The following is a 41923-nucleotide window of genomic DNA, read 5'->3' as shown; positions in this document are numbered from 1 at the left end:
CCTCAGTGTGCTTTTCTCTCATCGGCGTATCCTTTCCTGCCTGCGCCAACAGGCAGCCTTTCGTTTTTAGATTCGCGAAAGGGTACGCCTACCTATTTCCTATTTCCACACGCTTTGATCATAGCTCACGGTTGTATGGAGTTTGGTTTCAACGACTTGACCATCCTCGCCACCAAGCGTTTATTACTCGAATAACCTTAGCTCCGGTACTAGCGGGTCGATCGCACAGTTATCGCAAACAGGCTCATCCGGGGAACGTCTTGACGACATTAGAATCGTTAACGGACGTTCTTTCTGGCGCTACACCGCGCTCGCAACGCCTCAAAATTATTTTTCTCAATGCATCAAGTCTCCTTTAACGAATCCAGAAAAGGTAACCGATGCACAATTCCTTAATCAGTTCGTCCAGAATTTTTCCGTGAACTCCGCGGCAACTAGGGCAACGTGGCAGTTGTCTACAGGTGGAGGAACGCATGGCGCAGTCCTGAGACCATGCCCCGCGCCATAGGGACATGCCACCTGTACCGCCATGGATTTCGTAGTTAAGGGAAGGTTGCAGAACATGAGACAATCAGCACGATGGGAATGTGTTCGGATAGCAGGTTTTCTATGTGTACTTGCAGTCGCCATATCTTTGCAAGCTATTGCTGGCGCAATGTACAATACATCGCTCGACGCTACGCTTATAGTGTCTTCGCCAGCAGGTGCATCATTGCAACTGTTGGCCTCAGTCGAAGATAGCGATAGTGATCCTTTCACCACTTTCGCTTTCGTTGATCCGTTCGGCAGTTCGGGGAGTACGGCCATGACCGCCTCGGCCTTAAGTTTTCCCGCGGCGAATAGAGTGCAGGGAATACTTTCGACGAACGGAAACTCTGTTGGTCTGGTGGGAACAGCGGCGGTTTCGGCTTTTTCGCAGGCTAACGACGCCGGAGGGTTTATACTCGTGAATAGTGGAACCAGCACAGTCGTCGTGCCAATCGCGATTAACTTTTCTTGGATGATGGATACATCGGCAAGCGATCCTACAAGCGATTCCGCGCTTGCCAGGGTTGGGATCAATTACGTCGTCGATGGAAATTTGGTTGCCACGCCACTTGACGTGTCTCTGGATAGTCCGCCCAATCGAACCGGCAGCAACGCCGGTTCATTTTCGGCAACACTTAGCCTTACCCCATCTGCCGTGCGGGTGGTTTCGATTTTTCTCGACAGCGCAGGACTTGCGCAATCGTTGGAGCCGGCTCCCACAACAGTGCCGGAACCTCGGGCGGCCATATTTTTTGTACTAGGTCTGTTGTTTGTCGTAGAACAGCATTATCAGAAGAGAAAATAGAGTAGGGCAATCCCCGCAGGCTTGTCTATCGCTGTACTTCTCGGCAACGTAGGACGTCTCAAATTTCTGCGTGAGCGAGCCAATTTCGTCGCGCGGTGACCAATGGCTGCCTTTCATGATCAACTACCGGCCTTCTTGCAAGTGCCCCAATTGCCGGCGAGGGGGGTGATGCGCACCGCCGTCTGCTGCTATCTCTGCGGCAACGGATCGGGCCCGGTGAGCTTTTTGAACAGGTCCACCGCTTCGCGATCGCGCGGCATTTCTTTGACCGTTTTCTCCAGCTCCTCCGGCATCTGCGGTTCGGCTTTGAGGCCCGTGAGTTTCGTGTATTCTTTGTGGAACTCGGCGTCGCGATAAATCTTGCGCATTGCGTCTTGCAAAATCTGCACCCGGTCTTTCGGCGTTCCAGGAGGCAAGATAAACGGATTACCGCTGCCGATGAAGGCGCGGTACATCGTGACGATTTTCCTGTCCATCGCCACCTTGGCGAAGCTCTCAATGTCAGGCAGCTCAGTGAACCGCGCGTGACTGTGCTTTCGTCCCTTCGGCACTTCGATAATGCTGTGAAAATTCATGAGATTCTTGTCGACCCATTCAGGTTTTTCGTGCAGCAGCGCGTCGGCCACCGTCGAGCGCGTATCGAGCTCGCCCTGCTCGATGGCGACGTCCAGCTCCGGTGAAGTGTAGCCGGTGACGAAGCGCGGCTGCTTCAAACCGATCAGATACGCAAACATTCGGCCTGAAATATAGATCAGATGTCCCACCGATTGAGAACCGATTCTCAAACCCGACGCCGCACGCAGTTTCTCCAGGCTGTCGAGGCCCGACTCCTTGCGGGTAAAAAACACGTGATAGCCGCCGCTATAGCTCGTGCCCAGATAGCTGACTTTATCGATGTCGTAGAGAATGCCGCTCTCACCGAGGATCGGCTGCATCACGAACGGCGTCGACATCCGGCCGATGGTGAGGCCATCCGGTTTCACCGACTTAAATAAATGGTTCGCCGCCCTTTTCCCGCCGGCGCCGTCCATATGCTGCATCACGACCGTAGGATTTCCCGGGATGTATTTTTGCAGAAAAGGCACCAGCGCCTTGGTGCGCATGCTGCCAACCCCGCCGGGCGCGCTGCTCTCGAGGATGATGATGGTTTTGCCTTGATAAAAGGAAGACTGCGCGGAAGCGACACTGCTCATGGCCGCCACCAGCAGCAACGCACAAAAGCCGATTCGCGGGAAACACGATATTTTATGCCAAGCCATACGCCCCTCGGTCACAGAAGAACTCCGGTTTCGCCACGCTCCGGGACAGTCAGATGACTCGCCAGCCCCGAGTAACATCTCTGCCATCTGCTGTCAATAAAAACCATCATAACCGGTTCCCAGACTCCCAACGCAGTGATTCATGAGCCTACGCGCGCCACACAAGATGAAAAGTAGAACACGCTGTCCTCCGTCGTCATTCCAGTGCTGGAATCCAGGTCGACATGGATTGTCTCCGGATGCCGTCCATGGGAACCTGGATTCCGGCAATCCATGCCGGAATGACGCTCTGGGAGGTCCTGTTTAGGTGATCATTTTCGCTCCGACGAGGTCTTTGCACAGAGACTCTTTGACTTCTCAGCGATCAATTGCTTTTAATGAGCTAACTAACCGTAACGGTTCGCTGGAAGCTTGGAGGTTGTCATGAAACGCTGCGTCTTTACTTTGTTGCTTCTGCTCGTGTCGGCAACGACCCTGCAAGCTCAGGCGCCCTTTTATCAAGGGAAGACGATCCGGATCATCGTCGGCAATCTGGCCGGCGATGCTTACGATCTTTGGGCGCGCATCTTCGCCCAGCACATGGGCAAGTACATCCCGGGCAATCCCAACTTCATCGTACAGAACATGACCGGCGCGGGAGGAGTCATCGCAGCCAACTACGTCTATTCCGTGGCGAAGCCGGATGGTTTGACCCTTGGCACCTTCGGCCCGTCGATGTACTTCGACCAGCTGGCCCGGCGCCCCGAAGTGAAGTTTGACTGGTCCAAGTTCACCTGGCTCGGCACGCCGGAGCAGACCGAGTTTATCCTCATCATGCGCACCGACACGCCCTATCAAACCATCGAGGACGTGCGCAAAGCAGCGCAGCCGCCCAAGTGCGGCGCCACCGGAACCAGCACTTCCGGCTATTACATGCCGAAGTTTCTCGACGATGGTCTGGGGATCAAGTTTAACATCGTTGCCGGCTATCCCGGCGGCGGCGAGATCGACCTCGGCATCGAGCGCGGCGAGCTGCATTGCCGCAACCTGACCATCAGCACCTACTTCGCCCGCGAGCCGTTTCTAACCTGGCACAAAAAAAGCGTTGTCCGGCCGATTCTGCAAACCGGCAAGAAGCGCGACCCTCTGGTCCCCGATGTGCCGTCGATCTACGAGCTGATGGACCAACTCAAGACCCCCGAGGCAACGCGGCGGGTCGCCAACGTGCTGCTCGCGCCGGCGGTCTTCGGCCGGCCGCTGGTTGGCACACCGGGCATACCGCCCGACCGCGTGGAAATGCTACGCGATGCTTATAACCGCTCCCTTAAAGATCCCGCATTGTTGCAAGATCTGAAAAAACGCCGCTGGACGGTCGACGCGATCAGCGGCGAGGAGCTGGCAAAGCTCGCCAAAGAAGTTATCTCCCAGCCGCCGGACGTGGTCGAGCGCATGATGAAACTGTTGGGCGGTTAGGGCAAGTTCTAACTCCACGAAAATGGACAGCCCGGCCTGTGCCGGTGTTGAACCGCGGTTGGCCTACGGACGCGACGGTAAAATAGTGAACCGCCCGATTCGCGATGGGCGATAGATCAGGAAATCGCGGCGGTCGATGGTAAAAACGCGACGCAGTCTCTCGCGCTCGGCAACACGCACCAGCGCCGCGTCGGCCAAGTCCATCGGCAGGTCGCGATACTTATGCATCAATTCTTTCATCCGGGCGATGTCCTCGGTGCCAAGGGATAAAAGCTCAACCGCTCCAGATTCGATCATGTCCCAGAGAGCGATTTGCCCCGTGCGTGAGAAGCTGAGGAGGTGCATCGCTTCTGTGATCACCGGCCAGACGGTGCCAAGCGAATCGTTTAATAAGGTGAACGTTTTCTTACAGATTTCGTGATGATCATCATCTTGGTGAATTAACGCAACCAGCGGTCCGGTATCCACGAGGATCATCGCCGGCTCCGGCGCCGATCGAGAAGCAGTTCGCGAAACTTGTCGCCGCTGCGCACCGATAGGTCCCGCGGTCCGCCTTTGACACAGCCTATCAGGTGGGCTACGCGATCGTAGGGACGTGTCCGTTCCGAGCCTCTTTCTTCTTGCTTGGCGAGAACCCCGACGGCGTCGCGAATGACCTCCGATTTGGTTTGCCGCCTCTTTCTCGCAAGACGCCCGATCAACGATTCCGTTTTGTCATCCAACCGCACACTTAAAGCCATAAACGCTCCCTGATACGTAATACGAAAGTGTACTACACAGAAGCTAAACTCTCAAATGAGCAAAAAAGTCTCGCGCAGGGACGTTGGCTTGCAGCCGTGCAACCGCGGGAGTGGCGAAGCCTCCCATCGGCAAAGACCTCACATCGGCGGGGCGCGTGCGTTCGCCTACTTCACTCCATAGGCCGCGTAGAGCTGATCGATGAAGCCGCTTTCATCGAGCTCGCGCATAATTCTGGCGTCGATCAGGTTTTCGATTTTCAAATTGCCGACCGCCGGGTTACGCTGCGCCATCAGGCGCTGCACGTTGCGTAGACCTTCGAGGGAGGGGAAGGGCTTGCGGTCGGTGGCCTGCTGTAAGTCTTGATAACCGCGCTCGGCGAGTTCGGGGTCGTTGATTTTCAAATAGCGCATGATGGTGGCGATCACGGCGGGCTTGGTTTTGGGACTCAGCGCGAAGGCGACACCTTCCATCCAGCCTTTCACGATGTTTCTCACAGCGTCGGGCTGTTGCTGTAGATAACTGCCCCGGGTGATGATGCCGTTGCTGACGAATGGAATGTTGGTTTTGGAAAGCTCGACGAGCACCGAATAGCCGCGCCCTTTGAGCATGTTGCTAAAGGCACTGTCAACGACGATGGCGTCAACTGTGTTTTTTTCGAGGGCTTGGGTGAGCAAAGTTTGTTCGCCGGCGGCAACGACTTGGACCTGATCGAGGCCTGGGTCGAGCCCCAAGTATTCCAAGCCCAGCAGGCCGGCCATCCAGATGGTTCCGCCAATGCCTTGAATGCCCAATCGCTTGCCGCGCAGGTCTTTCGCTTCTTTGATCGTCGGGCGGGCCACAATGTCAAACGGAATGCGGCTGGTGAACGTGCCGATGACTTTCAAATCGAGACCGCCGGCGACGGCGCCCAAGGCCGTGCTGCCACCGCTGTTGGCGACTTGAACCTGTCCAGCGGCCAGAGTGGCGAACAGTGCAGAGGCGTGCGGCAAGAAGACCGCTTGTAGCGGTACGCCGTGCTTGGTGAAGAAGCCTTTCTCCCGGGCGATCCAGAGCGGGCTCACGCGTGCACTGATGTTGGCGTAGCCGAGGGTCACCTCCTGGGCGGCGCGAACCGGGCTCGGAACAACCAAGATGCAAACAACCCAAGCAATCAACCAGTGGTATTTGCTGCTCATGCGATCCTCCGCGGGTGAAGCTTAAACTATTACATGTTGTATCTGTTCCTTGGCCGTTGGATGCTCGTCGATCCAAAGCGGGCGACCGGCCGGTCGCCCCTAGCGCTTTCTCATGAACAGTTTCTGCATCAACCCATCCCACTCCGCATACTTCTTTTCCGCTTCTTCGACGCCGTACTTTTCATCGATGTAGGATTTCTTAAACTTCTGCGTGACCGACCCGATGTCCTCGCGCGGTGACCAAAGCCCACCCTTCATCATTATCTGCTGACCTTCCTTCGAGTGAATCCAATCGATGAAGAGCAGTGCCGCGTGCGGGTGCGGTGCCTTGATCATCAAACCTGAGTACGCGACGGTGGTGACCACCGGTTCTAACCCACGCCAGTCGACCGGCGCGCCTTTTTGTTTGGCTTGGGTGACGTTGGCGTCAAAGATCGTTGGTGACATTGGCACTTCGCCAGAAACCACCAGGCCTGCCAGGGCCGCACCCGCCATGTTCTGCACTTTGATATCTTGCTCAGCGAGTTTTTCGAGAAACTCTCGCCCGAAATTCTCCACCGTGTTGCCGATCCAACGGGTGCCCGTTGTCGTGTTGACGATGGACATTTTGCCTTTCCATTTGGGATTCAACAAATCTTGCATGGTCTTGGGCGCTTCGGCAGGCGAAATCACCGTTGTGTTGAATCCCAAACTGGCGTAGGTCTCGTAATGTCCCACGTAGTGAAAGCCGTTTTTGCTTTTAGTTTTGACGTCGTCGGGATAGAAGCGCGCGTCGGGCGTCCAATGTTCAAGAAAAAGCCCGTCGCGTCTCATCACATCCATCTGTTCACCGGTGGTGGCGATGACGTCAGCGAGGTACTGTCCGGCTTTGGCTTCCTCGACGGCACGCTTGATTAAATTGCGTCCGTCCGTTCGGTACTCGGTGATCTTCAAGAACGGATACTTTTTCTCGAACTCCTTCGCCATCGTGCGATACCAGCTATGCGAGCCGTAGAGAGTGAAAGCCCCTTCCTTCCTGGCGCCCTCGATCAGGATCTTCTCGCGATCAGCACCCTGGTAGAGGGCGAGCTGAGCGGTTGTCATGGGCGCACTGGCAGCCTGCAAAGGCACAGCGCTAAGGAAACCGAACAGCATCGAGCACGCGGTCACAACCAGCACTCTGAGATTCACCGTGATTGTCCTCCCAATCGGTTTTATGGTAGCCGATGCTATTGGCGAGCAGGAGCACTTGTCAACCACAATCGCAAATCGAAACCAGCTGGACGCGGGAGTGGGTGGGAAAGAAAAGTGAAGACGGATTTTGATGCGGTTACGTGCTCACCTGACTCGCTGGAGGGGGGTATGGCTTGGGAAAAATCATCTCCAGACTTAGTCGAGAGATTTACGTTGGCCTTGCCGCAACATACCGACGCGCAACCGCGAAAAATTTTCGGCTACCCATGTTGCTTCGTCAAGGGCAATTTCTTTGTTGGGCTGCACGAGGACAACGTCGTGATTCGTTTGCCGGGCGATCTAAAGAACCAGTTCAGCGATCTCCGGTCAGCGAATACCTTCGATCCGATGGGGACCGGCAAAGGGATGAAAGATTGGTGGATCATTCCACCGGCGATCCCTGGCGACACCGAGAAACTTTCGGGGTTTTTTGCCGCAACGTTCGCCGAAGTCCAGAAGCTTCCCGCCAAACCCGCAAAGACCAAAGCGAAGAAGAAAGCGGCCAAGAAAAAATAGTGAATCTTCTCACAAACGCAGTTGCGGTTTGTGATCGACCAGCCACTTGGCCAGTTTCGCGATACCTTCTTCCAGATAGATTTTCGGCTGCCAGCCGAGCTCTTTTCGTGCCAGCGAGATATCCAATGGATTGCGCAGCCGGTGCGGCGCCACTTCGGCCGCGTTGGGATGCGCGCCGATTTCGAATTCGAGGTTAGGCAACGCCTTTTGAATCGCCTTTTTCAAATCTTCGCTGACGTAGGCTTTGTCGAGGCCGATATTGTAGGCCTTGCTCAGCGGGCCGGCAGTAAACAGCGCGCGGCTTACACCATCGGCAACGTCGTCGACATAAATCAGATCGTCGACCGGCCGGGTCAGAAACGGCCGACAGGTTTGACCGAAGATACCTCGCTTCAATTCCAAAGGAATGCTGCGGTACAGGCCGGGGCCGTAGACCGATGAGTAGCGCAGCGCGACGAAGTCGACGCCGTATTTTTCTTTGTAGAAGTTGCCCATCCATTCGGAGACGGTCTTAGCGGCGCGATAGAAGTAAGTCGGATAAATCGTCACCGCGTCATCTTCTTTGACCAGGCTACCGTCGGGCTTTTGCAGTTGGCCATAGATCGATGCCGAGCTGGAATAGACGACGCGCTGAAACTTTAGATCCTTCGCTGCCTCCAAAATATTGGTCATCGCCTTATAGCAATAATCCAACACCGTCGGCGTCTCGTCGCGCGGCGGATGAGCGGCATGAAAAACATGGGTCGGCCGCTCTTTCTCGCACAGTGCGCGAAATGCCCCTGTATCGGTCACGTTCATGATATGACTGGCCGATTTGATGCCAAGCAGCGAAAGATCCGGCGAGCGCGGCATGACATCGATGGGAACAATTTTGTGGCCGAGGAATTCCAGTAACAACGTGACGTGTGACCCAATGAAACCGTTGGCACCGGTGATGAGAACTGTTGAAGCCATTTCTTCCTCCGCGATGATTTACCGTAGCAGCACAAATACTATTTCACCACGACACGAAGAGCACGAAGGTAGGATAAGAAGATAAATTATCTTTTTCCGAACTTCGTGTCTTCGTGGTGAATCATCTTACTCCCAACTTTGCGCCCCTTGCGCCCCTTCGACGTTGCTCAGGACATGCTTTGCGCGAGACACTCCGAATTCCTAAGCCACACCGTAAAACTTCGCCGCGTTGCCCCAGACGAGTTTGTCTTCGACATCCGGCGCGAGGCCCTGAAACTGCGCTTTATTGATCTCCTTCGAGTGCGGCCAGGTGGCGCCGCCGTGCGGGTAGTCGCTCGCCCACATGTAGTTGTCGAGCATGCGGAGCGTGTCCGCCGCCAGGACGCCGGCGCGGTCGTCTTGGAACGTCACATAGACTTGCCGCCGCACAGATTCGCTCGGCAGCGATTCAATCGTCGGCGAATCGGGCGACTCCGAGCGCGCGCGGATCAACGAGCCGTCCATTTTATTAATGAAAGGTTGAATCCAGGCAAGATCGTATTCCGCCAACACGAAGGGCAGCTTGGGAAAACGATTGAGCACACCGCCGAAGACGAGGTCGGTGAGTAGATTCAACGGTTCGAGGATCGTCCGCCGCAAGGCGTTGCGCCCCTGTTGCAGCTTGGAGATCACTTTCAAGCGCGCCGCCATGCGATCGCGGCCTTGGAGAATATTGATGTGAAAGTGGATCGGATAATTCATGTCCTGAGCGAGCTGCCAGAGTGGATCATAGGCTTCATCGCCATAGCACAGGCCTTCGGGCAGACCGGACGGTAGCACAATACCCTTGAGGCCGAGCTTGGCACAGCGTTTCATTTCCGCCATGGACCACTCGACGTCGAGCGCAGAAAGCAAACCGAGGCCGATCAAGCGCTTGGGCGCCGTCTTGCAGTAGTCGGTCATCCAGTCGTTGTAAGCTTGCAGTCCAGCTTTTTGCAGCGGCGTTTCTTCGCCCTTTAAGCTATAAAAATTGCGCGCCATGCTCGGGTAGAGCACTTCGATTTTAACGCCGTCGATATCCATGTCTCGCAAACGCGCCACCGGATCCCAAGGCCCGCGCCAACTTTCCCAGGTAAAGTTCTCGATCACTCGGCGCACGCCGCCAGCTTCTTTGTTGAGGCCGGCGGTGAAAGTCATACCGACGGGATCGGGCTCATGGCCGTCAAAGACCATGTACAAGCCCTTTTTTCCCTGCGGGTCCTTGACGAAGTGCGGCCCATGGCTGCGCAGGCCCTTGGGAATCCGCTCCCAGCATTCAGGCGGTTCGTTGACGTGGGAATCGGCAGAGAAGAATCTCGGCTCTTCCATAGTCATCTCCTTGCCGGGCGGTTGTCGACCGAGAACCCGAACGAGCTACTTCGCATAAATAAATCGTTCGACGTCGACGCCGTGCTTGGCGAAGATGCCCTGCTCGTGGGCAATCCAAAGCACGGCCGAGCGGCTGCTGATCGCCGATTGGCTGACACGGGCTTTTGCTAGCGGCCTGCTCGATTTGGCGGTTGGCTGCGCAGCGAATAGCAGATTGGGAATCACCAGCGCAAAAACCAGTTGTAGCTCTAACTTGCGCCGCAGACTCATATCGTCGACCCAATCTGTTCGCTTAGCGCTTGCGGATAAACAACTTGCGACATCGGCTTGGCTTGAGCGGCAAAAGACGACCGAAGTGGCAACGCTAACACGAATGCCGCCAACGCCACTGTTAATTTGAATGCATGGTGAATTCTCCTGCTTGAAGGCTATCTCGCCATTGTCATTCTTAGCTGAAGGCGAAGAATCTGCTCTACGCGACAAAAGCAGATGCTTCGCTTTGCTCAGCATGAGATCCTGTTTCAATCAAAGTAATTGTTTTTAAACGCCCACAACCAAAGATAAGCGATCTTCTCGTTATGAAGTTCCGCGTAGCCGACATGCCCGTAGCGCGGCAGGAGCACGACATGGGCGCCGCGCGTGGTTGCGGCATACTTGCGCCCCATGAAAATCTCACGCTTGTTTTCCAACGGCGCGCCGCCGCAAACCCAATGGCCTTTGTCATCTTCACCGACGACAAGTAAGACGCGAATTGATTTTAGCCAATTGGCATCAGGTTCTTGTAAGTGATCGAAGTATTCGTCACGCGGAAGCCCCGTGCGCTTGGAATACTCTTCGAGAATGCCGACTGCGGCGTTGTGCTGGTTATCGCAGAGACTCGTTTTCATCTGCGAGCGCAGTGGGCTGACCAGCCGAATGTAGTCGTCGGCGCCGCCCCACGGCGTCAAATCTTCGGGATCGACGTAGCCGGAATTTTTAAACGAGTCCGGCGAGCGCCGCGATATGTGGTCGATGGGGATTTCGCGATATTTTTCCGCGCCAGTTGTGTCGCGCCACTCTTTGCGCCAGCCGTCTGGCCCGCCGCTGCCGAAGCCGACGATGCCGATGACTTTGGTCTTCTTGCTGAAGCGCGTGAGATGCGCGGCCATCGGGCCGCCGGTGGAATGGCCGAAAGCGATGATATCACGACCCGCTAAATGCTCATCGGTCAACGCGCCTGCCCCTTGGAGAATCACGTTAAAAGTGCATTTGAGATTGCGGTCGGCGATCTCTTCGCTGCTCAGTTGACGGTCCATCAAGTAGATCGGCATGCGCTCGGGAATCGGCACTTGCCACACGCCGCCGGGCGGATAGTGGCCGGGATAGGTGAGGGTCAATACCTTGAATCCCTGCGCTGCCAGCGCTCGCGCCAGTCCCGGTCGTCCGTCGGGTGTCAGGTCCATGATTTTTTCACTGCCCGCGCCGCCGTGGAAGAAAACGAAAGCACGCTTCGCGTCGGTTTCTTTCTCCGGCGTAAACAGCGTGCCGTGCATGTCCCACTCGTAACCGTTGCGTTGATAGCGCGCGACAACATCTTTGCTGGTACATTTGCCGTCGCTGTAGGGCGGCGCGATCGCCAGCCACTCTTCCCAGGTGAACTTGAGAAGCAGATCGTTAGACTTGAGCCCGTCGAGATAGCTCTGTGTGATTCCTGCTGGTGACATTGTTATTTCTCCCACCAACTTGGTGTCGTGCGAAGGCAATTTCGGAGTCCTTCGACAAGCTAAGGACAAACGGAACTAAGTCTAAAATCGCTCAAAAACAATCCGTTCATGCTGAGCTTGTCGAAGCATTCTTTGACTTATGCGATCGCCGGTACTTCTACTATTTCGCAGTGCCGAAGATATTGCGGAACTGCTCATAGCTCTTGTTGAAATCGTCACCGGCGCTGAACTCGTCAATGACGAAATTCAATTTCTCTAGACCTTGCACGGTGGTCGGCACGCCGCGCCGCGTCGGCACGCGGCCGAAGGAAGCAATGATCTTTTGCCCTTCGTCGCTCAGCATGAAATCGACAAACAACTTGGCTGCGTTCGGATGGGGCGCTTTTGAGCCGACGCCGATGGGTTGGAATTTGGTAAATACGGGATCCTGTGCCACCCATTCGACCGGCGCGCCTTTGCGCTTGGCGTCTTCGGCATTGTGCACGTACGTGTTCAGCACCAGCGGAAATTCGCCGGCAGCAAGCAATCCGGTGATGATGGTCAAACCGGAGTATAGGCGAAACTCCTGCGCGCCGAGTTTCTTCATATACGCCAGCCCTTTTTCTTGTCCCATGCGCCGCAGCTTCCAAGAAAACCATTCGGGCTTGGTGCCGTCCATGCCGATCTTGCCGCGCCATTTGGGATTCAACAGATCGTCGTCGGACACCGGGACTTCGTTGCGCTTCACCATGCGCGTGTTGTAGGCGATCACGTTGGGCATCATGTAGATCGCCGCCCAGTAGCCCTCTGGATCGGCAAAACCCTTTTGCAGATTTTTTACTTCGGGGGATTGGTAGCGCCCCAAAAGGCCGCGCTTTTTCAGAAAGTAACCCTGGGTCTCCGCCGATTGCACGACGTCGAATCCGAATCGTCCCGCTTGCGCCTCGGTCATAATTTTCGTCAGCAGGCGCTCGCCCACGGCGCGAAACATGTTGATTTGCAGGAAGGGATACTTGGCGGTAAAGGCGTTGTTGAGGCGCTGCGCCTGGTCGACGGTCATCGAAGTATAGAGCGTCAGCTCACGCTCCTTCTTGGCGCCTTCCATGAACGCATCGTGATTGTTCGCAGTGGCTAGCGACGTGCCAAGAAATAGGCAAACTACGATCGCAACAAATCGCTTCATGATGGCTCCCTCATGCGCAAGACGAGCGGATACTATCAAGCGCTGCACGAAAGGGTCAAACGGTAGCATGGAACCACGCCCTAGAAACAAAAAGGGATGCCGTTTTGCGACATCCCCTTCTTTACGCCCTCAGGAAGAATGGGTTAGGAAGCCATGCGCGCCTGGAAATCTTCCGGGAAGAGTTTCAACGCGCTCTCGATCGGCGGACCCGGCATGCCGATCAAATTACAAAAGCCTTTGCCTTTGTTGAAGGCGATCAGCTTGCCGAACTGTTCGAGCATGGCGGCGTTGCCTTGGCCCTGTTGCACTTTTTTCATCAGCATGGCGAGGCTTTTGGTTTCCATCTGGCACGCGGGGCACTGACCGCAGGACTCGACAGCAAAGAAATCTGTGACGCGCACTAGCTCGTCAACGATCGAAGTTCCCTCGCGCACGATATGCACGACGCCGCAGCCGAGCGCCGAGCCGGCGTCGCGCATAGCGTTGGGTTCGAGCGGCGTATCGAGTTTGTCGGGCTTGAGATAGGCCGACGACGGCGACGCCGGCATGATCGCTTTGATCTTGTGCCCGGCTTTCATGCCGCCGCCGCATTCTTCGATCAAATATCGTAGCGGCGTGCCAAACGGCAGCTCATAGATGCCTGGCTTATTAACTTCTTCAGTTTCGTTCAACGAGAACAACATGGTGCCGGGGCAGTCGGCGGTGCCAAAGCCGCGGTACCACGCAGCGCCTTTCAAGAGAATGCGCGGCACGTTGGCGAGGGTCTCGACGTTGTTCACCGAAGTCGGCTTGCCGAACAAACCAACGGTGACCGGGAACGGCGGTTTTTGCCGCGGCTTGGGTTGTTTGCCCTCGATGACTTCGATGACTGCGGTGTCTTCACCGGCAACGTAGTTGTGCGGCGCGGCGACCAACTCGATGTCACAGCTAAAGTTGCTGCCGCAAATTTTCTCGCCCCAATAACCGGCCGCTTTCGCTTCGGCTAACGCTTCTTTGACGATTTGCGTCGCCGCTTCGTACTTGGCGTTGATGTAGAGATAAGCCTTGGATGCGCCAATCGCGAAGGCGCCGAGCACCGCGCCTTCGATAACGAGATGGGGAACGTTTTCTAAAAGGATACGATCTTTGCGGCTGCCGGGCTCGTCCTCGCCGCCATTCATCACCAGATAACGCGGCTGCTCCGGTGCGTCGCGAGTGAATTGCCACTTTTTCCCCGCCGGAAAACCGGCGCCGCCGTGGCCGCGTAGACCGGAATCGGCAACGATCTTGACGACATCCTCGGGGGCTCCTTTGACAGCTTTCACCAGCGCTTCGTAGCCGCCGCGGCTGCGGTACTGCTGTAACGATTCGCGCCCTTCGGGCACGCCTTTGGGAAAGAGGATCCCTTCCATCGCTTAGAACACTCCCGTGTCGAGAAGCTGATAAATCAAATCCTTGAGAGACGAGTCTATGGTGTCGAGCCGCTGCACATGCGGTCCGCCAGCCAGGTGCGCGACGATGTCGTCCAAGTCTTCGGTCTTGACGTGGGCATACCAACTTTTTTCCGGATAAACGACCACGTTCGGCCCTTCCTGGCAGGCGCCAAAACACATGTACTGTTTCACCTCGACATCATTGAGGCCTTTGGCTTTGATGCGACTTTCGAGCTCTTTCATCAACCCTTCAGCACCGCGCGACTTACAATCGATATTCAGACAGACAAGACAAGTCTGCTTCACCGCTCACTCCTTAGAAACAGTTTCCAACTGTTCAAGCCGTTGGGCCGTTGCGAGCTGATTACGATTGGAACGTCCGATACGGCTTGAACGGCTGGAACTGCTTGAACCCTATCTCTAGCCCAGAAACTCCTGGGCGACAAGCACAAACTCGATGTTAGTTCAGTTGAATCTGCGCCACCCAATCCTTGTTCTTCATGATATCCGCGAGAACCTTTTCATCCTCAGCGGTGGGCAGCGTTTCTTCGCGGTGCTTTTTGTAGTCCTCGGGCGACAATAGCTCACCCGTGACGCTGTAGGTCTTGCCGACATGCTCGCCGATGGAGCGATTGAACTTCAGGTCGGGCGTTTTAATCTTCGCCTGCCCCGCGGGCACGAGCTGATTCAACTGATCGATCAGCTGCTGCGACTCTTTCATGTAAAGCTCGCGCGACAGATCGTTGAGCTTGGCTTTGTCTGCATCGACGCCGGCTTCGTGCTCGTTATAGCGGCCTTTCAATCCCCAAGTGTAGGCCCAGTGCGCCGAGGAGGAATGGTCAGTGCCGAAAAGATCGTAAGCCGTCGACAGCCATTTGTTGAAATATTTCTGCACGATCGGCACCGGGATTTTCTGCGCGCGCAGAATGCGCGTGAGCCCCGTGTGGCCGGTGAACATATGAAAATGTTCTTCTTTGAGCATCGCGATCACGCTCTGCGCCAGGGGCGCGAATGAGGAATGGCTCAGCATGGTGAGCTGATACTTGCCGTCGCGGTCGACGAACTCGGTGTAGGTGAAAAAGTCGAGCCAGTTGTTCACGGGCGCATTGAACGAGCCGAGCAGCCGGTCGCCACGAAAGGCGCGCCGCTCCAGCAGTTTTCGCGCTTCGAGCTTGCCAGAGTCGCCGAAATAATTGACCAGCAGGTAGCACATCTGCCAGCCATGGCGCATTTCCTCGCTGTTGACGCGAGTCAGCGCTTTCTTGTCGTACTCCGTCGGTGCGGTGTCGAGGAGATTTTTCTGCTGTTCGACGGAGGCAAATTCCGTATCGCCCTGGTAGATGATCAAGTTCATCAGCGCATCGCGGATCGACTGATTGGGAATCTGCGTGATGCGCTGCCATTTCTGCTGCCCCTTGAAATCGCCAAACTCGATTTCGTTGGAGTGCAGGTCGCTCAGTTTAGTCTCAAACTTATAGTCGCCCAAAAGCGCCTGATCGTAGCCGATGTCCTTCTGCCAGCTGTGGAAATAGTCAACCCAATCTTCAAATGTCGAGATTTTTTTCATGTGCAAAGTCCTTTCAAAAGATTCTCGGTGCAGTTTTTCGAACGATCGTTCGTACTAGACTTATAACCGCTCGAGCTTCTGATGTCAATCTCGACCCAAATACTAATGGTACATTTCCAGCAACTCGACCATGCCCAGCTCACGCATCTGCTCGAAAAGATAGCGCTTTATCTCACCGACGGTGTCCATTTGCAGGACGATGGAAGCTGCGGATTTAGCGGCCTGGTAGGATATCGAGCGGATCGCCCGCTTGATAACCGGAATATAAAGGGAGCCCATGCTGAACTCTTCCAAGCCCATGCCGAGGAGCAAAATCGCACACATCGGATCGCCGGCCATTTCGCCGCACATGCCGACGCGCTTGCCTTCGCGCCGCCCGGCATCAATCGTCGATTTCAACGCTGCCAGCACCGCCGGATGCAGCGGCTCGTAAAGATCGGCGACTTTGCGATTGCTCCGGTCGACAGCCAGGATGTATTGGATCAGATCGTTGGTGCCGATGCTCAAAAAATCGACTTCGCGGAGGAACCGGTCCGCTAGCTGCACAGCGGAGGGAACTTCCACCATGACGCCGATCTCCATTTGCCGGTCGAACGGTGTCCCTTCGCGGCTCAACTCGTCTTTGGCTTCGTTCAGGAGTTCTTTGACTTTGGTGATCTCTTCGAGGCTCGAGATCATTGGAATTAGCAAGCGCACCCGCCCCAAGTCGCCGACGCGTAGAATCGCCCGCAGTTGGGTTTTGAAAATCTCTTCGACCTCGAGCGAAATGCGAATCGACCGCCAACCCAAAAACGGATTGGGCTCGGTTCCGATGCTGCGCATGTAGGTCGGATATTTGTCAGCTCCGATATCCAATGTGCGAATGGTCACCGGCCGGTCGCCCATGCCCTCGACCACCCGCTTGTAGAGCAAGTATTGCTCTTCTTCGCTGGGGAAATCGCGATGCGCGAGAAACGGTATCTCCGTGCGATAGAGGCCGACGCCCTGGGCGCCGTGTAATGCGGCAAAGGCAACATCGCTCAGCAGCCCGACGTTGGCGTAAAGTGAAACGCGGCGGCCGTCCGACGTTTCCGCCGGCAAGTCCTTCAGCTCCCCCAGTTCGCGGTTGAGCTTTTCGTAATCGCGTTCCAGACGATCGTATTCGCGGATCACTTCCTGACCGGGATTGACATAAACGCCGCCCGAGTTGCCATCGACGATCAGCAAATCGCCCTGATGCACCGACTCCATCAAGCCATCGATGGCGACCACGCTGGGGATCTCGAACGACTTGGCCAAGATCGACGCATGTGAAGTGACGCCACCCGTGGCCAAAACAATGCCTTTGAACTTGTCGCCTTCCAGCATGCTCAGATCCGCCGGCGAGAGATCCTGAGCCACCAGCACCGCGTAATCTGGAACATCAATCGAGCCGGGCGCCGTACCCGAAAGATTTTCCAATAGGCGTTGCGCCGCGTCTTTCACGTCGATGGTGCGTTCGCGCAGATAATCGTCGTCGATCTTGGCAATCGTTTGCAGATAACCTTCGAAAACGACGCGCACGGCATACTCAGCTGTGTGCCCTTCTTTGCGAATCTGCGCTTCGATGCCTTGAATGATCGCCGGGTCTTCCAAGATCAGACGATAAACGTCGAAGATCGCGCCCTCTTCTTTAGAGATCAAATTGGCCATGCGGTTCTTGACGACGTTGATATGCTCGATGCCCCGTTCCACCGCCGCGCGAAAGCGCTCCATCTCGCGCTCGCTATCCTTCGCTTTTCTTTTCGGAATCGCGCTCAGCTCCATGCGCGGCTCAAGCACGTACGCTGGCCCACGGCCAAAGCCCGGCGACGCCGCCAGCCCCATCAAACGGCCGCGCCAGCCCTGCTGCGTCTTCGACGGCTTCTTCTCTCTGCGCCGGCCCTCGTAGGAGCGCAGCCGACGCATGGCGTCGACCATGCGCTTTTGGTACTCCTTGCGCTCCTGTTCCTTGGTCTTGAGCGAGTCCGCGAGCCGCGCCTGCACGATGATGCTCGACACCTGCGCCGAGATCGTTGTCAACAAGCGAATTTCATCCTGCGCAAACTTGCGCCGTCGCGAAGTCTGCACGACCAAAACCCCGATTGGTTTTTTTTGCTCGAAAAGCGGCACGCCCAAAAACGAATGGAAGTGCTCTTCGTGGGTTTCCGGAAAATATTTGTAGCGCGGGTGCTTCAGGGCATCGATCACCGCCACCGGTTTCATGTGCTCGATGACAAGACCGGTCAGACCCTCGCCCGTGCCCATGGTTACTTTGCCGATCGATTCCTCATCGAGGCCTCGCGTGGCCCACAGCGTCAGCCGTTTTTTCTGCGCGTCGTAGATATACAGCGAACAGACCTCGGTCTGCATCCGATCGGCGACCGTGGCGACAATACTATCGAGGGTCTCCTGCAGGTCCTGCGAATGCGTAATCAGCGTGCTGATATCCTCAAGGATAGTCAGATGCGGATGGGCGCTATTACCGCTGGTCTTTTTCGCTTTGGCCATGAATCCGGAACTTCTACGAAATGATGTGGAATTTCTTATTAAACACAAAAACAGCGATTTCGCTAGAGAATGGGGAGCGAAACGAACGGGCAGATCAGTGAACGTTTACGGTCAGACTCGGCGCGGCCTGCGCACCGAACGAGCGAGAGCCGCAGTATCCACAGAAAACCGACCGGCAATCGCCGCGCCACAAGGGCAGCGATTGCCGGCGAGGTGATACTCAAGCAGATCGTGCCACAAGCGGCGAATCAAAGCGCGCCGGCAAGAGGGACAATAGGTTGTCTGTCCTTCGTCGTCATGGACATTACCGACGTAGCTATAACGAACGCCCGCCGCTTGGGCAATTCGCCGCGCGCATGTCAGTGTTGCCGCCGGGGTGCGCGGCCGGTCGGTGAGTTTGAAGTCGGGATGAAACGCCGTGAAGTGAAGCGGCACCGAATCGCCTAGATTCTCCACCACCCAATCGCATAACCGTTTGGTTTCATCGACATCGTCGTTTTCGCCGGGAATCAGCAAATTGGTAATCTCAAACCAAATATCCGTTTCGTTTTTCAACCACTTGAGCGTATCGAGCACCGGATCGAGGTGGGAAAACGTTACCTTACGGTAGAAACGCTCGGTGAAAGCTTTCAGATCGACGTTCGCCGCATCGACATAGCGAAACACGTCTGGGCGGGCTTCCGGCGTAATGTAGCCTGCCGTCACCATGACGCTCTTCAGGCCGGTTTCTCGCGCTAACCGTGAAATGTCGATGACAAACTCACCCCAGATGACTGGATCGTTATAAGTAAAGGCAATGCTCGGCACGCGATTTCTCTGCGCCAACTGAACGACAATCTCAGGCGTTACCGCTCGACTCTCGGCTTCATCGAGCTTGGCCTTGCTGATGTTCCAGTTCTGACAAAAGCGGCAACCGAGGTTGCAGCCGGCCGTGCCGAAACTGAGAATCTCACTGCCAGGCAGGAAATGATTGAGCGGCTTTTTCTCGATGGGATCGACCGCAAAGCCGGTGGCAGTGCCGTAACCGAGAGAATAGAGCTTGCCGCCAACGTTCTTGCGAATATAACAAAAGCCCGCTTGGCCCTCGCCCAGGCGGCAAAAGCGCGGGCAAAGCGTGCACAGAATCTTGCCGTCCGTGTCGGCGTGCCACCAAAGGGCTTCTTTCATGAAAAAAACTATCCCGCTTATGTTTTCTCGACGCAAGAGCGGCAGTATAATCGCCCTATGACCAAGATCGCCGGTATTCAGGGAATGCGTCACGTCGCTCTCAAAGTAAAGGACGTGGCGCGCTCGAAGCGTTTTTATCGGGAACTATTCGGCATGGAGATCGTTTGGGAGCCCGACCCGCAGAACGTTTACTTGTCCTCTGGCTGCGACAACATCGCGATTCATGAGGTCACTGCTGACTATGCGGAGAACGCCGCCGAAAGGCAGCTCGATCACATCGGCTTTGTCGTCGAGAGCATCGAGCGGGTCAAAGAGCTAGAAAAAGACTTCATCGCCCACGGTGTCAAGATCGTCCACCCCTTCAAGATTCACCGCGACGGCAGCGCGTCTTTCTACTGCGCCGACCCGGATGGCGTCGTCATCCAGTTACTTTACGAGCCGACCTTGAGTCAGCAGAAATTTCGTTAAAAAGGCACTAACTATTTTCTCGGTCAGCTGTTCGGCGCAAGAGTAAGAACGCCAGAACAAACAGCACCAAGTCCTCAAGCGGCGTGTGCCAGCGCAGCGGCCGCGCCCAGTACACGCCGAAACATCCGCAGTTCGGCAAATCCAATCCCCGCAGCAACGTTACCGACAACCAAACGAAATAGAATGCATGGATGGCGCAGGTCGCCAGCGCCGCTCGGCGCAGCGATTTTTCGCTGAGTAACCAGAGCGCCAAAGCGAGCTCGACGAGGGTCAACGCCCACGCCGCGAAAGGAGTCCATTCTTCTGGCAATGCTTGATAGCTGCCCACGATGGCGTAGAAGCCCGGCATATCGAGCAACTTGCCAAGCGCGGACGCAGCCAAAAGTGCAACAAAAAAGAGCCGCAGCACCGAGCGCATCGTGGTCTTGACCGACTTCGGCTGGGTCGACTTTAAAACTTCAAGCCGCGATCGATGATTTAATTTCCCGGCTGCCGGTTGATCGTCCAATCGTAGGGGACAAAGCCAACCGCGTAATTTTCCGGTACGGGAGTGTCGCGGTAGCGATTGACGTAGGCGGTCAACGACGGCGCCTTGAGGAGAAAGTCGACCGTGTAAAAATCGAGGATCTCAGAATATTTCGCGGTTCGCTGGCTGTCGTCCACCTGCACGTTGCGCGCCTCGTTGAAGAAAAGTTTGGCTTCGCGCTCGAGCTGCTCCTCGAGGCGCTCGGGCAAAAACGGCTCGCGCGGCAACCGCGGGCAGCCCACCGACATGCAGTTCAAAGCGACATGGATACGCGGATCGCCCAACGGCCGGATGATATCTCTTTCATAGGCGTACAGGCTCATCGGCTCACCGCCCACCTGCACCTTTCCGAAAAAGAAAAAGGCGATTTTGCGCAGCCCCGCCAAAGTTTCTGGTATGCCCTTCTCAATGACCTTATGCATCGCCAGCGCGTTGTACGCATTCAAGTGGTACGCCAACACGTGATTCTTCGTTGGAAATTTTTCCAGCCGATTGTTCGGCCCGTTGTCGTACACCCAGGCCACGAAGCGGTCGAGCTCCGCGCGCTCACGCGCCACCGCGGCGAAGTTAACCCGCCCCTGGTTGTCAACGTGCCGCTCCAAGACGCGCTGCCAAGCCGAATAAGGCGGATCGCCAGCCGCGGGTTCGACCAAACTGGGCCGCGGCACGGCGGCACAACCGACAAGAAACAAAAAGCCCCAGCTCAAAAAAATCTTCGTCATAGAGTATCTTCTGCGGCGTCTGCGCTTTTTGCGCGAGATTGGCCGGCTTCGCCGGCAATCCTGACTGGTTCGACAAATTTTTTCGCCCGCCCGCGGGCGTTCTTCCGGCTCAACGACACATCGAGGTGCCCTGGCCTGTGCTCTTGGGTCTGGCCGGTGACAGGATTCCAGTACACGGTCTTGTCGCCCCGCTTCACTTGCGCGGCGACCAATAGATAGCGATCGCGCTTGGCGTTGTGCACGCACATCGACATGGGACCGTCGGGCGTCATCACCATAAACGAACAGGCCTCGCAGCGCTCCCGCTCGAGCCGGTCTGCGTCCATGAAATTGTGAATAAAAAATGTCAGCTTACCGATGCGGCCGCGGGCGGCGATCAAATCGGCGCCCGCCTTCCAGGCAAACGAGACGGCACGATGAAGGAAGCCCGCCGCCAAGTCTGGGCGCGCTGCGATGGCCCGCGTCATGCGCCAAACCGTTTTGGCTTTGTCTTGCCGATCGAACACCACGTGAGCGGTATTGGCGATCACTTTGCCGGCGGATTCGCCGTCGGCGAGAAAGTCGAAGACTTTACCGTTGATCACCAAACCGTAGGCGACACGATTGCAGCGCGCGTGGCCGGCGCTGACTGCGCCAAAATTTAGCGCACATCCAGCACCCATTTGAATCGCTTGCATGACTGTGTAGGGGTTGACGGTCACCCGCTCGCGCTCTAAGCCACGCCCGGTATCTGCTCCGACCTGGAAGGAGCACAACCGAACCACGTCGCTGTGCGCGACAAAAAACTGCACCAACTCCGGCACTTCGTGAAAATTGCCAGGATAGACCGTGGTGTTGAAAAACACCGACAAGGGCAAGCCGCGGGCGCGATCGACATATTCCTTACGCACCGCGTTGAGACTCCTTTCGGTTGTATAGCCTTTGCGTTCCTGGGTGAGGTCGACGTGAAAGGCGACGTCGATCAGCCCGGCGTCACACAATTGCGACAGCAACTCGCGCGAGGCACGAATGCCGTTAGTAAATAGCGACGGCCGCAACCCGCTTGCGCGCGCGTAGCGCACGATCGCCGCCAGTTCTTCGCGCTTGCGCACTGTGGGATCGCCTCCGGAGATTTGCACGTCGGTGTTTTCGCCATAGTGGGTGCGAATCAGATCGATGCGGCGAAACACTTCCTCAAGCGGAATATCTTTGAGCGCTTCCGAAGTCTCCGAGAGATAGCAGTAAGTGCAATCGAGATTGCAGCGCTGGGTGATTTCTAAAGACACACAGCCCACAGCGCCGCGTCGGCCAAGGATTTGGCCGTCGTGCCATTGCCCCTGGTCGATCATGCGCTGGCGCGCCCGCGCCATCTGCGCGGCGCTATTGCCGGGCAGATTGTAGGGCTGCCAATCGAAAATTTCCTTTGCGCTCAGGAAATCCGCCATCGCCCCTCCAAGAAATAGTTTAGAGCCGTGATCCTCTTTCCCTCTACGAGCGCTGCCAAGATATCGGATTTTCACCTTGCCGAATAATCCTCGCGCCCCCACCGCCGTCCGCGTCCAATGCACAACGCAGCGGTAAATGACTCCATTATCCTTTGCCCACGAGCCCTCTACACAAAGCCCGCATTTGCCGCTAATATTTTCGAGTCATAGCCATGCCTCTATCTAAAACGCGCCTCTTACTATTGGGGTTCTTCGTGACGACGCTAGCGATCGGGCTGGGGACCCTCCTGTGGCTTAACTTCGCGCCCAAGCGCGTCGCCGGCTGGAATCAACTGCCCGGTCAACAACCGCTTGAGGGGTTGAATCGCCACAACGTCGTACCCGACTTCACCCTCACCGAGCGCAGCGGCAAGCCAATCGCGCTCGCTAACCTGCAGGGCAAAGTTTGGATCGCCGATTTTATCTACACCACTTGCACCGACACCTGTCCGCTGCAAAGCGCAGAGATGGCCAAGCTGCAATCGGAGCTTGCCGACGTGACCAACCTCCGACTGGTCTCTTTCTCCGTCGATCCGACCAAGGACACACCGGCGGTGCTGCAGGCCTACGCAGCGCGCTTCAAAGCCGACGCCGAACGCTGGCTATTTCTCACGGGGGACAAAGAGCAGATATCCAATCTGGTTCAAGGCGGCTTTCGCTTGAGCGCGGCGCCGTTGAAGCAAGACGGCACCGATACGGTTATTCTCCACAGCCCGCGCTTTGTTCTGGTTGATAGCACGGCGACGATCCGTGGCTACTACGATAGCCGCGAGCCGGATGCCCTGCTGCGATTGAAACAAGATCTACGCGCGCTGGTAAAGGAGTAACCCGACACCGCCAAAGTTCGCAGGCCAACCCGAGCTTGTCCGACGTCTCGCCTCTACACAAATCACAAATTAATCGCTAAACTCTGGATTTCGCAGCCTGATAGCGACCAACGATTGAGATTTTAAGGAGCGGATTCCATGGCTCAACCAGCCAAAAGCAAAAACGCCAACGCCCGATCGGCGCCCGCGGTCAACGCGGTGAAGGATGGGCCCAATTGGCTTGTCTTCGGTCTCGCTTGTGTCGGCATGGCGTTGAGCGCCTATCTCACCTACTCGGCGTGGCAAGAAAAGCTCGTGGCATTTTGCACCGCTGGCAGCGATTGCGACGTCGTGTTGAACAGCGAGTGGTCCAGATTGTTTGGAATACCGACGTCGCTGTGGGGCTTCTTGACCTACGCGCTGATCGCCGCCGTCGCCTGGAACAAGCGCACTCAATCGCAGTGGCAGATTTCCTGGGCGCTAGCGTTTTTCGGCTTGCTCTTTAGCCTCTATCTGACTTTCATCTCGTTCTTCCAACTAAGAGCAGCCTGCCCCTATTGTTTAGCTTCGCTCGGTCTGATGGCGGCGATCTTCGTCGTTGTCACCATGCAGAAGCCCGAGCGCATGCGCGATTCCAGCTGGGGCCCATGGCTCGGCAAAACCGCCGGCGTCGCGCTCGTTGCCATCGTTGCTTTGCATCTGCACTTTGCCGGCTATTGGGGCAAGGCACCGACCATCGAAGATCCCTGGATCCGCGGCCTCGCCGACCATTTGACCAAGATCGAAGCAAAATTTTACGGCGCCTCGTGGTGCCCGCACTGTAAAGACCAAAAAGAAATGTTCGGCGCATCGGCCAAGCGCCTGCCCTACGTGGAGTGCAGCCCGGCAGGACCGAAGGGACCCGTCGCCGAAGCGTGCAAGACCGCCGGTGTGCAGAGCTATCCGACCTGGGTGATCAAAGGCCAGCGCATGACCGGCACCATCGCGCTGGAGACGCTGGCACAGAATAGCGAGTACAAATTTACCGAAACTCGGTGATGATGGCAGGCCGCCTACATCTCTTTCTCCTGACGTTCGCCGCGCTCGCGGCGTGTGCGTTGTCGCCGTCGTTCAGCGCCGCCGATCCGTCAAAGTATCCGGAGTACGTCCAGCAAAAATTGCCCGACGAAATCAAGGCGGAGTTTATCTCCGTCGACGAGCTAGTGGCCGATATCAAAGCCGGCAAGAAACCGGTGATCATCGATGTGCGCAGCGCAGAAGAGTTTCGCGAAGTGCATATCCTGGGCGCGGTCTCAGCGCCCATCGGCGAGTTCAACTATTATCTGGCCAGCATGCCCAAAGATCGGCCGCTGGTCTTGTATTGAGCTTGCCCCCATCACCTGGCCAGTTTGGCCTATGGCATGCTTCACGAAAAAGGCTACCGCAACATGAAAGTGCTCGACGAAGGAATCGTCGGCTGGTACCAAAAACGCTACCCCATGGAAGGCACCAAAGTTCCCAAATCTTAATTCATGATGGGCAAAGACGCCGTTATCTTACTGAGCGGCGGCCTTGACTCAGCCACGGTGGCAGCCATGGCCAAACAGCAGGGCTTCGCGCTCCACGCCCTGAGCTTTCGCTACGGCCAGCGTCATGTGCGCGAGCTCGAAGCGGCGAATAAAGTAACCGCTTTCTTCGGCATCCAAAATCACGTGGTCATCGACTTCGATCTGCGCGCGATCGGCGGCTCGGCGCTCACCGATGAGATCGCCGTGCCCAAAGACAGATCGCACCAGGAAATCTCCCAAGGCATTCCATCAACCTACGTGCCGGCGCGTAACACGATTTTTCTCTCGTTCGCGCTGGCGCTGGCAGAGCGCGTTGAAGCGCAGGATATTTTTTTCGGCGCCAATCAGCTCGACTACAGCGGCTACCCCGATTGTCGCGAGGAATATATCCGCGCCTTCGAAAAGATGGCCAACCTCGCCACCAAAGCCGGCGTCGAGGGAAAAACTAAGCTGCGCATTCACGCGCCGCTTTTGCATATGAGCAAAGCCGAGATCATTCGCGCCGGCGCAGCGCTCGGCGTCGACTACGCTCTCACCTGGAGCTGCTACGACCCGCAAGCTGACGCGCGCGCCTGCGGCCGCTGTGATAGCTGTCAGCTGCGCATAAAAGGCTTCCAAGCCGCCGGTTTGCGCGATCCGATCCAATACGCCGTCTCGGACGTCTAATCATTCATGCTTCCCGAGCCCTTCACCACGAAATTCTTGGCCCAGCTCGAAGCCCTGCGCCTGCGCACGCGCAAGGAGTTTCTCGGCAGCCATCCGGGCAGCTACTCTTCGCCGCGGCGCGGCACCAGTTTGGAATTTGCCGACTATCGCCGCTACGCCCCAGGCGACGATTTGCGTTATCTCGATTGGGGTATCTATGCGCGCAGCGATCGGCTTTACGTCAAGGTGTTCCGCGAAGAAGTCGACCTGTTCGCCTATGTTTTCATCGACGCCAGCGCGTCGATGAGCTTTCCTTCCGTCGCACAAAAATTTCGCCCCGCCAGCCACATCGCGGCAGCGCTCTCCTACGTCGTCCTGGCCAATCACGATCACGTTAAGCTGCATCTGCTGCAAGGAAACTCCGCCGCCCATGCGTCGCCCTTCTATCGCGGCCGGCGGCGCATGGCCGATTGCGTCCAGTTTGCCAGCCAAGCGGCGCCGAGCGGGACGTTGGATTTAGCGGGATCGTTGGGGGCGCACCTGCAGCGCATCCACCGTCCCGGCAAAGCGATCTTAGTGTCGGATTTCTTAATGCCACCGTCGGCCTATCAAAGCGGTCTGAATCTGTTGCGCGCATTCAATCTCGACATCGCCGCGATTCAAGTGTTGTCGCGCCAGGAGCTGGCACCGAACTTCGGGAGCGGCACGTTGGAATTGGTCGACAGCGAAAGCGGCGCAACCCTGCGCCAGCAATGGGACAGTAAGCGCAGCAAAAATTATCAAGAGCGCCTGGCGCACCATAACTCGGAGATCCGCAGCTTCTGCCATCAGAGCGGCATTCATTACTCACTGTACGTTACTGACAGAGACCTGGGTGACTTTGTGTTAGCGACCCTGCCCAAGATCGGCCTTTTCAAATAGCGCCATGGAGTTTCTCAACCCAGTTGCTCTCTACGGTCTCTTGGCGCTGCCGCTCTTGCTGGTGCCCTATTTGATCCGGCGCAAGCCCCGGCGCGTGCTGTTTTCCAGTTTATTGTTGATCAGCGAGTCGGCGGCCTCTCCCAACATCAAACCCTGGGGCCGCTTGCGTTTGCCGCCGGTGTTTTTTCTCCAACTGCTGCTGCTCACGCTGCTGATTCTGGCTTTGGCGGAGCCAGTGTTCACCAGTTTGCCCAGCAATGTCGCGATCGTCATCGATAACTCGGCGAGCATGCAGACGCGCGAAGGCGAAACCACCCGCTTCACCCTGGCCCAGGCCAAAGCGCGGGCGTTGCTCGGCGAGGTTGCCAACGACGGCCAGGTTGACGTTTATCTCACCACGCCAAGGCTCCAGCGCGTGCGCGCCAATCCGCTCGCGCCCAGCGAAGCCGCCGCGCTGATCACCGCCCTGGAACCGTACGATCTTGGCGACCCGCCAATCGACTATAAGACTGTCCTCGGCCGGCTCGCTCAAGAAAACAAATACCAGCGGGTCTACCTGGTCAGCGACCATCCGTCGCGCGGCCAAAACAGCATCGTGCGGGTGGCCAGCGTCGGGTCCTCTAATAATAAGAACAATTTCGCCTTGACGTCCTTCGGCGTGCGCCGCACCGCGTTGGCCAACGCCAGCACCTCTGCGAATATTGAAGTCAGCAATTTTTCGCCCAAAGAAGAGCGCCTCAAAGTGGTCGTGCGCGCCGCCGGCAAAGTGGTCGGCCAGCGCGACCTGGTGGTCGGCGCCGGCGCCACCGCCTCGGCGAGCATCGCTGGTTTGCCGGCCCATGCCTACTACGAAGCCGAAATTGAAAATCGCGACGCGCTGGCGCTCGATAACCGCCGTTTCGCCGCCGGCAACGCCGCGACGGCTTTGCGTATGCTCGCGGTAACGCCGCGGCCCGAGGAGTTCGCCAGCTTGCGCAATATTCCCGGGGTGAGTCTCGATATCATCGCGCCGGCGGATTACGAAAAAACCGCACGCATCGGCTACGGGCTGGAAATTTTTCACTTCGCCGCGCCGGCGACCCTGCCGCGCACGCCGGCGCTGCTTATCTTGCCCCCCGACGCCAACAGCCTGGTGGAGCAACAATCCTCCGTGACGCGCCCCACCATCTCCGGTTGGCGCGAGCCCCATGTATTGACCCGCTATGTCAATTTTGCTCTGTTCCGGCCGGCCTATGCGCGCCCGTTAAAGCCCAAGACCCCGGCCAATCCGGTGGTGGAAATCTCCCAGGGCCCCATCGCCCTGGCGATCGATCGCACCAGCACGCGCCAGTTGATTCTCGGTTTCGATCCCTTCCCTTATTTGGGGCGCGACAACCTGCCAATGTCGATTTTCACTTTGAATCTGATCGACTGGTTTTTTAAAGAAGGCGGCGCCGACGGCCGCGCCACCGGCGAATCTCTCACGCTCGGCACCAGCGGCGATGCCAAAACCATCGTCACGCCCAAAGGCAAACAAACTTTGACCGGAAGAGAGCAGGCCGTCTTTACCCAGACCTACTACCAGGGCATTTACCGGGTCGCGCGCGGCAGCGAGCAGGAAATGATCGCGGTTAACTTGCAGGATAGCGGCGAATCCGACCTGCGCTCGCCGGCGGTTATCGACATTGCCGGCGCTGAGCAAGACAACGCTCGCTTGCCGGCGCTTTCTTCCTATTGGCCCTATCTGCTGCTCGCGGCGCTCGCGCTTTTATTGCTAGAATGGTTTATCAACCCGCGGCTCAAGCTGCGCTAGCGTCATGTTTGCACAATTTTACGATAACCTGATTTTCGCCAAGCCCTTTTACTTTTGGCTCTTGCTCGCCTTGCCGCTCGTCTGGCTGCGCTTTCGCCAGCAGCGCTTCTGGGTCGTGCTGTGGCGCAGCATTATTTTGATTTTAGTCGTGCTGACCCTGGCCGACCCGCAGTCGGTCAGCCGCAGCTCGACCCGGGAGGAGCGCGTCTTCGCCTTTGACGTCTCGCGCAGCATTCCGGCCAGCACCCGGCGCTGGATGGTCGAGACTGCCGAGAAAGACTTTGCACCCAAAAGCAACGAACGGGTTTTTCTGCTCGGCGGCGATGTCAAAGAAGCGGGTAATTGGCGCGAAGCCATTAACGACAGCGCCACTGCAAACGCCGCACAGCCGGACAAGACTAATCTCGAAAATTTGCTGAGCCGCCTGATCGCCCTGCCGGCGGCGCCGCGCAGCTTATACTTATTTACCGATGGCTGGGAGACCCAGGGCGATGTGCAGCGGCTCCTACCGGCAGCGGCCGCCGCAGGCATCAAGATTTTGCCGGTGGTCCGCGCCCAACGCGCCGCCATCGAAAACGTCTCGGTGAGCAAGCTCATCGCCCCGAGCTTCGGCAACGCCGCCGAAGCGCTCAACCTCAAGGTAGTTTTGGAAAATCACAATGACCGCCCGGTTGAAGGGACGTTGACCTTGACACGCGACGGACAGACATTTCGGACCGAGCAGTTGAGACTAGCACCAGGCAGCCAGATGTTTACCTACCAGGCGACCCTGCCGGAGGGGACGTTAGCCTCCTACCGGGCCAGCTTCACGGCCCGTCCGAGCGAAGCGGATCGCTTTCCGCAAGATAATCAGGCCGTCGCCTCGGTGACGATCCGCAATAAAGCTAAGGTCCTGCTCATCAACGGTCATGCTGGCGGCGGACGCTATCTAGAAGAAATTCTCAAGCGCCGCGGCTTCGATGTCACCTCGCGCGCGCCCGACGGCGCGCCGGCGCCGGCCGGCTACAAGGCGGTTATCTTTAATAACGTCGAGCGCGACCGCTTCTCGGCCAACTACCTGGCCGCCGTCGAGCGCCACACCGCCGACGGCAACGGTTTTCTCATGGTCGGCTCCGAAGCGAGCTTTTCGCCCAACAGCTACCGGCGCACGCCTATCGAGGCGATGCTGCCGGTGGAACCGAAGGAGCCTAAACGAGAAGAGAAGAACCGCGCGGTCATTTTAGTCATCGACAAATCGGGCAGCATGCGCGAGGAGAACCGCATTCTTTATGCCCGCGAAGCCGCCAAAGCGGTGGTCCGCCAACTCAAGGACAATGACCTGGTCGGTGTCGTCGGCTTCGATGTCAGTGCCTTCGTAGTCACCCCGGTCGACACGGTCGGCCGGGTGCGCCGGGTTTTCGAAGGTCAGATCGACCGGCTGAATCCCGGCGGGCAGACCTATTTCTATCCCGCCCTCCTAGAGGCCAAACGGCAGATTGAGCGGGCCAACGTCGGTCGGCGTCACATTATCCTCATCAGCGACGGTGAGACCCGGGGCAGCCAGGGCGAGCTCGTCGACCTGGTCAACGTCATGAAAGGCGAGATGAAAGTGACCGTTTCCGCCGTCGCCATCGGCGCTGAAGCCGACATTCGGATCATGAAACGGATCGCCCAATACGGCGGCGGTGCCTTTCACCACACCCTTGACCCGACGAGCCTGCCGCAGATCGTCTTGCAGCAGCTCCAGGAAAACACCCGCGACGATCCTGTCGGTCCGGGCAGTTTCAACCCGGTGGCAAACCGCAATTCAGAATTGCTCGGCCCGCTCGGTGCCAGAGCCTATCCAGCGGTCTTGGGTTACATGGAGACCGAACTGAAATCCGGCGCTCAGCTCGATCTGCTGATTCCGCGGGACGACCGCCGCGCTCCGCTGCTCGCCTCCTGGCGCTATGGTCGGGGCCGCTCTGTCGCCCTGACCACCGATATGGAAGGCCGTTGGACCCGGGGTTGGATAGCTTGGGGTGGCTTGACCAGTTTCTGGGAGCGGGTGTTCGAGTGGCTGAGGCCGTTGCCCAATGAAGAGCCTGTGCCGCAGCATGAGGCGCGGGTGAGTTTGCTCGCGAGCCAAGCGGTCTTAGACCTTCTGGTTTTCGAAGAAGCCAGCGCCGACAGTCAATTTCGTTTCACCCTGTCGGGCAAAGGCGGTAGGCAGGAAGGTGTATTGGTACGACTGGCGACCGGCCACTACCAAGCAGCGTTACCGATCACTACGCCGGGAGAATACCGCATCGATGTCACGGAAAATCGTAACGCGCGCCAAATCGCATACCCTGCCCTAAGCTATAGCCAGCCTTACGATCTAGCCAGCGAGCGCCCGCGGGCCGACGCCAATGTCGATCTCTTGACTCGCCTTGCCGAGGCAACCGGCGGCAAGATGAACCCGCAAGCTGCCGATGTGGCCGCTCGCAGCCAAGAAAGCAAGAGCTTCACACCGGTGCGCCAACCCCTGATCATGTTAGCCTTCCTACTCTTCTTCCTGGAAATTGCCGTCAGAAAGCTTCTCGTATACGACGACAACTGACAAATCCTGGCTTCAGTTGCCAACTGGGCGCATTGATTCGTGTTTTTTCAATTTTTCGGTTGACAGATGGGGTGAAGCGGTCTATTGGTTGTAAGATTTCTTTACTATGCAGTCACAAATCGACCAAAAGATTCGGCGAAACGCCGTGGCCGCCATCAGGCGCCAATCGGCGTTGTCGAAGCTTTTCCTGAGCTTGGTTTGGCTGTGGCTGATCAGCGCCATGTTTGCTGCCAAACCGGCCGATAGCAACGCCGCCAAGCAGAAGCCCTTGCGCAAGGAAGCCCCGACACCAACGGCAAAGGCAAAGCCGGCGGCGCCGACCGCGGTCGCCTCTCCCGTAAAGCGGCTCACCAGGGTCCAGGCCCGCTCCGCTCTACTCCGCCAGCCGAACTTGCCGCCCATCGACTTGAGCGAGCGCCGCGAGCGAGTGTTGTATACAACCCAAGGAAGCGAAACCCTCATAGAGGTGCTCGGCCGCTACAACCTGCACCCGAGCGAACGGCTGTTCTGGAATCGCTCCATTCAGCAGAACTTCGGGGTCCACCGCATCCCCGCGGGCCGCGAGGTCCATCTTTTCTTCTCGCCGCAATTCACCCGCGCCAACCACCGGCAGCTTAAAGCCATGGAAGTCGATTTGAACGAATCGGCCACGATGACCTGGGAACGGGGCATCCGCGGCGTCCTCTTCCAACGGCGCGAGAAGCCTTTTGATGTGGAGCTAAAGACCGCCAGTGCAACGGTGAGTACCTCCATCATGGAAGACGGCAGAAGGGCCGGAATTCACCCGACCCTCTTGTCCCAACTAACCGATATCTTCACCTGGGATGTTGACCTGGAAAAAGAAGTGCGCAGCGGCGACAGTTTTAGGATACTATACGAAAAGCGTAGCCGCAAAGGCCAAGATGCAAAAGCGTCGCTCCGTATCATGGCGGCAGAGCTGATCAATGCCGGTCAAAAGTTCACCGCTATCTATTTTGAGCGCGCCAAAGGCCAGGGGAACTACTTCAATTTGGAGGGACGGAGCCTGGCCCGTTCATTTCTCCGCTTCCCGTTGGAGTTCGCCAGCATCACCTCGCATTTTTCCGACAACCGCTTCAATCCCTTGCTGCGCGTGAATACGGCGCATACCGGGGTTGACTTCGCCGCCGCCCGTGGCACGCCCGTGCGTGCAATCGGCGATGGAGTCATTGCCGAGGCAGGATGGAACGGTGGCTACGGCAAAACCATCGACCTCAAGCACGACCCCGTTTACATGAGCCGTTATGCTCACCTCGATAGTTTCGCCGACGGAGTCACGGTTGGCACGACCGTTACAAAAGGCCAGGTCATTGGCTTTGTCGGTTCGACCGGCCGGAGCACCGGTCCGCATCTGCACTTCGAACTTTATAAGGACAACCAATACGTCGATCCGCTCGGCGTCCACTTCCCAGCCGACGAACAGATCGAACCCGGCCTGCGCAAGCTATTCGAAAGCCAGACCCGCACCTTTCTTGTGGAACTATCCTCGGGGCCGCGATCCTAGTTCCCTTTTTCGACCCTAGCACTATAGAACCTCGGCCATCTTCGTAAGAAAGATCGCCGCCTTTGCGACTCGTTGAGCTTGAACGGAAACTAACTATTTTCGTGGTCACCGGCGCGGGCGTTGGCTATGCGCGCTGGATGCCCGGTACGGTGGGGACGCTCCTTGCCTTACTCCCTTCCCTGGGACTCAATCACCTGGCTGGCTCTGCGCCATTCTTTGCTGGACTCCTGCTCTTGCTCGCCATAGCCGCTGCTATTCCACTGGCGACAAGGGGGGCACATTTTCTCAAAGCCAAAGACCCCGGCGCGATTGTCATCGACGAGATCCTGGGATTTCTAGTCGCTAACTTCGCGGCACCGCTGACCCTTCCGGTCTTGATCGTAGCGTTGTTGTTGTTTCGCTTCTTTGACATCGTTAAGATAGTGCCCATAAGCCATTTGGAGAAACTGCCGGGCGGCACGGGCATTATCCTGGACGATGTCATGGCCGGTATCTACACGTATGTCGCTCTGCGTTTGTTGCTGTATTGGGAAATCCTATGATCGAACGGGTGGTGGTGCTCAGCACGGGCGACGAATTGATGACGGGCCGCGTCGTTGACACAAATTCGACCGCCATTGCGAGCCGGCTGGCCGCCCTTGGCATTAGCGTGCCTGCTGTGCTCAAAGTCGGCGACGACCGCGAGAGATTGCTCTGGGCGCTGCGCACGGCGCGCGACCTGGGCGACCTAGTCATTGGCACCGGGGGCCTCGGCCCCACGGCCGACGACCTCACGACGGAGATTGTCGCCCAGTTCATCGGCCGCAAACTGAAAGAGGACACCGCCGCCGCCGACGGGCTTAGACAACGTTTCGCCTCGCGCAAAATTGACTGGACCGAAAACAATCTTAAGCAGGCACTCTTCCCGGAAGGGTCGACGATTATTCCCAATCCGGCCGGCACCGCGCCGGGCTTTCGCGTCGATATCGGCGGCGGCAAACAGCTTGTCTGGCTATCGGGTGTGCCTCGCGAAATGAGCGCCATGATGACCGAGACTATCCTGCCATGGATTCGCCAGCAGCAAACCGCCCAGCACCAGGCACTCGCCTGTACCTTCAAGCTTTACGGTTTGACCGAATCTAAGCTCGACGATCTGCTCCACTCGGTCAATCTCGGCAACGAAGCCAAACTGTCGTTTCGCGCCCACTATCCCGACCTCTCCCTGCGCTTGGCCGTAACCAGCGGCGAACATCGCGGTCTGAATTTTGTCCGACTACACGACCAGATTCTCAATCTGCTGGGCGGTTACATCTACGCCGAGGGTGACACCCCGCTCGAAGAAGTGGTCGGCCAGCTGCTGATGGAAACCCGCCAGACGCTTGCCCTGGCGGAATCCTGCACAGGGGGCTACATCAGCCATCGCATCACCAGCGTGCCGGGTAGCTCAAACTACTATTTCGGCGGCGCCGTGACCTATGCCAACGACGCTAAAAAGCGCTTCCTAGGCGTGCAACCGGAGACCCTGGATAAGCACGGCGCCGTCAGCCGCGAAACCGCGCTGGAAATGTCCCAGGGCATCCGCGAGCAAACCGGCGCCAGCATTGCGCTCAGCGTCACCGGCATCGCCGGCCCCAGCGGTGGCACACCGGACAAACCGGTCGGCACGGTGTGGATGAGCATCTCGATGGGCAACTTCCACGATGCCCGCACCTTTCAATTCACCGGCGACCGCGAGCGCATCATTCAGGGCACATCCCAAGCGGCATTGAACTGGCTGCGCACGACCTTGCTCGGATGAACGATGCCGTTGTGATTCGCGCCTTCATCGCCGTCGAGCTCGCCCCCTCTATCATTCAAAACATTGATGCTGCCATCGACCGGCTCCGCCCGCGTCTCACCAACGTCCGCTGGGTCGCGCCGGGCAATATTCATTTGACAGTGAAATTTTTGGGCGATATCCCGGAGAGCCAAGTGGACGACCTGGTGGCCGCTCTGACGCCCGTCGTTCGCCCCTTTCCGCGTTGCACCATTAATGCTAAAGGTTTAGGGGTATTTCTGGATGTAAAACGGCCGCGTATCATTTGGGTGGGACTGGCAAGCGACGCGCTGGTAGCATTGGCCGCTAAGGTTCAAGCATGCTTGTTGCCGCTCGGCTTTGAGCCTGAGAAACGAAGCTTCACACCCCACCTGACCATCGGTCGTTGGCGCCAATCGGATCGCGCGCCAAAAGATTTACCGGTCGCATTGGCCAACTGGCGCAGCGTAGATTTCGGCCAGTCCGAAGTGAATGAAATAGTTCTGTTTCAAAGTATCTTAAAGCCGCAGGGCGCCGAGTATCGTAAGTTAAAAGTCATACAGCTCGGCTCGCAACCTTAAGGAGTGCATTGATGGACGCAAATCGAGAAAAGGCGATCGACCTCGCTGTCAGCCAAATCGAAAGACAGTTCGGCAAGGGCGCGATCATGAAGCTGGGCGAAGGCGGCATAGCCAAAGACCAGGCCGTGATTTCCACCGGCTCTCTTGGCCTCGATATCGCCTTGGGCATCGGCGGCGTCCCGTGCGGCCGGGTGGTCGAAATCTACGGCCCAGAGTCCTCCGGTAAGACGACCTTGGCTTTGCACATCGTCGCCGAAGCGCAAAAGAAAGGCGGCATGGGGGCGTACATCGACGCCGAGCATGCCCTCGACCTGGTCTACGCCAAGAAGCTTGGCGTCAAGACCGACGATCTTTTGATCTCCCAGCCCGACCATGGCGAGCAGGCGCTGGAAATCGCCGAGACCCTGGTGCGCAGCGGCGCCATCGACGTGTTGGTCATCGACTCGGTCGCGGCCCTGGTACCGAAGGCGGAAATCGAGGGCGAGATGGGCGACGCCCACATGGGCCTGCAAGCGCGCCTCATGTCGCAGGCGCTGCGCAAATTGACCGGCACGATTTCGCGCTCGAATACCGTGGTTATTTTCATCAACCAGATTCGCATGAAGATCGGCGTCATGTTCGGCAACCCGGAGACCACCACCGGCGGCAATGCGTTAAAATTTTACGCCTCGGTGAGAATGGACATTCGCCGCACCGGCGCTTTGAAAGATGGCGACAACGTGATCGGCGGCCGCACCCGCGTCAAAGTCGTCAAGAACAAAATGGCACCGCCGTTCAAAGAAGCGGAGTTCGACATTCTCTACGGCACCGGCATTTCCCGCGACGGCGAGATCGTCGACCTGGGCAGCGAAATGGGCATCGTCGAAAAGAGCGGCGCGTGGTACTCTTATGGCAGTGAGCGCATCGGCCAGGGACGCGAAGCCGCCAAGCAGTTTCTCCGAGACCATCCCGACACCGCAGTGGATATCATGAACAAAGCCCTCGACAAGCTCGGCATCAAGCGGCCGGAAACCTCGTCGACGTCCGAAGCTGCGGCGCCAGCGGACAAAAAGGAAAAGGTAAAGGCCAAGTAAGGAAAGCGTTTTGATCGCCGCTCGATCGCCGAGTTCACCTTCCCAACCACCAGCGCAGGACGCTTTTCAACGGGCGCTGCGCTATCTCGGCCACCGGCCGCGCAGCGAAGCGGAGCTGCGTAGCCATCTGCGCCAGAGGGGCTACGACGACCACGCCATCGACCGGAGCGTCGCGCGGCTGCGTGAGTTGAACTATTTGAATGACGGCAACTTCGCGCGCAGTTGGACGGCGGCGAAAGTCACCTCGCGCGGCTATGGCCCCAAACGCATCGAGAACGAGCTGCGCACTAAAGGCATCAAGCCGGCAGTGATCCGCGACGCGGTCGTCGAAGCCTTCAGCGCCGGCGAAGAAAAGCGCAACGCCAAGCGGCTGATCGCGCGCCATTACCGCAATCTCGATTTGAAGGATGCCAAACAGCTGCAGCGCGCCGCCGCGTTTTTGCTGCGGCGCGGCTACAGCAGCCAAGTGATTTACGAAGTGCTGAAATTTTCGCTGGAAGCGGATTAATAAATGATCACTGCCGCAGCAATACGCAAATCGTTTCTCGACTATTTCGTCAAGCAGGGCCACACCGTGGTGCGCAGCTCATCTCTCGTGCCGGAGAAAGATCCGACGCTGCTCTTCACCAACGCCGGCATGGTGCAGTTCAAGAACGTTTTTCTCGGCCAAGAGCGGCTGCCCTACGTGCGCGCCGCCAGCTCGCAAAAATGTCTGCGCATCAGCGGCAAGCACAACGATTTGGAAGCGGTCGGCCGCGACACTTATCACCACACGTTTTTTGAAATGCTCGGCAACTGGTCCTTCGGCGATTACTACAAGGCCGAAGCGATCGAGTGGGCCTGGAAACTCTTGACCGACGAATGGGGTCTGCCCAAGGACAAGCTTTACGCGACGGTTTACTTAAACGACGACGCTGCCGAGCAGCTTTGGTTCAAGATCAGCGGTCTGCCCAAGGAACGCGTCAGCCGCTTCGGCGAAAAAGAAAACTTCTGGGAGATGGGCGAGACCGGCCCCTGCGGCCCATGCAGCGAGATTCACCTAGACCGCGGCCCGGCCGCCTGCGACTGGCAAGGCCCGGCGGGGCACGAGTGCCGCGTCAACGGTGACTGCGCTCGTTATATCGAATTGTGGAATCTGGTTTTCATTCAATACAACCGCAAAGAAAATCGCGAGCTGGAAGAACTGCCGTCGAAACATGTCGACACCGGCATGGGCATGGAGCGTATCACCGCCGTGCTGCAGAAGGTTCTGTCCAATTACGACATCGACTCCATGCGCCAGTTGACCGCCACCACCGAGCGCCTCACCGGCAAAAAATATGGGGTCGATCCGGTTGCCGATATTTCCTATCGCGTCATCGACGACCATGCCCGCGCCGTGAGCTTCTTGATCGCCGACGGCGTCACGCCGAGCAACGAAGGCCGCGGCTACGTCTTGCGCCGGCTCTTGCGTCGTGCCGCGCGCCACGGCCGCTTGATCGGTTTGAAAGACCCCTTCCTCTATCAAGTGGCCGGCACGGTGATTCAAGTGATGGGCGATGCCTATCCGGAATTACGTAGCGAGCAGCAGCGCATCGGCGAAGTGATTCGCATCGAAGAGGAACGTTTCGGCGAGACTCTAGAAAAAGGCTTGGTGCTGCTCGACGACGCGACCGCCAAGCTCAAGGGCGACAGGAAAAACGTTCTGTCCGGCGACGTCGCCTTCCGCCTCTACGACACCTATGGCTTTCCGCTCGATTTGACGGAAGACATTCTGCGCGGCGAAGGCATGAGCGTCGATCAAGCCGGCTTTGAAAAACTGATGGAAGAGCAGCGCGCCCGCGGCCGCGAGGCGCGCGAAACCGTCAGCATGGAAGCCAAGATCCAGCTCGACCGCCCGGTCTGCTTCATCGGCTACGATCGCTTGGAAGGCGAGTCGCAGGTGTTGGCGATTTATTCAAACAACGGTGGTATTCAGGAGGCCGGCGAGGGCGACGAGATCGAATTGTTAACCGCCGAGACCCCTTTCTACGGTGAGTCCGGCGGCCAGGTCGGCGACCGCGGCGCAATTGCCACTGCGCGCGGCGATCTCGTCGAGGTCATCGATACCCACCATCCGACGCCCCAGCTCACAGCGCATCGCGGGCGTGTGAAAAAAGGCCGCGTGCAAGTCGGTGATAAAGTTCAACTCACGGTCGACCGCAAACAGCGCCAGCGCACCAAGCTGAATCATTCGGCCACCCATATTTTGCACGCCGTGCTGCGCCGCGAGTTGGGCCAACATGTGCGCCAGGCCGGTTCGCTGGTGACGCCGGACCGGCTGCGTTTCGATTTCAATCACACCGGCGCCATCGCGGATGAAAAGCTGGCGGCGATCGAAAACCAGGTCAATAGCCATATTCGTGAGGACGCCGGTGTTAATATAGACGAGTTGGCCTACGCCGAAGCGATCAAGCGCGGCGCACTGGCTTTTTTCGGCGACAAATACGGCGACCGCGTGCGCGTCGTGAAGATCGGCGACTTCTCCACCGAGCTGTGCGGCGGCACCCATGTCGGCCGCTCCGGCGAGATCGGTCTGTTCAAGTTGCACTCCGAGGGCGGCGTCGCTGCCGGCGTGCGCCGCGTCGAGGCCTTCACCGGCGAGGGCGCGCTGGAATTGATCCGCGCCTACGAAGCGCGCCTGACGGAAATCGGCAACCTCGTCCGCGGTAGCGCCGACGACGCCATCGACAAAGTGAAGCGGCTCCTCGACCGCCAAAAAGAGTTGGAGCGCGAAATCGAGAAGCTGCGCGGTCAATTGGAAAAAGATCAGATCCCCGAACTGCTGGCGAAAAAGCAATCGATCAACGGCGCCAACGTTCTGATCGCCGCGCTGGAAGGCACCGACGCCAAACAGCTGCGCGACATTTCCGATCAGTTGAAAGATAAGCTCGGGGCGGGAGTGGTCGTGCTAGCGGCCGCCAGCGGCGACACCGTGAGCCTGGTTTCCTCTGTCTCCAAAGAACTGACGAAAAAATTTCACGCCGGCAACATCATCAAAGAGCTGGCGCGCATCGTCGGCGGCGGCGGTGGCGGGCGGCCCGATTTCGCTCAGGCCGGCGGCAAAGACCCGACAAAGCTCAACGAAGCGTTAAAGCGAGCCGAGGAGCTAATTCGCCAGGCGCAATGATTCACACCGAGAAGATCACCGAAAATACTTCCGGCTTCTGTGACATCGTCGATCTCACCGCGAAGGTTCGCGACTCGCTGAAAAAATCCCGTCTGCAAAACGGCCTGATCACGCTGTTTGTCACCGGCTCCACCGCGGCGCTGACGACCATTGAATACGAGCCCGGCCTCGTGCAGGACCTCAAAGAGTTCGTCGAAAAGCTGATTCCGTCCAATCGAAAATATCATCATGACGACCGCTGGGGCGACGACAACGGCTTCTCGCATCTGCGCGCGTCGCTCTTTGGCCCGTCGGTCTCGATCCCGGTGCGAAATGGCCGGCCCATGCTCGGCACATGGCAGCAGGTCATTCTGATCGATTTCGATAACCGCGCGCGCAACCGTGAAATCGTCCTCCAGCTCATAGGAGAAACCGAGTGAAAGACGAGAAAAGACTTTTTGGCGAAGGCGTCACCGAGATCGGCGTCAATCAGCTCGATTTTAACGATCCCCGTCTGTTTCGCGATTTACTGGGGCAGCACGATCAACACATCAAAATCTTGCAGCACACCCTAGGCGTAAAAATCCGCGCCCGCGGCTCGTCCATCGAGGTCGAAGGCGACCCGCCGCAGGTCGAGCTTGTCAGCCAAATCTTGCGCCAACTCTACAACTTGCTGGAAAAAGGCTATCCGGTTTACGCCAGCGACGTCGACTACGCGATCCGAATCTTGAGCGGCGACAGCCGCGCCCGCCTGCAAGATATTTTTCTCGATACGATCTACATCTCTGCGCACAAGCGCACGATCACACCGAAAAGTATCGCACAGAAAGCCTACATCGAAGCGATTCGCCGCTACGACATCGTCTTCGGCATCGGCCCTGCTGGCACCGGTAAAACTTATTTGGCGATGGCCATGGCGGTGGCGGAGTTGATGAAGAATAACTATGTAAGAATTATTCTCACGCGCCCCGCTGTAGAGGCCGGCGAGAAACTAGGATTTCTCCCGGGCGACTTGGCGGAAAAAGTGAATCCGTATTTACGCCCACTCTACGACGCCTTGCACGACATGGTCGACTTCGACCGCGCCCGCAAAATGGTCGAGCGCGGCACCATCGAAGTGGCACCGCTGGCGTTCATGCGCGGCCGCACGTTGAATGACTCGTTCGTCATTCTCGACGAAGCGCAGAACACCACACCAGAGCAAATGAAGATGTTTCTAACGAGGTTAGGTTATGGCTCGAAGGCGGTCATCACCGGCGACGCCACGCAGGTCGATCTACCGGCAGGAAAACCCTCTGGCTTGAAAGAAGCCGCGAGAATTTTGAAAGGCGTGCACGGCATCAGCTTCGTGCACTTCACGGAAAAAGACGTCGCGCGCCACCATTTGGTCCAAGCTATCATCGCCGCCTATGAGCGCGACGACAACCAAATAGCAGCGCGCGAGCTATTACAAAGAACCTAAGTTCCATCTTTGCACTCTTTGCGCCGACGAGCTTTAGGTCCCTCTCCCCTAGAGACTTTGTCGCAGTTGTCATTTCAAGCAAGAGGCGAGAAATCTCTCCTTCGCATGTGGCTGAAAAGGCGAGACTCCTCGGAAGACCGCGGAATGACAATGTTTGTTTTTTCGCGATACGACACAGTCTCTTGAGGGTTAGCTAAGCAACTCCTCAGAGCCGAACCGCTGCCGTAACTGGTCGCTGCTGGTCTGAAACGCAAAGGTAAAGCGACCCTATTTGTTATATCAAGCGTGGCTGGGCCGAAGGCGAATAAGTCAAGCTAGGAAGCACCACCCCCCGAATTGCTCCAGTCAGTTTCCAGTCCGCGCCGTATGGCCTTCCAACGAACGAACGGTCGTGAAACCCATCGTGCGGGTGCAAGGGCGTTGATCTTGGACCGGAGAAGAGGCTACGGTCGGATGTACGGCCTCTGCTTGTGGACTGAGTTCAACTCCCTATGACGACGCTGATAACAGGAAGCGGACTGATCGGCACTTCCTTCGGGGAATTTGCGGCCCAGCGCGGTGAACGTCTGGTGTTCTTCGATTTCGAGCCCCGAGAACGGTTCTTGAAGGACAAACTCGGCGCCGTGGACTATTTGTCGGTTCGGGGCGATATCCTAGACTTACCCTGCTTGACGCAAACGATTCAGGAACACAAGATCGATAAGGTGCTACACACGGCGGCCATTATTGCTGGGCGGGTCGCTGCGAATCCGCACTGGGCGTTTACGGTTAACATTCAGGGAACAATTAATGTTGCCGAGGCCGCTCGACTTACCGGAGTGAGGCGAGTCGTACATGTCAGCACACTCAGTGTTTACGATCGTCGCTTCGAGCGGACTCTCACGGTGGCGGAGGACTCCCCAAGGGGGGAGACCACGCCCTATGGATATTCCAAAGCCGTTCAAGAGTTGGTGCTCGAAGCCTACCAGCGCCAATATGGTTTCGATCTGCTAGTGGTACGGCTGGCCCACGTCTTTGGTTTGGGGCATTTCCTGGGAGGCGCGGCGAGCGGCGCAATCACTCACACTCTGCTGACAAGTGGCAGGCGCGGCGACGTCGCGAACATCGATCTCAGTCAGACAAGTCCTTTGGAGCGCATCTATGCCAAGGACGTTGGGCGCGCGGTGGAGCAGGCCATGACCGTACCAATGCCGCCTGTAACGGTATTCAATGTTGGAACAGGTCATGTCACGACATTCGATGAACTGGTTCTTTCAGTTCGAAAGATCTTCCCGGCGCTGCGTGTCGAGATTGTCGAGGATGGCTCGAAGCGCGCAGCGGCCAAAAAGCCATAACTCCGCTCTAAGCCCACGCGGGTTTCAGAAACTGTAGGGTTTTCAGGAAGTTTTGGGGTATTGGGATTCGCCCATTGGGCGAGTTTTTTCTT

The 41923-nt window shown here is 57.4% G+C and carries 39 protein-coding genes; 21 read left to right on the top strand and 18 right to left on the bottom strand.

Going from position 1 to position 41923, the window contains the following annotated elements; genetic code table 11:
* Positions 1 to 712: 712 nt before the first annotated feature.
* Complete coding sequence (locus tag FJ145_22380) at positions 713 to 1333, top strand: hypothetical protein (protein ID MBM4264157.1); 621 nt, start codon at positions 713 to 715, stop codon at positions 1331 to 1333.
* A 188-nt stretch (positions 1334 to 1521) separates the two neighbouring features.
* Here FJ145_22380 and FJ145_22375 read toward each other — a convergent pair whose 3' ends face one another.
* Positions 1522 to 2526 (bottom strand): hypothetical protein, encoded by a 1005-nt coding sequence (locus FJ145_22375; GenBank protein ID MBM4264156.1) that lies wholly within the window; start codon positions 2524 to 2526, stop codon positions 1522 to 1524.
* Positions 2527 to 3015: 489 nt separating this feature from the next.
* Between FJ145_22375 and FJ145_22370 the strand changes: the two genes are divergently transcribed.
* Positions 3016 to 4044, top strand: a complete 1029-nt coding sequence (locus tag FJ145_22370; protein ID MBM4264155.1) for a hypothetical protein — start codon at positions 3016 to 3018, stop codon at positions 4042 to 4044.
* Positions 4045 to 4107: 63 nt separating this feature from the next.
* On the opposite strand, the gene FJ145_22365 is transcribed toward FJ145_22370, so the two are convergent.
* The 4 genes from FJ145_22365 to FJ145_22350 form a co-directional block, all read right to left on the bottom strand.
* Positions 4108 to 4521 carry a PIN domain-containing protein gene (locus FJ145_22365; protein MBM4264154.1) on the bottom strand — a complete coding sequence of 138 codons (414 nt, stop codon included), beginning with the start codon at positions 4519 to 4521 and terminating at the stop codon, positions 4108 to 4110.
* A complete protein-coding gene (locus FJ145_22360) occupies positions 4518 to 4784 on the bottom strand; it encodes a ribbon-helix-helix protein, CopG family (protein ID MBM4264153.1) in 267 nt (88 codons plus the stop codon). The genes FJ145_22365 and FJ145_22360 overlap by 4 nt, the downstream gene beginning before the upstream one ends.
* Before the next feature lie 165 nt (positions 4785 to 4949).
* Positions 4950 to 5960, bottom strand: a complete 1011-nt coding sequence (locus FJ145_22355) for a hypothetical protein (GenBank protein ID MBM4264152.1) — start codon at positions 5958 to 5960, stop codon at positions 4950 to 4952.
* 99 nt (positions 5961 to 6059) lie between these two features.
* Positions 6060 to 7094 (bottom strand): extracellular solute-binding protein, encoded by a 1035-nt coding sequence (locus FJ145_22350; protein MBM4264151.1) that lies wholly within the window; start codon positions 7092 to 7094, stop codon positions 6060 to 6062.
* Between FJ145_22350 and FJ145_22345 the strand changes: the two genes are divergently transcribed.
* Positions 6942 to 7688 (top strand): TfoX/Sxy family protein, encoded by a 747-nt coding sequence (locus FJ145_22345; protein MBM4264150.1) that lies wholly within the window; start codon positions 6942 to 6944, stop codon positions 7686 to 7688. The two genes, FJ145_22350 and FJ145_22345, sit on opposite strands and share 153 nt — an antisense overlap.
* Positions 7689 to 7697: 9 nt before the next feature.
* On the opposite strand, the gene FJ145_22340 is transcribed toward FJ145_22345, so the two are convergent.
* The 10 genes from FJ145_22340 to amrS form a co-directional block, all read right to left on the bottom strand.
* Complete coding sequence (locus FJ145_22340) at positions 7698 to 8642, bottom strand: NAD(P)-dependent oxidoreductase (GenBank protein MBM4264149.1); 945 nt, start codon at positions 8640 to 8642, stop codon at positions 7698 to 7700.
* Positions 8643 to 8843: 201 nt separating this feature from the next.
* Positions 8844 to 9995, bottom strand: coding sequence for an amidohydrolase (locus FJ145_22335; protein MBM4264148.1), 1152 nt, complete (start codon positions 9993 to 9995; stop codon positions 8844 to 8846).
* 39 nt (positions 9996 to 10034) lie between these two features.
* Complete coding sequence (locus tag FJ145_22330; GenBank protein MBM4264147.1) at positions 10035 to 10259, bottom strand: hypothetical protein; 225 nt, start codon at positions 10257 to 10259, stop codon at positions 10035 to 10037.
* Between the two features lie 251 nt (positions 10260 to 10510).
* Positions 10511 to 11692 carry an alpha/beta fold hydrolase gene (locus FJ145_22325; GenBank protein MBM4264146.1) on the bottom strand — a complete coding sequence of 394 codons (1182 nt, stop codon included), beginning with the start codon at positions 11690 to 11692 and terminating at the stop codon, positions 10511 to 10513.
* A 160-nt stretch (positions 11693 to 11852) separates the two neighbouring features.
* Positions 11853 to 12923, bottom strand: a complete 1071-nt coding sequence (locus FJ145_22320; protein MBM4264145.1) for an extracellular solute-binding protein — start codon at positions 12921 to 12923, stop codon at positions 11853 to 11855.
* Positions 12924 to 12997: 74 nt separating this feature from the next.
* Entirely contained in the window at positions 12998 to 14245 is a 1248-nt protein-coding gene (locus FJ145_22315; protein MBM4264144.1) for an NADH-quinone oxidoreductase subunit F, read from the bottom strand.
* A gap of 3 nt (positions 14246 to 14248) precedes the next feature.
* Complete coding sequence (locus FJ145_22310; GenBank protein MBM4264143.1) at positions 14249 to 14572, bottom strand: (2Fe-2S) ferredoxin domain-containing protein; 324 nt, start codon at positions 14570 to 14572, stop codon at positions 14249 to 14251.
* Between the two features lie 154 nt (positions 14573 to 14726).
* On the bottom strand, positions 14727 to 15833 hold the full coding sequence (locus FJ145_22305; protein ID MBM4264142.1) for a hypothetical protein: 1107 nt from the start codon (positions 15831 to 15833) through the stop codon (positions 14727 to 14729).
* A gap of 102 nt (positions 15834 to 15935) precedes the next feature.
* Entirely contained in the window at positions 15936 to 18341 is a 2406-nt protein-coding gene (gene ptsP, locus FJ145_22300) for a phosphoenolpyruvate--protein phosphotransferase (protein MBM4264141.1), read from the bottom strand.
* Positions 18342 to 18452: 111 nt separating this feature from the next.
* Positions 18453 to 19508, bottom strand: coding sequence for an AmmeMemoRadiSam system radical SAM enzyme (gene amrS, locus FJ145_22295; protein MBM4264140.1), 1056 nt, complete (start codon positions 19506 to 19508; stop codon positions 18453 to 18455).
* Positions 19509 to 19583: 75 nt separating this feature from the next.
* On the opposite strand from amrS, the gene FJ145_22290 reads away from it, so the two are divergent.
* On the top strand, positions 19584 to 19976 hold the full coding sequence (locus FJ145_22290; GenBank protein MBM4264139.1) for a VOC family protein: 393 nt from the start codon (positions 19584 to 19586) through the stop codon (positions 19974 to 19976).
* Between the two features lie 7 nt (positions 19977 to 19983).
* On the opposite strand, the gene FJ145_22285 is transcribed toward FJ145_22290, so the two are convergent.
* The 3 genes from FJ145_22285 to FJ145_22275 are packed head-to-tail and all read right to left on the bottom strand — an operon-like array spanning position 19984 to position 22648.
* Complete coding sequence (locus FJ145_22285) at positions 19984 to 20394, bottom strand: DoxX family membrane protein (GenBank protein ID MBM4264138.1); 411 nt, start codon at positions 20392 to 20394, stop codon at positions 19984 to 19986.
* Positions 20395 to 20453: 59 nt separating this feature from the next.
* Positions 20454 to 21224, bottom strand: coding sequence for a DUF547 domain-containing protein (locus tag FJ145_22280; protein ID MBM4264137.1), 771 nt, complete (start codon positions 21222 to 21224; stop codon positions 20454 to 20456).
* A complete protein-coding gene (locus tag FJ145_22275; protein MBM4264136.1) occupies positions 21221 to 22648 on the bottom strand; it encodes a radical SAM protein in 1428 nt (475 codons plus the stop codon). The genes FJ145_22280 and FJ145_22275 overlap by 4 nt, the downstream gene beginning before the upstream one ends.
* A gap of 212 nt (positions 22649 to 22860) precedes the next feature.
* Here FJ145_22275 and FJ145_22270 point away from each other — a divergent pair, with 212 nt between their 5' ends.
* The 17 genes from FJ145_22270 to FJ145_22190 all read left to right on the top strand — a co-directional run bounded on the left by FJ145_22270 (position 22861) and on the right by FJ145_22190 (position 41831).
* Entirely contained in the window at positions 22861 to 23514 is a 654-nt protein-coding gene (locus FJ145_22270; GenBank protein MBM4264135.1) for an SCO family protein, read from the top strand.
* 138 nt (positions 23515 to 23652) lie between these two features.
* Complete coding sequence (locus tag FJ145_22265) at positions 23653 to 24531, top strand: vitamin K epoxide reductase family protein (GenBank protein MBM4264134.1); 879 nt, start codon at positions 23653 to 23655, stop codon at positions 24529 to 24531.
* Complete coding sequence (locus FJ145_22260) at positions 24531 to 24857, top strand: rhodanese-like domain-containing protein (GenBank protein MBM4264133.1); 327 nt, start codon at positions 24531 to 24533, stop codon at positions 24855 to 24857. Before FJ145_22265 ends, FJ145_22260 begins: the two co-directional genes overlap by 1 nt.
* 150 nt (positions 24858 to 25007) lie before the next feature.
* A complete protein-coding gene (queC, locus tag FJ145_22255) occupies positions 25008 to 25706 on the top strand; it encodes a 7-cyano-7-deazaguanine synthase QueC (GenBank protein MBM4264132.1) in 699 nt (232 codons plus the stop codon).
* A gap of 6 nt (positions 25707 to 25712) precedes the next feature.
* On the top strand, positions 25713 to 26606 hold the full coding sequence (locus FJ145_22250) for a DUF58 domain-containing protein (protein ID MBM4264131.1): 894 nt from the start codon (positions 25713 to 25715) through the stop codon (positions 26604 to 26606).
* Positions 26607 to 26610: 4 nt separating this feature from the next.
* A complete protein-coding gene (locus tag FJ145_22245; GenBank protein MBM4264130.1) occupies positions 26611 to 28398 on the top strand; it encodes a hypothetical protein in 1788 nt (595 codons plus the stop codon).
* A 4-nt stretch (positions 28399 to 28402) separates the two neighbouring features.
* Positions 28403 to 30958 carry a VWA domain-containing protein gene (locus FJ145_22240; protein MBM4264129.1) on the top strand — a complete coding sequence of 852 codons (2556 nt, stop codon included), beginning with the start codon at positions 28403 to 28405 and terminating at the stop codon, positions 30956 to 30958.
* 106 nt (positions 30959 to 31064) lie between these two features.
* Positions 31065 to 32480, top strand: coding sequence for a hypothetical protein (locus FJ145_22235; GenBank protein MBM4264128.1), 1416 nt, complete (start codon positions 31065 to 31067; stop codon positions 32478 to 32480).
* Between the two features lie 101 nt (positions 32481 to 32581).
* Positions 32582 to 33022: a phosphatidylglycerophosphatase A gene (locus FJ145_22230; GenBank protein MBM4264127.1), complete on the top strand. Its 441-nt coding sequence runs from the start codon at positions 32582 to 32584 to the stop codon at positions 33020 to 33022.
* The gene (locus FJ145_22225; GenBank protein MBM4264126.1) at positions 33019 to 34257 is read left to right on the top strand and encodes a competence/damage-inducible protein A; all 1239 of its coding nucleotides are present in this window, start codon (positions 33019 to 33021) and stop codon (positions 34255 to 34257) included. Before FJ145_22230 ends, FJ145_22225 begins: the two co-directional genes overlap by 4 nt.
* Complete coding sequence (thpR, locus tag FJ145_22220; protein MBM4264125.1) at positions 34254 to 34835, top strand: RNA 2',3'-cyclic phosphodiesterase; 582 nt, start codon at positions 34254 to 34256, stop codon at positions 34833 to 34835. The genes FJ145_22225 and thpR overlap by 4 nt, the downstream gene beginning before the upstream one ends.
* Positions 34836 to 34846: 11 nt before the next feature.
* Positions 34847 to 35908: a recombinase RecA gene (gene recA, locus FJ145_22215; GenBank protein ID MBM4264124.1), complete on the top strand. Its 1062-nt coding sequence runs from the start codon at positions 34847 to 34849 to the stop codon at positions 35906 to 35908.
* 10 nt (positions 35909 to 35918) lie between these two features.
* Entirely contained in the window at positions 35919 to 36416 is a 498-nt protein-coding gene (locus tag FJ145_22210) for a regulatory protein RecX (GenBank protein MBM4264123.1), read from the top strand.
* Between the two features lie 6 nt (positions 36417 to 36422).
* Positions 36423 to 39056 carry an alanine--tRNA ligase gene (gene alaS / locus FJ145_22205; GenBank protein ID MBM4264122.1) on the top strand — a complete coding sequence of 878 codons (2634 nt, stop codon included), beginning with the start codon at positions 36423 to 36425 and terminating at the stop codon, positions 39054 to 39056.
* The gene (locus FJ145_22200; protein ID MBM4264121.1) at positions 39053 to 39475 is read left to right on the top strand and encodes a YjbQ family protein; all 423 of its coding nucleotides are present in this window, start codon (positions 39053 to 39055) and stop codon (positions 39473 to 39475) included. Before alaS ends, FJ145_22200 begins: the two co-directional genes overlap by 4 nt.
* A gap of 38 nt (positions 39476 to 39513) precedes the next feature.
* Entirely contained in the window at positions 39514 to 40497 is a 984-nt protein-coding gene (locus FJ145_22195) for a PhoH family protein (protein ID MBM4264120.1), read from the top strand.
* Positions 40498 to 40988: 491 nt separating this feature from the next.
* Positions 40989 to 41831 carry an NAD(P)-dependent oxidoreductase gene (locus FJ145_22190; protein MBM4264119.1) on the top strand — a complete coding sequence of 281 codons (843 nt, stop codon included), beginning with the start codon at positions 40989 to 40991 and terminating at the stop codon, positions 41829 to 41831.
* The last annotated feature ends 92 nt before the right edge of the window (positions 41832 to 41923 follow it).

The sequence above is a fragment of the Deltaproteobacteria bacterium genome, from assembly GCA_016874755.1.
Classification (GTDB): Bacteria; Desulfobacterota; Binatia; order UBA9968; family UBA9968; genus DP-20.
Note: the sequence above shows the minus strand (reverse complement) of the source record. Positions and strands in the feature narration are given on the sequence as shown.

What these genes read in the sequence shown, in the direction of transcription:
- FJ145_22375 (MBM4264156.1), bottom strand. Translation starts at nt 2,526, where the DNA reads ATGAGCAGTGTCGCTTCCGCGCAGTCTTCCTTTTATCAAGGCAAAACC.
- FJ145_22370 (MBM4264155.1), top strand. Translation starts at nt 3,016, where the DNA reads ATGAAACGCTGCGTCTTTACTTTGTTGCTTCTGCTCGTGTCGGCAACG.
- FJ145_22365 (MBM4264154.1), bottom strand. Translation starts at nt 4,521, where the DNA reads ATGATCCTCGTGGATACCGGACCGCTGGTTGCGTTAATTCACCAAGAT.
- FJ145_22360 (MBM4264153.1), bottom strand. Translation starts at nt 4,784, where the DNA reads ATGGCTTTAAGTGTGCGGTTGGATGACAAAACGGAATCGTTGATCGGG.
- FJ145_22355 (MBM4264152.1), bottom strand. Translation starts at nt 5,960, where the DNA reads ATGAGCAGCAAATACCACTGGTTGATTGCTTGGGTTGTTTGCATCTTG.
- FJ145_22345 (MBM4264150.1), top strand. Translation starts at nt 6,942, where the DNA reads ATGCGAGCCGTAGAGAGTGAAAGCCCCTTCCTTCCTGGCGCCCTCGAT.
- FJ145_22350 (MBM4264151.1), bottom strand. Translation starts at nt 7,094, where the DNA reads ATGCTGTTCGGTTTCCTTAGCGCTGTGCCTTTGCAGGCTGCCAGTGCG.
- FJ145_22340 (MBM4264149.1), bottom strand. Translation starts at nt 8,642, where the DNA reads ATGGCTTCAACAGTTCTCATCACCGGTGCCAACGGTTTCATTGGGTCA.
- FJ145_22335 (MBM4264148.1), bottom strand. Translation starts at nt 9,995, where the DNA reads ATGACTATGGAAGAGCCGAGATTCTTCTCTGCCGATTCCCACGTCAAC.
- FJ145_22330 (MBM4264147.1), bottom strand. Translation starts at nt 10,259, where the DNA reads ATGAGTCTGCGGCGCAAGTTAGAGCTACAACTGGTTTTTGCGCTGGTG.
- FJ145_22325 (MBM4264146.1), bottom strand. Translation starts at nt 11,692, where the DNA reads ATGTCACCAGCAGGAATCACACAGAGCTATCTCGACGGGCTCAAGTCT.
- FJ145_22320 (MBM4264145.1), bottom strand. Translation starts at nt 12,923, where the DNA reads ATGCTACCGTTTGACCCTTTCGTGCAGCGCTTGATAGTATCCGCTCGT.
- FJ145_22315 (MBM4264144.1), bottom strand. Translation starts at nt 14,245, where the DNA reads ATGGAAGGGATCCTCTTTCCCAAAGGCGTGCCCGAAGGGCGCGAATCG.
- FJ145_22305 (MBM4264142.1), bottom strand. Translation starts at nt 15,833, where the DNA reads ATGAAAAAAATCTCGACATTTGAAGATTGGGTTGACTATTTCCACAGC.
- ptsP (MBM4264141.1), bottom strand. Translation starts at nt 18,341, where the DNA reads ATGGCCAAAGCGAAAAAGACCAGCGGTAATAGCGCCCATCCGCATCTG.
- amrS (MBM4264140.1), bottom strand. Translation starts at nt 19,508, where the DNA reads ATGAAAGAAGCCCTTTGGTGGCACGCCGACACGGACGGCAAGATTCTG.
- FJ145_22285 (MBM4264138.1), bottom strand. Translation starts at nt 20,394, where the DNA reads ATGCGCTCGGTGCTGCGGCTCTTTTTTGTTGCACTTTTGGCTGCGTCC.
- FJ145_22280 (MBM4264137.1), bottom strand. Translation starts at nt 21,224, where the DNA reads ATGACGAAGATTTTTTTGAGCTGGGGCTTTTTGTTTCTTGTCGGTTGT.
- FJ145_22275 (MBM4264136.1), bottom strand. Translation starts at nt 22,648, where the DNA reads ATGGCGGATTTCCTGAGCGCAAAGGAAATTTTCGATTGGCAGCCCTAC.
- FJ145_22270 (MBM4264135.1), top strand. Translation starts at nt 22,861, where the DNA reads ATGCCTCTATCTAAAACGCGCCTCTTACTATTGGGGTTCTTCGTGACG.
- FJ145_22265 (MBM4264134.1), top strand. Translation starts at nt 23,653, where the DNA reads ATGGCTCAACCAGCCAAAAGCAAAAACGCCAACGCCCGATCGGCGCCC.
- FJ145_22260 (MBM4264133.1), top strand. Translation starts at nt 24,531, where the DNA reads ATGATGGCAGGCCGCCTACATCTCTTTCTCCTGACGTTCGCCGCGCTC.
- queC (MBM4264132.1), top strand. Translation starts at nt 25,008, where the DNA reads ATGGGCAAAGACGCCGTTATCTTACTGAGCGGCGGCCTTGACTCAGCC.
- FJ145_22250 (MBM4264131.1), top strand. Translation starts at nt 25,713, where the DNA reads ATGCTTCCCGAGCCCTTCACCACGAAATTCTTGGCCCAGCTCGAAGCC.
- FJ145_22245 (MBM4264130.1), top strand. Translation starts at nt 26,611, where the DNA reads ATGGAGTTTCTCAACCCAGTTGCTCTCTACGGTCTCTTGGCGCTGCCG.
- FJ145_22240 (MBM4264129.1), top strand. Translation starts at nt 28,403, where the DNA reads ATGTTTGCACAATTTTACGATAACCTGATTTTCGCCAAGCCCTTTTAC.
- FJ145_22235 (MBM4264128.1), top strand. Translation starts at nt 31,065, where the DNA reads ATGCAGTCACAAATCGACCAAAAGATTCGGCGAAACGCCGTGGCCGCC.
- FJ145_22225 (MBM4264126.1), top strand. Translation starts at nt 33,019, where the DNA reads ATGATCGAACGGGTGGTGGTGCTCAGCACGGGCGACGAATTGATGACG.
- thpR (MBM4264125.1), top strand. Translation starts at nt 34,254, where the DNA reads ATGAACGATGCCGTTGTGATTCGCGCCTTCATCGCCGTCGAGCTCGCC.
- recA (MBM4264124.1), top strand. Translation starts at nt 34,847, where the DNA reads ATGGACGCAAATCGAGAAAAGGCGATCGACCTCGCTGTCAGCCAAATC.
- FJ145_22200 (MBM4264121.1), top strand. Translation starts at nt 39,053, where the DNA reads ATGATTCACACCGAGAAGATCACCGAAAATACTTCCGGCTTCTGTGAC.
- FJ145_22190 (MBM4264119.1), top strand. Translation starts at nt 40,989, where the DNA reads ATGACGACGCTGATAACAGGAAGCGGACTGATCGGCACTTCCTTCGGG.